Here is a 57,671-nt window from a genome sequence, read left to right as displayed (position 1 = left end):
CGCGCGTGGTCGGTGCGCGGCTCGCGCGCCAGGCCGCTGTCGACGACCGCCCGCACGCCCGGCACGGTCAGACTGGACTCCGCCACCGACGTGGCGAGCAGCACCCGGCGCCGCTCGCCCGGCGCGAGCGCGGCCTCCTGCACGGCGGCCGGCGCCCGCCCGTGCAGTTGGAGCATGTCGACCCCGAGCCCGCCGAGCATCCCGGCGACCCGGGCGATCTCCCCGGCGCCGGGGAGGAAGCACAGCACGTCGCCCCCGGTGCCGGCGAGCGCGGTACGCACGACTGCGGCGACGTGCGCGAGCAGCGCCGGGTCCACGCTCATGCCGTGCGGCGGCCGTACCGGGCGCGGCGGCGGCGCCCACCGCACGGCCACGGGATGCAGCACGCCCGCCGCCTCGACGACGGGCGCCCCGCCGAGCAGCGCGGCCCAGGCCGCCGTGTCGGTCGTCGCGGACGCGGCGACGAGCCGCAGTTCGGGGCGCAGCGCGGCGCGCACGTCGAGCAGGAAGGCCATCGCGGTGTCGGCGTCGAGGTGCCGCTCGTGGCATTCGTCGAGGACGACGGTGCCGACGCCGGGCAGCTCCGGGTCGCGCTGCAGCCGCTGGAGCAGCACACCGGTGGTGACGACCTCGATCTCGGTCGAGGCGGAGACCTTCCGCTCGCCGCGCACGGTGTAGCCGACCCGTCCGCCGACCCGCTCGCCCAGCAGCCACGCCATCCGCAGCGCCGCCGCCCGCGCGGCCATCCGCCGCGGCTCGGCGACGACCACCCGCCCGCCGCCGGCCGCGGCCAGCTCCAGCGGGACCAGCGTCGTCTTTCCCGTCCCGGGCGGCGCGGCGAGCACCGCGCACCCCTCCCGTTCCAGCGCGTCCAGCAGCTCGGGTACGACCGCCGCGACCGGCAGCCCCCGCCCCTCCGCCCGTACGGCGAAGCCCCCGCTCATCGCGCGCTTCCGCTCATCGCGCGCCTCCGCGCCCGGTCGGCGCCTGCGCGCTTCCGCGCCCGGTCGGCGCCTCCTCGCGCCGCACGCGCGGGGACGTGCCGTCCGGGCGGCGCCGGGAGGCCCCGCCCGTGCGGGTCCGTGACCCGCAGGGGCCGGCCCCGCTCCCGCGCGGGGACGCGCCCGCCGTGCGGGTGGTGCGAGTCCCGGCCCTTCCTCCGCGCCCGACCGGCGCGGAGGCGCGACGCACGCCGCCCGTACGGCCACGGAGCCCGCGCGGCGGCACGCTCATTCCGCCACGCACACGAAGACCGCCGTGCCCGGCAGCAGGCGGCCGCGCAGCGGGGACCAGCCGCCCCACTCCTGGGTGTTCCAGTCGGGCCACTCCGGTTCCACCAGGTCGGCCAGGCGCAGGCCCGAGGCGGTGATCGCGCGGACGTGGTCGCCGAGGGTGCGGTGGTGCTCGACGTAGACGGCGAGGCCGCGCTCGTCCTGCTCGACGTAGGGACGACGGTCGAAGTAGGAGCCGGACACCGTCAGGCCCTCCTCGTCCGGCTCGTCGGGGAAGGCCCAGCGCACGGGGTGGGTGACGGAGAAGACCCAGCGGCCCCCGGGGCGCAGCACCCGGCGGACCTCGCGGTGCACGCGCGCGGAGTCGGCGACGAAGGGCAGTGCCCCGTAGGCCGAGCACGCGAGGTCGAAGGAGGCGTCGGCGAAGGGCAGGACGCCCGCGTCGGCCTCGACGAGGGGGACGGAGGCGGCGGCGCCGGATGCCGGGGCCTCCTCCGCGAGGCGCCGGGCGTGCTGGAGCTGGCGGTGGGAGAGGTCCAGCGCGACCGGCCGCGCGCCCTGCGCGGCCAGCCAGCGCGAGCACTGCGCGGCCCCGGCGCCGATCTCCAGCACCGTCTTGCCGCGCAGCTCCGCCGCCGGGCCGAGCAGGGCGGCGTCCGCCTCGTCGAGTCCCTCGGGGCCCCAGACGAAGCGGGCGTCGCCGAGGAAGTCGCCGTGCTCGCGCTGGTAGTCGTCGGCGTTGCGGTCCCACCAGCCCCGGCTGGCCCGGCTGCTCTCCGTGGTCCCCGCGTTGCGCCGGGTCGCTTCGGGTTCGGGTCCTTGGATCATGGCAGCAGTCGTCGTACTCTCTGGAAAGACCTGCGGACGGGGGGGTTACGCCGGTTTGGTTCGTTACGCGCCCGGTGGGCTCTTCGTGCATTGACCCTGCCCGGCTGCCCCCGTATGCTACAAGTTGCGCTGCTAGCCTGCGCGCCTCAGACGGAGCAGGCCACGCTCGACACTGCCGCAGTCTCCCGGCCCCCTTGGGCGGGCCGGAGCCACGGTGGGACCGAAAAAGGCTTCGGCGTAGCAGTACCTACGACTTACTGTCCGTACCGGAGTCCTTTCCCTAATGACGAGCAGCACCGAGGCCCCTCGTACCACCCCGCAGGTGGCGGTCAACGACATCGGCAACGAGGAAGCCTTCCTCGCGGCGATCGACGAGACGATCAAGTACTTCAATGACGGCGACATCGTCGACGGCGTCATCGTGAAGGTCGACCGGGACGAGGTCCTGCTCGACATCGGTTACAAGACCGAAGGTGTCATCCCCTCCCGCGAGCTGTCCATCAAGCACGACGTCGACCCCAACGAGGTCGTCGCCGTGGGCGATGAGATCGAGGCCCTGGTCCTCCAGAAGGAGGACAAGGAAGGCCGCCTGATCCTCTCGAAGAAGCGCGCCCAGTACGAGCGCGCCTGGGGCACCATCGAGAAGATCAAGGAAGAGGACGGCATCGTCACCGGTACCGTCATCGAGGTCGTCAAGGGCGGCCTCATCCTCGACATCGGCCTGCGCGGCTTCCTCCCCGCGTCCCTGGTCGAGATGCGCCGCGTGCGCGACCTCCAGCCCTACGTGGGCAAGGAGCTCGAAGCCAAGATCATCGAGCTGGACAAGAACCGCAACAACGTGGTCCTGTCCCGCCGTGCCTGGCTGGAGCAGACCCAGAGCGAGGTCCGCCAGACCTTCCTCACCACCCTGCAGAAGGGCCAGGTGCGCTCCGGCGTCGTCTCCTCCATCGTCAACTTCGGTGCGTTCGTGGACCTCGGCGGTGTCGACGGTCTGGTGCACGTCTCGGAGCTGTCCTGGAAGCACATCGACCACCCCTCCGAGGTCGTCGAGGTCGGCCAGGAGGTCACGGTCGAGGTCCTGGACGTCGACATGGACCGCGAGCGCGTCTCCCTGTCGCTGAAGGCGACGCAGGAAGACCCGTGGCAGCAGTTCGCCCGTACGCACCAGATCGGGCAGGTCGTGCCCGGCAAGGTCACCAAGCTCGTCCCGTTCGGTGCGTTCGTCCGGGTGGACGAGGGCATCGAGGGCCTGGTCCACATCTCCGAGCTGGCCGAGCGCCACGTGGAGATCCCGGAGCAGGTCGTCCAGGTCAACGACGAGATCTTCGTCAAGGTCATCGACATCGACCTGGAGCGCCGCCGCATCTCGCTGTCCCTCAAGCAGGCCAACGAGTCCTTCGGCGCCGACCCGGCCTCGGTCGACTTCGACCCGACGCTGTACGGCATGGCCGCGTCGTACGACGAGCAGGGCAACTACATCTACCCCGAGGGCTTCGACCCCGAGACCAACGACTGGCTCGAGGGCTACGAGAAGCAGCGCGAGGAGTGGGAGGGCCAGTACGCCACGGCCCAGGCCCGCTTCGAGCAGCACCAGGCCCAGGTCATCAAGTCCCGCGAGGCCGACGAGCAGGCTGCTGCCGAGGCCGGCAGTGCCACTCCGGCGGCCGGTGGCGCGGGCTCCGGCGGTTCGTACTCCTCGGAGTCCGACGACACCTCCGGTGCCCTCGCTTCCGACGAGGCGCTCGCCGCGCTCCGCGAGAAGCTGGCCGGCGGCCAGAGCTGACCCTCGGCCCAGGGCCACGGCCCCAGGCCACCGCGGCCCCGCACCCCTTCCGAGGGGTGCGGGGCCGCACCGCGTCCACCGGCGGTCCGCCCCCGCGGAGGCGGGAATGGCGGGCCGGAGTTGTTCGTTGTGGTGACAGATAACGAGGAGGACGATCATCGTGCTGGATCCGCAAGGGCTGTACGAGTACGTGCCGGGCGGGGCCGAGGCCGTCGACGAGGCGGTCGGGGACACCGGACCGGTGCTGCTCTACCACTTCGAGGGGTTCATGGACGCCGGCGAGGCCGGCGAGCAGATCAGCGAGCAGCTGCTGGACCGGCTCGACAACCAGCTCGTCGCCCGCTTCGACGCCGACCGGCTGGTCGACTACCGGGCCCGCCGCCCGCTCATGACGTTCGAGCGCGACCACTGGTCGTCCTACGAGCCGCCGTCGATCGATCTCTACCTGCTGCGCGACACCACCGGCACCCCGTTCCTGCTGCTCACCGGCTCGGAGCCGGACGTGGAGTGGGAGCGCTTCGCGACCGCGGTGCTCCAGGTCATCGAGCGCCTCGGGGTCCGTATCGCCATCAACTTCCACGGCATCCCGATGGGCGTGCCGCACACCCGCCCGGTGGGGCTGACACCGCACGGCAACCGGGTCGACCTGGTGCCGGGCCACCGCGCGTGGTTCGACGAGGCGCAGGTGCCCGGCAGCGCGGCCGCGCTCGTCGAGCTGCGGCTCGCCGAGGCCGGGCGCGACGTGCTGGGCGTCGCCGCGCACGTACCGCACTACCTGGCGCGCTCCCCGTACCCGGACGCGGCTCTGGCCGTGCTGGAGGCGGTCACCGCTGCCACCGGCCTGGTGCTGCCCGAGATCGCCCACGCGCTGCGCAACGAGGCGCACACGGTACGGGTCGAGATCGACCGGCAGGTCGCGGAGGGCGACGGCGAGCTGGTGTCGGTGGTGCGCGGTCTGGAGAGCCAGTACGACGCCGTGGCCGGCATGGACAGCCGGGAGAACCTCATCGCCGAGCCCGTCGACCTGCCATCGGCCGACGATCTGGCGGCGGAGTTCGAGCGGTTCCTCGCCGACCGCGAGGACGACGGAGGGCGCTGACGGGCGTCGGGCGGCGGCGCGGGCCGATGGCCCGGGGAGCGGGCCGGATAAGCTGGCCGGCATGCTGACAGTGGGGCTGACCGGCGGGATCGGAGCCGGCAAGAGCGAGGTCGCGCGGCTGCTCGTCTCCTACGGGGCGATCCTGGTGGACGCCGACCGGATCGCCCGGGAGGCCGTCGAGCCGGGCACCGAGGGGCTGGCCGCGGTCGTCGCGGAGTTCGGGCCCGGGGTGCTGGCGCCGGACGGCTCGCTCGACCGGCCGCGGCTCGGCGCGATCGTCTTCGCCGACGAGGAGCGCCGCCAGGCACTGAACGCGATCGTGCACCCGCTGGTCGGGGCCCGCTCCGCCGAGCTCCAGCGGGCCGCCGGGCCCGGAGACATCGTGGTGCACGACGTCCCGCTGCTCACCGAGAACGGCCTGGCCCCGCGCTACGACCTGGTCGTGGTGGTCGACGCCGACCCGGACACGCAGGTGGAGCGACTGGTGCGGCTGCGCGGGATGACGCAGGACGAGGCACGGGCCCGGATGGCGGCGCAGGCCCGCCGGGCGGACCGGCTGGCCGTCGCGGACCTGGTGATCGGATCGGCCTCGTAGTGGGCCTGCTCGGTCGATGCGGCAACGCAGCGAGGTGCCGTGCCGGGCGTCGCAAGCCGGTGAACCCTCCCGGTCACAGCACCAGCGGCCGTGGCGGGAATGCGGTTGTCGGTCGGCGTGTTGGGTATGTCTGTCCCGACGATCATTCGTCCCCGTGCCCGATGTCAGGGAGGCGGACAGTGCCCGAGCGCACCCCGGAAACCCATGTGATCGACTTCCGCGCCGCCGAGCAGCTGCTCGCGGCGCGCGACCCGCGCGGCGCCGTGAAGCTCCTGGACCCGGTCGTCGCCGCCCACCCGGAGAACACCGCAGCCCGGCTGCTGCGTGCCCGCGCGTTCTTCCTCGCCGCGCAACTGCGGCCCGCGGAGCTGGAGTTCCAGGTCGTCCTGGAGCGTGAGCCGGACAACGCGTTCGCCCACTTCGCGCTGGCCCGCACCCTGGAGCGGGCCGACCGCCGCGCCGAGGCCCAGCGGCACTTCCGGCTGGCCGCGGCGCTCGACCCGCGGCCGGACTACGTGGCCGCGGCCCGCTTCGAGGAGTAGCCCGCCCACCCCGTCACGACGCGCGGCGCCCGCCGGAGAGATCCGGCGGGCGCCGCGTCGTGCTGCCCTCCCCCGGCGGGAGGCCGCTGCGTACGGCGGACGGCAAGTCGGCGCCAAGGCGCGGGCAAGCCGGCCGTACGACATTGACACGGCCAAAAACAGAGGGCAGAGGTCAGAGGGCGAAGGCCAGAGGCCAAAGGCAGGGGAATGTCTTCTATTTCTGAGAGGCAGGCGCCGGACATGCCGATCTTGTGCAAGCCCGCGGTGCGCGTACCGGAATACACCATCACCATGGAGCAGACCCTGGAATTCGCCAGGAAAGCCCATGCGGGAAAGCCGCAGCTTCCGCTTGCGCTCCGGCTGATAGAGAACACCGGGGTCCGCAAGCGGCACATCGTGCAGCCCATCGAGAAGACGCTGGAGCACCCGGGGTTCGAGGAACGCAACAGGATCTACGAGGCCGAGTCGAAGAAGCGGTGCCCGGAGGTCATCGAGGACGCGCTCGCCAACGCACGGCTGCGGGCCGACGACATCGACGCGATCATCTACGTCTCGTGCACCGGATTCATGATGCCCTCGCTCACCGCGTGGCTCATCAACACCATGGGTTTCCGATTCGACACCCGGCAGATTCCCATCGCCCAGCTCGGCTGCGCGGCGGGCGGCGCGGCGATCAACCGCGCCCATGACTTCTGCACGGCGCACCCCGACAGCAATGTGCTGATCGTCTCGTGCGAGCTGTGCTCGCTGTGCTACCAGCCCTCCGCCGACGACGTCGGCTCGCTGCTGTCCGACGGCCTGTTCGGTGACGCGGTCGCGGCCGCCGTGGTGCGGGGGCACGGTGACGCGGGCGTCAGCGGCGTGCGGCTGGAGCACAACGCGTCGTACCTCATCCCGAACACCGAGGAGTGGATCTCCTACGCGGTGCGGGACACCGGCTTCCACTTCCAGCTCGACAAGCGGGTGCCGGGCACCATGGAGCCGCTCGCCCCGGTGCTGCGCCAGCTCGCCGCGGGCCACGGCTGGAGCGCCTCCGACCTGGACTTCTACATCATCCACGCGGGCGGTCCGCGGATCCTGGACGACCTCGCCAAATTCCTGGAGGTCGACCGCACGGTCTTCCGGCACAGCTGGAGCACCCTGACCGAGTACGGCAACATCGCCAGCGCCGTCGTCTTCGACGCGCTGCGCCGCCGGTTCGAGGAGGACCGGCCGCTTCCCACCGGTGCCACCGGCGTCATCGCCGGCTTCGGCCCCGGCATCACCGCCGAGATGGCGCTCGGCACCTGGACCGACGGCACGGCCGGCGACCCGGCACACGGCACGGCACACGACGACACCGCGGAGCTGGCCGGCGTGGCCGCGTCGCTCCCGTACGCGGGGAGGATCTCATGAGCGGCGCGGCACACGGCGGGCCCGACTCGCAGCGCATCATGCGGCTGATCAACGGCTACTGGGCCACCGGGATCATGGGCACGGCGGCGCAGTACCAGGTCTTCACGCACCTGGAGGACGGCGCCGGCAATGCCGAGCAGGTCGCCGAGCGGGCCGGGGTCGCACCGCGCGGCGCTCAGGCGCTGCTGGACGGCCTGGTCGCGCTCGGCGTCGTCGTGGTGGAGCAGGGCCGCTACCGCAACACCCCGGAGGCGTCGGCGTTCCTGGTGGAGGGCCGGCCCGCCTCGCTCACCGGTTTCGCCAAGCTGAAGCTGGGCCACATCGGTTCGATGGCGACGCTGCCGGACTCCGTACGCGACGGCGGGCCGACGTCGAACGCCGTCGTCGAGGTCGCCGACAACCCGCACTGGGAGAACCTGGTGCAGGCCATCGCCGCGCAGTCCGTGCCGGTCGCGCACATCGCCGCCGCGGAACTCGGGCTCGCCGACGCCGGGAAGGTCTCGATCCTCGACATCGGCGGCGGCTCGGGCATCTGCTCGGCCATCTGGCTCGGGCTCAACCCGGACGCCCGCTCCACCCAGATCGACTGGGCGCCGATCAACGCGATCGCCCGCCGGCTGCTGGCCGAGAAGGGCGTGGGCGACCGGGTCGAGCACGTCGACGGCGACTTCCACACCGTCGACTTCGGCAACGGCGACCACGACGTGGTGGTGTACTCCAACATCGCCCACCAGGAGGGCCCCGAGGACAACCAGGCGGTCTTCACCCGCATCCGCAAGGCGCTGCGGCCCGGCGGCACGCTCGTCGTCTCCGACTACGTCGTGGACGACGACCGCAGCGGCCCGCCCTTCGCGCTGACCTTCGCCGGCGAGATGCTCATCAAGTCCCGGCACGGCAGCACCTGGCGGCGCAGCGACTACCACGCCTGGCTGACCGCCGCGGGCTTCGAGGACGTCCGCTTCGTGGAGACCTCCTCCCCGACGGTCCTGGTGCTCGCCCGCTGACCGCGCCCGTACACCGACGAGAGCCCGGCCGGAGGAATCCTCCGGCCGGGCTCTCGTCTCGCGGTGCTGCGCGGTCAGCTCGCGCGCAGGTTGTTCTTCAGCTCCGCCCGCAGCGTGTGCGCGACCTGCTCGACCTGGTCCTCGGTCAGCTCGGCGTGCATCGGGATGGCCAGATTGCGCGCGAAGAGGTCCGCCGAGACCGGGCAGCTCCGGTCCGAGCGGTACACCGGCTGCAGGTGGGTGGCCCAGGCACCCTGGCCGCAGCCGATGCCCTGGGCGCGCAGTGCGGCGGCGAGCCCGGCGCGGTCCACCCGCGGGTCGAGGGTCACCAGGTACGACTGCCACGCGTGGGTGCGGTCGGCCGGCACGTGCGGCAGCGTCAGCAGGTCGTCGTCGCCGAGCAGTTCGGCGTAGGCCGCGGCGGCCTTGTTGCGCCGCTGGAGCAGCTCGTCGACGCGGTCCAGCTGCACCTGGAGGATGGCGGCGGCGATGTCGGAGAGCTTGTAGTTGTAGCCGATGTCGGTGAAGACCGGGATCGGCAGGCCGACGACCTGCGCCTGGTCGTAGATGCTGCCGATGCCGAACGACGACCGCAGCCGGGCGTCCGCGCCGATCACCGGGTCGGCGGCGAGCAGCGCGCCGCCCTCGCCGCTGGTGGCGCCCTTGCGGCCGTGGAAGGACAGGCACGCCACGGGCGCGAGCGAGCCCGCCGGGCGGCCCTGGTAGGTCGCGCCGACCGCGCACGCCGCGTCCTCCACGACGAACAGCCCGTGGGCGCCGGCCAGCGCCATCAGCTCGGTGTAGTCGGCGGGCATCCCGAGGGTGTCCACCGCGATGATGCCGACCGTGCGCGGCCCGATGAGGGCCGCCACGGCCGCCGGGTCGACCGTGCCGGTGTCGGCGCGCACGTCCGCGAAGACCGGGGTCGCGCCGACGTAGCGCACCGCGTGCGCGGGGGCGGGGAAGGTGTAGTCGGCGACGATGACCTCGTCGCCGGGCTCCACGCCCAGTGCCAGCATGGCCAGGTGGAGGGCCGCGCCGCAGTTGCTCACCGCGACCGCGTCGCCCACGCCGTACCGCTCGGCGAGCAGGGCCTCCAGGGCCTTGCCGCGCGGGCCCTGGCCGGCCGGCCAGCCGGAGGCGAACACCTCGGCGACGGCGGCGAGTTCCCGCTCGCCCAGACTCGGGTGCACCAGCGGGATGCTGTCCTTGCTCATCAGTGCCGACCTTTCGTGTGGCGTCACGCCGTGGGCGGGGTGTAGCGGAGCGGGGTGATCTGCTGGACGTCGTAGCGCTTGCGCATGGCCTCCACCGCGCCGGAGTCGACCGTCCTGCCCGCCGCGAAGATCTCGACGATCTCCTCGAAGTACAGCTCGTGGTCGGGCGAGGGATAGTTGTGGAAGAGCATCCGGGCCGGCTTGTCCGAGGCGTTGCGGAAGGCGTGCGGGGTGTTCGGCGGCACGAACATGCAGGCGCCCTCGGCCGCGCGGACCGCGGTGTCGCCGTCCTTGGACGTCCAGCCGTGCCAGGTGTCCTCGGTCCGCTCGGTCGGCTCGAACGCGAGCAGCTGCAGCTCGCCCTCCAGGACGTAGAAGAACTCCTGCGAATTGGCGTGGACGTGCGCGCCGACGTCGAACCCCGGCGGCACGACGACCTCGAAGACGGAGACGACGGAACCGTCCGCGGCGGTGGCCTTGAAGGTGACGTCCTGCGCCTTCGTGACGAGTCTCCGGCCTTGGCCGGGCGGAAGGATGAGACCGCTCATGTGATGTCGCTTCCTCGGGTTCGATGCGGGCGGGCCCGCGCGGAGAAAGGGCGGCGGACCGCTCCGCGTGCGCGGTCCCGCTCCTGGCCGACCCTCCCCGCCGCAGCTTGTCCGCCACTGGTCCCGCGATTGGCGCCGGACCCGCCAAGCCGGGGCCAACCCGCCACGAAGACCGCTGCAAGCGGGCCTGCCGAGAATCCGGTCAGCGGTCCGTCGAGTACGTCCGGACGACTGCACCCGTACGGAATCCAGCACGTGGTGGGATGAGGGGGAGACCATGCCGTCCGCCCTGGGACGAGTTCTGACGGAAGCGGCGACCGCACAGCGGGACGTCGGCGACCAGGAGACCTGCGAGAAGCTGCTGGCCCGTGTCGACCGGCGGATCGAGGAGCTGCTGAGCGCCGAGACGGCGCGCTGGAGCGAGGTGGACGCCCGCGTCGCGGTGCCCGTGGGGGCCGTGGCCGAGCTGGTCTCGGCGGGCGGCAAGCGGCTGCGCCCGCTGTTCTGCGTCACCGGCTACCTCGCGGCCGGCGGCGGCTCCGGCGACGGCACCGAGGACACCGTCGTCGACGCGGCCGCCGCCGTGGAGCTGCTGCACGCCTTCGCGCTGATCCACGACGACATCATGGACAACTCGCCCAGCAGGCGCGGCGTCCCGACCGTCCACGCCAAGTACACCGACGTGCACGCGCTGCGCGGCTGGGCGGGCGAGTCCCGCCGGTACGGCGAGGGCGTCGCGATGCTCGCCGGGGACCTGGCGCTCGCCTACGCCAACCGGCTCGCGGGCACCCTGACCGGCGCCGCCGCGGAGGTGTGGCACGAGCTGGTCGCCGAGATGATCGTCGGCCAGCAGCTGGACATCGCGCTGGCCGCCGAGGTCAAGCCCGACCCGCGGCTGGCCCGCTGGGTCGCCGTCTGCAAGTCCGGCCGCTACACCATCCACCGCCCGCTCGCGCTCGGCGCGGCCATCGCCGGCCGCCCCGGACTCGACGCGGTCTTCGAGGCCTACGGCGTCGCGGCCGGCGAGGCCTTCCAGCTGCGCGACGACCTGCTCGACGCGTTCGGCGAGTCCGCCGCGACCGGCAAGCCGACCGGGCTCGACCTCGACGAGCACAAGATGACCCTGCTGATCGCCCTGGCCGCGGCCAAGGACCCGCAGGTCGCCCGGCTCGTCGACGACAGCCGGCACAGCGACTGGAACCCGGCCGAGCTGCGCGCCGCGCTGGTCGCCTCCGGAGTCCGCGCGGACGTCGAGGAGCAGATCGACGCGCTGGTCGCCGACGCCTACGGGGCGCTCGCCGACGCCCCGCTGCCGGCCGGCTGGCGGCTGCGGCTGGAGGAGCTGGCCGACATGGTCGCCTACCGCGACCGCTGACCGGGCGCCGTACAGCGTCGTACGCCGCCCCCGCCCGGTCCCGTACATCCGCCCGGCCGCAGCGCCGCGACGGAGCTGCACGGGCGCACATTCGGCACCAAGTCCGGTGCAGGACGCTGTGCTTCACCGGCACCCGAGCACACCGAACCGCCGTCCGCTGCCTTACCGGAACGAGGCGGGCCCGGAGGGAGATCTGATGGGAAGCACGTTGCTGGACAAGCTGGACCCCGGAACGAGGAGCGCCACGGACCAGGAGTCCCTGCACAAGACCGGCCTCTACCTCGGCGTCGTGCCGGAGCGGGCCGCACTCGTCCGCGGCGGCACGCCGGTCACGCTCGACCACGACCTCGACGCCCTGCCCGAGGCGGGCCGCCGGCTGACCGTGGCCGGGCTCGCCGGCCACGCCGCCGACTTCGCCAACCGGCTCGCCGCCGCCGGGGTGCGCCCCGGCGGCCACGTCGTGGTCTGCAAGGCCCCCAACTTCGACCTGTGGCTGCTGGCGACCGCGGTGGAGCGCGTCGGCGCCGTGCCCGTCATGCTCTCCCACCACCTGGACTCCGCGGCGCTGTCCGCCCTGATGGCCCGGCTGGACCGGCCGCACCTGATCACCGACGGGCCCAAGCTACGCGCGCTGACCGAGGACGGCGTCGACCTCGACGGGCTCACCCGGGGCGTCATCGGGATCGGCGAGACCGGCCCGGGCGCGACCCGGCTCGCCGACCTGGACGGCGGCACGCCCGTCAAGCCGGTGTTGCGCGGCCTGGACGAGCCCGCCATGATCACCCACACCTCGGGCACCACCGGGCTGCCCAAGCTCGTCGTGCACACCCCGCGGACCATGCGCACCCGGCTGCGCCCGCAGCTCTTCCTGCTCGGCATGATGCGCAAGCGCGGCACCGTCGCCGTCCACATCCCCTTCGGCCACTCCCGGACCTTCGCGGCGCTGTCGCTGTGCTTCCTCAAGGGGATGCCGGTGCTCGCGGTGAACGACGGAAGGCCGGACGCCGTCGCCGAGTTCTTCGTCCGGCACCGCCCCTGGCTCGTCGAGGCGCTGCCCAACTCCTTCCTGGCCTGGGAGGGCCTGACCGACGACAGCCGCAAGCCCTTCGCCTCGGTCAAGTACTTCAGCAGCACCTTCGACGCGATCCACCCGCGCACCGTGCGGCGGCTGCTGCACTCCTCCGCGCAGCGGGCGCAGTTCTTCCAGATCTACGGCCAGAGCGAGGTCGGCCCGGCCGCCGGGCGCCCCTACTTCCGGAAGTTCGCGCACCGGATGGACGGCCGCTGCATGGGCTTCGCGCTGCCGGGCAGCGCGAAGGTCCGGGTGGTGAGCCGGGACGGCAAGCGGCCCTCGCAGGCGCACCCCGGCTACATCGACGTCCGCTGGGACGGCATCGCCAAGACCTACCACGGCGAGCAGGACCGCTACGACGAGAACGTGCACGACGGCTGGTGGCGCACCGGGGACGTCGGCTACCGCACCCGCTTCGGCTGCCTGCACATGCTGGACCGGGAGTTCGACACGATCGAGGGCGTCGGCAGCAACCTGGAGGTCGAGGACGACATCCTCGACAAGCTGGAGGAGCTGGCCGAGCTCGTCGTGGTGCCCGGCCCGCACGCCCAGGCCGTCCCGGTGGTGTGCACCCACCGCGACGAGCCGCTGGACATGGACCGCTGGCGCGCCGCCACCACGGCCTACCCGCAGCTCGCCGAGCCGGTCCAGATCCCGCTGGCCGAACTGCCGCGCACCGCGACGCTCAAGACCCGCAGGGTCGAGCTGTCCCGCCGGCTGGAGGACGAGCTGTCCGAGCGGCCCTGACCGCCCGCGCCGGGCGCCCTTCCCCGCGGCCGGACCGGGTCGGCTCCCGGTCCGGCCGCCTCCGTGCGCCCCGGCCCGCCCCCTGGCCCAGCCCATGGCCCACCCCCTGGGTGGCGTCCCCGGATCCGACAGGAGTGACCTTGTCAGAACAGCAGACCGCCGACCCCGCGGACCGGCGCGTCGTGCTCAACGGCGAGGGGCAGCACTCGATCTGGTGGATCGACCGTGAACTGCCCGCCGGCTGGCACGCCGAGGGGACCACCGGGCCGCGGGAGCGGTGCCTCGCGCACATCCAGGAGGTGTGGACGGACCTGCGGCCGCGGAGCCCGCACGCGGGGGCGGAACGCCCGCGGCCCGCGGCGGCCGGTGAGCCCTGGGCCTCCGGTGGTCCCGCGGTGGCCGGTGGGCCTTCGGCCTTTGGTGGTCCCGGGGCGGCCGGTGGGCCTTCGGCCTTTGGTGGTCCCGGGGCGGCCGCCGCCCCCGATGCCGAGCCGCTTCCCGTGCGGCTCGCGCGGTGGGCGCGGCGGGAGCCCGGGGCGGTCGCGGTGGAGGGGGACGGCTTCGCCCTCACCTTCGGGGAGCTGGACGCCGCCTCCGACCGGTGGGCCCGCTTACTGCGTTCGCGCGGGGTGGGGCGCGGCGCCCTGGTCGGGGTACTCCTCGGCCGGGGCGCCGATCTGCACGCCGTGACGCTGGGCGCGTGGAAGGCCCGCGCCGGCTGCGTACCGCTGGACCCGGACTTCCCGGCGGCCCGGCTGCGGCTGCTGCTCGCCGACGCCGGGGCCCGTGTGCTGGTCACCGAACTCGCCCACGCGGCGGACGGCCTCTGCGGCTTCGACGGCACCGTGCTGTACGTCGACGACCCCGAGGTCACCGGCGCGTTCGCCGCGCCCCCGGCGGACGCCGCCGCGGAGCCGCCGGAGCCGCCGGAGCCGCAGGGGCCCCCGGACCCGGACGACGTCGCGCTGGTGGCCCACGCCCCCACCGTGGCCGGGCGCCCCTACCCCGTCGCCGTCACGCACCGCGGGCTCGCGGACCACGTGGCCTGGGCCGGACGGGAGCTGACCGGCGCGCGGGGCGGCGGCACCGCGGTCTTCTGCTCGGTCGCCTCCGAGATGACGGCCACCGGGCTGTGGGCCCCGCTCGCGGCCGGGCAGCGGGTGGTGCTCGCCCCGCGGGCGCTGGACCTCGCCCAGTTGGGGGAATGGCTCGCGGCGGCCGGCCCCTTCGCCTTCCTGCACCTGACGCCGAGCCATCTCGACCTGCTCGTCCGGCAGTCCGGCCCGGCGGTGGTCGCGGCGCTGGCCGGCACGTTCGTCGTCGCGAGCGGCGGCAGCACGCCGGGGCCTGCCGCGGCGCGGCTCGCCGAATTCCTCGGCCGCGGGCGGCTGCTCCCCGCGTACGGCTCGGTCGAGACGTCGTACGGCAGCTGTCCCGACCCCGTACGCCCCGCCGCGGACAGCCGGATCCGGGTGCTCGACGGCGACGGGCGGCAGGTCCCGCCGGGCGAGGTCGGCGAGCTGTACGTGGCCGGTCCCGGCGTGGCCCTCGGCTACGTCGGGCGGGCCGCGCTGACCGCCGAGCGCTTCCTGCCCGACCCGTACGGCCCGCCCGGCACCCGGATGTTCCGCACCGGGCAGCTGGTGCGGCGCACCGCGGCGGGGGAGGCCGAGCCGCTCGGCCGCACCGACCGGCAGGTGTGGATCGGCGGGCACCGCGCCGACCCGGCGGAGGCCGAGGAGGCCCTGTACGACCACCCGTGCGTCGACGAGGCCGTCGTCGTGGGGGTGCGGGCGGCTTCCGGCGACGTCCGGCTCGCCGCCTACGTGGTGCCGCGCCCCGGCGCGCAGGGCCTGGACGCGGCGGAGCTGGCCGCGCACTGCCGGCGGCTGCTGCCGGACCACCTGGTGCCCGCGAGCCTCGCGCTGCTCGCCGAGCTGCCACGGGCCGCCGACGGGCGGGTGGACCTCGCGGCGCTGCCGCGGCCCGGCGGCCCGCTGCTGGACGCCCCACGCAGGGCCGCGCGCAGCGGGCGGCACGTCGCGTTCGGCGGGCGCCCGCTGGCGGAGCTGCTCGCGGACTGCCGGGTGCCCGGCGCCTCCGTGGCGGTGCTCGACGCGGGCGGCCTGGTCGCGGTCGAGGCCGCGGGCCACGACGGGGAGGGCCGGCCGGTCACCCCGCGCACCGCCTTCCCGGCGGGAGGCCTGAGCCGGCACGTCACGGCGCTGGGCGTGCTGCGGCTGGCGGACGAGGGGCTGCTCGACCTGGACGCGGCCCTGAACGCCCCGCCGGACGCCGCCGCCGGGCGCGGCGCCGCCCGCCGCCCGACCCTCGCGGACCTGCTGGGCAACCGCTTCGGCCAGGCCGGCGCGGACCTGCTGCTGGCGCTGCTGGAGGAGGTGACGGGCGAACCGTTCGGGCTGCTGATGCGGCGCCTGGTGCTGGGGCCGCTGGGCCTGGACGACAGCTGCTTCGGCGGCCCGCCGCCCCGCAGCGGCGGCCGTACCGGCGCCCCGGCGGCGCGGATCGGCCACGACGAGGCGGGCCGCCCACTGCCGCCCGCGTCGGCAGCGGCGGCGGGCACGCAAGCGGAACCGGACACCGGGGCGGGCACCGCACCTGGCACGGAACCGGCCACGGAACCGGCCACGGACCCGGGCGCGTCCGAACTGTGGACGACCGCCTCCGACCTGGCCAAGGTGGCGCTGGAGGTGCGCCGCTCCGCCCACGGTGTCCCGCTCGCCCTGCTCACCCCGGACACCGCGGCCCGCATGCTCACCCCGAGCCCCGACGACCTCTACGGGCTCGGCACCATGGTCGACGTCCTCGGCTCCGACACCGAGTTCGGGCACGAGGGGGCGCCGGCCGGCCACTACGCCGTCTCGACGCTGCGGCTGCGCACCGGCAACGGCCTGGTGGTCCTGGCCAACGGCCGGGCGGGCGGGCTGCTGCGCAGGGAGATCGCCCTCCGGCTGCGGGCCGGGGGCCGATTGACCGAAAGGTCCCGGCCATCGGGTGACGGAAAGTTATGGTTCCTGGAAGAGGCGCAGGGAACGGGTTGGCTGACCGGCACGTAGCGTGAAGTGGCTCAACTGTGTTGTCGAGACGAAAACTTGTACGCAGAATGGCTCTGCAATGTCTCCCGTGGGGGACGGGGCGCGGGTGCGCCTCGGGAAGGGGACGGTGTGTCGACCCGGCTATCGTTTCAGGTGCTGGGCCCGCTCAAAGTGAGCGCGGACGGCAGGTCGCTGCAACTGCGCAGCGCGCGGCAGCGAACGATTCTGGCCGTGCTGCTGCTCACCCCCGGGCGCGTGGTATCGGTCGACTCCCTGGCCGAGGCCGTCTGGCACAGCGACCCCCCGGCCACCGCGCGCAACCAGATCGCCATCTGCGTCTCCGCCCTGCGCAAGACCTTCCGCGACGAGGCCCGCGTCGACGGCCTCATCGAGACCGTGGCGCCCGGCTACGTGCTGCACACCGCGGGCCACTACGTCGATGTCGTCGACCTGTACGCCTCGGCTGCCGCCGCGGGGGCGGCAGCCGAGGCGGGCGACCCCGACGCGGCCGCGGCCCGCTTCGAGAACGCCCTCGCGCTGTGGGACGGCCCGGTGCTCGACGGCATGGACGGCGGCTCCCTGACCGGGGTGGTGCGCCGGCTCACCGAGCTGAAGGTCGACCTGGCCGAGGAGTACGCCGCCGTCCAGCTCCAGCAGGGCCGCTACCGCTCCGTCGTGGAGAGCCTGGGCCCGCTGGTCGCCGAACACCCCCTGCGCGAGCACGCCCGGGCCGTCCTCATGCAGGCCTACCACCTGTCGGGCCGCCGCTCCGAGGCGCTCGGCTGCTATCGCGAGGGGCGCCGCGTCCTCATCGCCGAGCTGGGCGTCGAGCCGGGCGCCGAACTCCAGGAGCTGCACCGCACCGTGCTGGAGGGCGACGGCCCCGCGCCGGTACGGCCCCCGGCCCCCGCCCCCGCCCCCGCCGCCGTGGCCGAGCCCCTCGTGGTGGCCGCGGCCCCGGAGACCGCGCCCGCGCCCGCGGCCGCCGCGACGCCCGCCGTACCGCACCAACTGCCGCTGCCGCCCGAGCCGTTCGTCGGCCGGGAGGCCGAGCTCGAACTGCTCGGCCGGCTCGTGCAGCCCGCGCTCGGGCCCGGCGGCGGCCTGCCGGTGCGCATCGCGGCGATCTGCGGCGCCGCCGGCGTCGGCAAGAGCGCGCTCGCCCAGCACTGGGCCGACCGTGTCGCCCAGCGCTTCCCCGACGGGCAGATCTACCTGGATCTCCAGGGCCTGCGCACGCACGGCGGGGTCACCCCCGAGGCCGCCCTCGACCGGGCGCTGCGCGCGCTCGGCGTGCCCGGCGCGTCGATCCCCGAGGGCATCCAGGACCGGGCCGCGCTCTACCGCAGCACCCTGGACGGCAAGCGGCTGCTGATCGTCCTGGACAACGCCGGCTCGCTGGAGCAGATCCGCCCGCTGCTGCCCGGCCGCGGACCCGCCCGCGCGCTCTTCACCAGCCGCGACCCCTTCAACGGGCTGGCCGGCGCGGTCGCCGCGGTCCGTATCGAGCTGCACGGGATGAGCACGACCGAGTCCCTCAACCTGCTCGCCGCCACCATCGGCGACCAGCGGGTGGCGGCCGAACCCGCGGCCGCGCGGCGCCTGGTGGACCTGTGCGACCGGTTACCGCTCGCCCTGCGCATCGTCGCGACCCGGCTGCTGTCCGACCACCAGTGGTCGCTGCGCCGGATGGTCGCGCGCATGGAGGACCGCCGGGAGCGGCTGGACGTCGTCAGCCCCGGCGAGAGCGGTGTGCGCTCCAGCCTGTGGCTCAGCTACCGCGCCCTGTCGGTGCAGGCCGCCCGCCTCTACCGGCAGCTGAGCGTGCTCGACGTGCCGGACTTCCCGCCGTGGATCGGCGCGCCCGTCCTCGGCGTCACCCCTGGGGTGTCCGAGGAACTGCTGCACCAGCTCGCCGGTGCGCAGCTGCTGGAGCGCTGCCCGGTGCGCGGCGGCGGCACGCGCTTCCGCATCCCGGACCTGATGCGGCTGTTCGCCCAGGAGCGGTGCCTGGCCGAGGACGGCGTGCAGGAGCGCGAGCAGACGCTGGACCGCGTGCTGTCCGCCATGCTCACGCTCGTCTACGCCGCCCAGGAGCAGCTGTACGGCAAGGGCGAGGTCGCCCCGCACGTCCCGGCGCACATCCAGGAGCTGCCCGGCGGCGCGGTGAGCGAGCTGGTGTCCGACCCCATCGAGTGGTTCGAGGGCGAGCGGGAGGCGCTCGGTGCGCTCGTGGCGCAGGCCGCACGCGACGGCCAGGAGGGCCGCGCGTGGGTCCTGGCGATCGGGTCGGTGCCCTTCTTCGAGACCCGCAACTACCTGGAGGACTGGCGCCGGGCCGCCGACAGCGCCCTGGAGGGCGCGCAGCGCGCCGGCGACACCCACGGCGCCGGCACCATGCTGCGCTCGCTGGGCACCCTGGCCATCTACCAGCGCCGCTACGACGAGGCGTGCGAGCGGCTGCTGACCGCCCTGGACCTGCTGGAGCAGACCGACGACACCCAGGGCCGCGCCATCGTGCGGCGCAACCTCGCCGTCTGCGCCCGCTTCCGCGGCGAGCTGGACCAGGCCGCGCGCTACTGCGAGGCGTCCCTCGTCCTCTTCCGGCAGACCGGCGACTCCTCCGGCCTCTCGCACGCGCTGGGCCTGCTCGCGCAGATCGAGATCGAGCAGGGCAACCCCGAGCGCGGGGTGGAGCTGAGCAACCAGGCGATCGAGGTCAGCTACGAGGCCGGGTCGCTGCGCAGCCGCACCCAGAACCTCTACCGGCTCGCCGAGGCGCTGCTCAGCGCCGGGCAGGCGGAGCAGGCGGAGCGGGTGTGCCACGACGTCGTGGGCCTCACCCGCGGCCAGCGTGACCGGCTGGGCGAGGCCCACGCGCTGTGCGTGCTCGGCGAGGCGCAGTGGCGGCAGAACGAGCCGCACAAGGCGCGCGCGAGCCTGCTGCGCGCCCTGCGGGCCGCCGAAGAGGTCAACGACCGCTTCCTCCAGGCCCGGATCACCACCAACCTCGCCTGCGCCGAAGCCCTCTGCGGCGGAACGGGCGCGGACGCGCCCCTGGCTTGGGCCCAGCAGGAATTCCGCTCGCTCAACGCCCCGGTGTGGGTGCGGCGCGCGGGCCGGCTGCGCGAGGTCCTGGAGTCCCGCGGCGCCGACAGCCCCATCGAGGGGCTGGAGCTGGCCCGGCTGCTCAGCGGCTGCTGATTCCCCCGGGCCGGTCTTTTCGGTCCTGCCGCCGGATCACGTCCAGGGCAGATCGTTGGTGCCCGTGCCGGAACCCAGGGCGTTCAGGGCGACGAGCAGCGGCACAAACAGCAGTGCGGAGCTGGCGAACGCGGCTGCGACGGTGCGGAACTTGCGCATGACTGACTCCCCGTGTTGTTCGAGCAATTCCCCTGTGCAGCATTTCTGAGATCACCTTAGGTGGGCTCGCTTTTGGTGCGATTTCCCGGTGATTTCGGCCACTCGAAATCGACTCGATAATGCGGTAATAGGACGGCCGGATAGGTTGCGAAGGCAATTTCGTACGGGGACATCCATGGGATGGGGAATGCACTGTGCCGAACATCGCAGGCGTGGCCGCAGCGCCCGCCGAGGGGATCGCGGAGGCAGACCGGGGCGGCGGAACGAACGGATCGCTCGAATTCCGCTTGCTGGGCCCGGTATCCGTGAGCAGGGCGGGCGAGGCGGTCCCGCTGCCCGGAACGAAAATCCACACCGTACTCGCGGTCCTGCTGCTGGCCCGCGGCACGCTGGTCGCCGACGGCCGGCTGAGCGCCGCATTGTGGGGGGACACGCCGCCGCCCACCTCGAACTCCCAGATCTACACCTACGTGTCACGGCTGCGGAAAGTCCTCGGGCAGCCGGTGCAGATCTCCCGTAAAGGCCCGGGATACGTCCTCGACGTCCACGACGCCGAAGTCGACCTCTTCTCCTTCGAACGGCTCGACCGCATGGGCCGCCGGGCACTGAAGGAGAACCGCTACGAGGAGGCGGGCCGGCTGCTCGGCAGCGCACTCGGCTGCTGGAGCGGGCACGCCCTGGACAACGTCACCGAGCACCTGCTCCAGTCCGAGCGGCCGCGGCTGGAATTCCTCCGCGCCGAGGCGCTGGAACGCCGTATCCAGGCCGACCTGGCACTCGGCCGGCACCGCTCGCTGGTGCCCGAACTGCTGTCCCTGGTGGCCCGCTTCCCCATGGAGGAGAACCTCCGCGCCCACCTCATCACCGCGCTGCACCGCTCCGACCGGCAGGCCGAGGCCGTCCAGGTCTACGGCGAGGGCCGCCGCATCCTCGACGAGCAGCTCGGCGTGGTGCCCGGCCAGCAGCTCAGCCGCGCCTACCTGCGCATCCTGCGCGGCGAGGGCGGCAGCAGCACCGCGCAGCGCCGGCCGCTGGTGGTGCTGCCCGTCCGGGACGGTGCCGTGACCGGCCGCACCACCGAGGCCGCCCGCCTCAGGTCGCTGCTGCTGCGCCGCCCCGCCGGGCCCGCCGCGCGGCTGCGGGCCGCCCTCGTCACCGGCATGCCCGGCAGCGGCAAGACCGCGCTGGCCGCCGAGGTCGCGTACTCCTGCGCCCGGGCCTTCCCGGACGGCGTGGTGCACGCCGACCTCCAGGACGCCGAGGGGGCCGCCCGGCCGCCCGCCGACGTCGTCGCCGAACTGCTGTCCGCACTGGGCGAGACGGGGCAGGGCCCCGGGCGCGACCTCAACGACCTGGTGCGCCGCTACCGCTCCCGTACCGCGTCCTCCCGGCTGCTCGTGGTGCTGGACGACGCCTCCAGCGACGCCCAGCTCACCCCGCTGCTGCCGGCCGGCACGGACACCGCGCTGCTCGTCACCAGCCGCCGCCGGCTGGTGACCGTGCCGGCCACGTCCACCGTCTCGCTGGAACCGCTCGCCGACGAGGACGCGGTCGCGCTGCTCGCCGAGACCGTCGGCGCCGAGCGCATCCGCGCCGAACTGCCCGCCGCCCGCGACCTGGTGCGCTACTGCGCAGGGCTGCCGCTCGCGGTGCGCATCGCCGGCACCCGGCTCGCCGCCCGCCCGCACTGGCCCGTCGCCCGGCTCGCCGCGCAGCTCGCCGACCCGCGCACCCGGCTCGCCGCGCTCTCCTACGGCGACCTCGAACTCGCCCGCTCCCTCAACCGGGCGCTGTCCCGGCTGAGCCCCGCCACCGCGGCCGTCCTGCCGTGGCTCGCGGCGGTCGGCGGCGGCCCGTTCACCGCCCGGCTGGCCGGCGAGGTGATCGGCCTCGCCGAACCCGAGGACGCGCTGGAGGAGCTCGTCGACGCCTGCCTGCTGACGTCGGAGCCCGGCGGGCCCGCCCTCGGCGAGGACCGCTACCGCTTCCACCCGCTGGTCCTGCTGCACGCCGCCGCACTGCCCCGGAAGGAGCTCCCCCGATGACCCCGCGCCGCAGCCCGGTGCCGAACCTGCTGCCGAACCCGCGCCAAGCCGATGGCAAGTCCCGCAAGAGGCCTGATCAAGAAGCGTGGCAGAGGCTGACCGCCATGGAGCCCATGGATGGTGACCGCCATGAGTGAGGCGGCTGTGAAGAGTCAGGAGAGCGCCGCGAAGGCGCTGCACTCGGCCATCGAGGAAGCGGCCGGGATCCTGGAAGTGGACTACCCGCGCGACAGGGTGCAGCGCATCCTGGACCTGTACGGCGGGGACCTCGCCCAGGCCGTCGTCGCGTTCCGGGTGTCGACCGGAGCGGGCCGGGCCGGCGAGCTGGACTGCCGGTTCACCGTGCCCAAGGACACCGACCCGTACGACCTCGCCGTGGGCAGCGGGCTGCTGGAGAGGACGGACCACCCCGTCTCCCGGCTGCTCGCCGACATCCACGGCACCTGCCCGGTCGAGGGCTACGGCATCGACTTCGGCGTCGTCGGCGGTTTCAAGAAGATCTGGATCGTGCTGCCGCGCGCCGAGCTCCAGGAGGTCGCGAAGCTCGCCGGCATCCCCTCGATGCCGCCGAGCCTGGGCGCGAGCCTGGACTTCATCAAGCGGCACGGCCTGGGCGACACCGTCGGCCTGCTCGGCATCGACTACCGCCACCGGACCGTCAACATCTACTTCGGCGAGCCCCCCGAGGGCGGCATCGCCCCCGAGGCCCTGCAGGCGATGCTGGGCGAGATCGGCCAGGCGGAGCCCAGCGAGCAGATGCTCCGGCTCGGCCGCGAGATCTTCGGCGTCTACGTCACGCTCAGCTGGGACAACCCGCAGATCGAGCGGATCAGCTTCGCCGTGGCGACCACCGACCCGGCCTCGCTGCCCGTCGAACTCGACGAGCGGATCGATCTGTTCGTCCGGCACGTGCGGGCCGCCGACCCGACGACCAAGTTCGTCTACGCGGTCGCCTCGCAGCCCGACGGCGAGTACTACAAGCTCCAGTCCTACTACCGCTGGGGCTCCGGCGTGCCGGAGATCATGCAGCTGTCGGAGGGGGCCCTCCAGGACCCGGTGTGATCCCCGGTCACGCCCCCTCCCACCCCTCCGGGTGTCCCCACCGCTCCCCGGCAATTCCCGTTTTCCCGCACCTCCCACGGCCCCCGGCGGCAGCCGCGCGCTTCCGCCCGCCCAGGGCCGTACTTCCGGAAGGACGAACTCTTGGCCACCGTAGAAGTTCCGGTACTGATCGTGGGTGGCGGCGGCTCCGGCCTGTCCGCCTCCGTCTTCCTGTCCGACCACGGCGTGGGCCATCTGCTGGTGGAGCGCCGCGCGGACACCTCGCGCCTGCCGAAGGCGCATTACATCAACCAGCGCACCATGGAGATCTTCCGGCAGCACGGCCTGGCGGACGACGTCCTGGAGATCGGCGCCTCGCCGGAGCAGTTCGGCAAGGTCCGCTGGCAGACCACCCTGACCGGCCAGGGCCCGCTGGACGGCAAGGTGATCCACGAGATGGACGCCTTCGGCGGCGGCGCGCTGCGCGAGTCGTACGAGGCCGCAGGCCCCGTCCTGCCCGTCAAGCTGCCCCAGCTGCGGCTGGAGCCGATCCTGCGCAGGCACGCCGAGGCGCGCAACCCCGACCGGATCCTGTTCGGGCACGAGCTGGTGTCGCTGGTCCAGGACGAGGACGGCGCCGGGAGCGGCGTCACCGCCGAGATCCGTTCCGTCGAGAGCGGCGAGACCACGACCGTCAAGGCGGGCTACGTCATCGCCGCCGACGCCGGCCGCACGGTGGGTCCCGCGCTCGGCGTGAAGATGGAGGGCCTGCCCGCGCTCTTCGACGCGACCACGGCGTACTTCTCCGCGGACCTGTCGCAGCACTGGAACGAGGGGACCGTCATCACCTGGTTCCTCAACCCCTACCGCGCCGACCTGTCCAGCGCGCTCATCGAGATGGGCCCGACCTGGGGCAAGAACTGTGAGGAGTGGGGCCTGCACCTGCCCCTCATGGGGCTGGACCGCAACGACGAGCAGGCGGTCACCGCCCGCATCCGGGAGATCCTCGGGCTGCCCGAGCTGGAGCTGACGCTGCACGAGGTCACCAGCTGGACGGTCGAGGCCGTCATCGCCGAGAGTTACCGCAAGGGCCGGGTCTTCCTGGTCGGCGACGCCGCCCACCGCCAGCCGCCGGCCGTGGGTCTGGGCCTGAACACCGGCATCCAGGACGTGCACAACCTCGCCTGGAAGCTCGCCGCGGTCGTGTCCGGCAACGCCCCGGACGCGCTGCTCGACACCTACGAGGCCGAGCGCCGCCCCGTCGGCCAGTTCAACCTGGGCTGGGCGATGTCCGCCGCCGCGCACCACCAGGTCGTCATCGACGCCGCCGTGGGCATCGGCCCGCACGTGCCGCCGGAGCGCCGCACGCCGGTCTTCTTCGGCTACTTCGCGCCCAGCCCGATGGGTGCCGCCCAGCGCGCCCGGGCCGCGGAGATCTTCGCGACGCACCGCGGCGAGTGCCAGGCCATCGGCGTCGAGAACGGCTTCGCCTACATGCAGGGCGCCGTCGTCCCGGACGGCACCCGGCCGCCGATGCCGGCGCCGCTCGGCGACACGTACACGCCCACCACCCGCCCCGGGCACCTGCTGCCGCACGCCTGGGTCGAGCAGGACGGCGCGCGCGTGTCCACGCAGGACCTGGTCGGCGCCGGCGGCGGCTTCCTGCTGCTCACCGGCCCGGACGGGGCTGCCTGGGCGGACGCCGCAGCGCTCGCCTCGGAGAAGCTCGCGGTGCCGGTGACGGTGGTCCGGATCGGCGCGGGCGCCGACGCGACCGACGCCGACGGCGCCTGGCAGCAGCTGCGCGGGACGGACGGCGCGGGCGCCGTCCTCGTCCGCCCCGACCAGCACGTCGCCTGGCGCGCCGGCGGCGCGGCGGAGGACCCCGCGAGCGCCCTCACCGAGGCGCTGGCCACCGTCCTGGGCCAGCCTGCCTAGGGCTTCCGCGCGGCGCCCGGACCCCGCGCCGCACGGCCCGGCAGGACGCCCCCGCGGGCGTCCTGCCGGGCCCGCAGCCCGCCGTGTCCCGGGCCGCTCGCCCAGCCGTACGCCCCGGCGGCGCCTCATGACCACGCTTCACGACCACGGAAGAAGCACCATGATCAACAGACGATCGTTCCTCGCCGGCACCGGCGGAGTCGCGGTGGCCGCCACCGCCGTCGCCGGCGCCACCCAGGCCCAGGCCAAGCCCCGCGCCCGGAACGCCGGCACCCAGTGGAGCCGGCTCTCCGACCGGCTGCGCGGGCACCTCGTGCTCCCCACCGACGCCGACTACCAGCGCGCCAAGCAGCTCTACCAGGTCCAGTTCGACGCCACCAGCCCGCAGGCCGTCGCGTACTGCGTCTCGGCCGCCGACGTCGCCGCGTGCCTGTCCTTCGCCGAGGCCAACGGCATCCCCGTCGCCGCCCGCAGCGGCGGCCACAGTGCGGGCGGCTACTCGACCACGCCCGGCCTGGTCATCGACGTCGCCGGCCTCAACACCGTCGCGCTCGGCAAGGACTCGGTGCACATCGGCCCCGGCGCACAGCTCGTCGACATCATGGACACCCTCGCCCCGCAGGGCCTCGGCATCTCCGGCGGCTACTGCCCCACCGTCGCCGCGGGCGGGTTCTTCCAGGGCGGCGGCATGGGCCTGTTCACCCGCAGCATCGGCATCGCCGCCGACAAGGTGAACTCCGCGCAGGTCGTGCTCGCCGACGGCCGCACCGTCACCGCCTCCCCGCAGTGCAACTCCGACCTCTTCTGGGCGCTGCGCGGCGGTGGCGGCGGCAACTTCGGCATCGTCACCGGCTACGACGTCACGCCCTCGCCGCTCACCGACGTGGCCGCGATCAACCTGGTGTGGACCTTCGACCAGGCGCTGGACATGCTCGACGGCTGGGCCAAGTGGCTGCCGGACGCGCCCTGGACGATCGGCAGCGGCGTCAACGTCACCCTCACCGACGCCGGCCCCGGCACCGTCCCGACCGCCTCGGTCTTCCTCGCCTCGGTCGACACCGGCGCCGCCTTCGACGCCGAGATCGCCCGGCTCGTCTCGCTCGTCGGCACCCCCACCGTCTTCCGGCAGCAGTTCACCGCCCCCTACCGGTCGGTGCTCATGCAGCTCTACTCCTGCACCGAGCTGACCGTGCAGCAGTGCCACCGCGCCGACACCGGCGGCGGGCAGATCCAGCGCCCGGCCTTCGGCGCCTGGCGCAGCCGGCTGTTCGAGAAGGGCGACATGCCGCGCGACGGCTGGGCCAAGGCCCTCGCCGCCTTCGTCGACCACCGCTACGCCGGCCAGATGCGCCAGCTGCAGATCTCCGCGCTGGGCGGCAAGGCCAACACCGTGGCCCGCGACGCCACCGCGTACGTCCACCGCGACGCCCTCTTCTCGGTCAGCTACCTCACCTCCGACGCCGTCGCGCCGGTCTCCGCGGAGGCCGCGGCCGCCGCGTACACCTTCGTCGACGACGGCTTCGCGACGATCGACCCGTACTCGACCGGCGAGACGTACCAGAACTTCATCGACCCGCGGCTGCCCGACTGGCAGAGCTCCTACTACGCCGAGAACTACTCCCGGCTGGCGAAGGTCAAGCGGAAGTACGACCCCTACCAGGTCTTCCGCTTCGCGCAGAGCGTGCGCTGACCCGGTTCCCGGCTCCGCCGCGGAGGACCCCTCCGGCGGGGCCGGGCCCTTCCCCCGTCCTCCGCCCACCCACCGGCTCGGTCCGGCCCACACAGGAGCACTCCATGAAGATTGCCGACCTCGCGCGCCCGGCCCCGCTGCAACTGCCGGACGGGATCGACGCGGACGAGGTGCGCCGGGCCGCCGCCCGGCTCATCGCGCACATCAGCAGCAGAACCGACGCCGACGGCGCGATACGCGAGCACTGCGAGAGCAGAGTGCTCGAATCGGCCCTCGCGCTCTCCCTCATGACCCGCACCGGCCACACCTCGCCCGCCCGCGACCGCCTGCTGGGCTACCTGCGCGGGCACCAGGACTCGCCGGACCGGCTGGAGAAGGTGCTCGCCTCGCTCGCCGTCGCCCGCGCCGCCGGCCGGGAGGCGGACGGCGACAGCACCCTCGTCGACACGCTCGCGGCCGGCGTCCTGGCCGCGGCGCCCGGCTTCATCTCCGTCCGCCGCCGGCTGATGGTCTACGCCGTGCTCTCCGTGCTCGGCTGCCCGCTGCCGGCCGACGCCGAACTCCCCGGCGGCGGCGCGGTCCCCACCGACCCGCTGCACTCCTGGGCCGCCGTGCAGCAGGCCTCCATCACGCTGATCATCGCCGGCGCCATGGGAGTGCACGACTCCTCCACCGAGGCCGCCCTGCAGACCCTGCTGGCCACCGACCCCGGTGCCGCGGTGTGGGAGGGCTACGCCCTCATGCACCTGCTGGTGCTCAACGCCCTCGCCGGGGTGGCCGGCCACGAGGAGACCGTGCGGCGCGGCCTGGACACCCTGCTGCGCCACCAGCGCCCCGACGGCGGCTTCCCGTTCGTGCTGGAGATGCACAACTGGTGCACCTCCACCGGCGGCCTGGCCCTGCACGCGGCCGGCGCCGACCCCGTGCTGCTGCGCCGGATGGCCGGCATGCTCGCCTCCCACCAGGGCGGCGCCGCGCACGCCGCGCTCGCCCGCGGCAACACCCTCACCGACGGCTGGTCGATGTCCCCGATCGTCGCGCAGAACGACGTCGACGACACCTCCTGCGCACTGGAGTTCCTCCAGGCCGTCGACCCCGTCACGCACGCCGGCTCGGTCCGCCGCGGCGTGGACGCGCTGCTCGCCGTCCAGAACGCGGACGGCGGCTTCCCGACGTACGTCGGCGGCGCCTCCTCCGAGCCGTGCATGACCGCCGCCGCGGTCTGCGCGCTCTCCCCGCACCCCGCGACCGAGGCGGCCCGCACCAGGGCGCTGGCCTTCCTCGCCGGCGTCCAGGACGCCGACGGCGGCTTCGAGCCCGGCTGGAGCCGCAGCCGCCTGCACAGCCTCTTCCGGGTCCGCCTCGCCGCCTGCACCGCCGGGCCCGACGACATCCGCGCCGCCGCGATGGCCGCCCGCATCGAGCAGACCGTCCGCGCCACGCAGAACGCCGACGGCGGCTGGGGCATGCAGCCCGGCGACCCCAGCGACGACATCAGCACCGCCTACGGCCTCATCGCCCTGTGCTACGCCGACGACCCGCGTCCGGTCGGCCGCGGCATGCGCTGGCTGCTGGAACGGCAGAAGGCCGACGGCGGCTACGACGGCCCGCCCGACATGGTCGGCCCCCGCCCCTTCGCCTACCACTTCCCCCTGCTCACCGACATTCCCGTGCTGCTCGCCTATGGGCACTTCCGCGCGCGGGTACTGGACCCCCTGAGCGAGCTTCAGGGAGTGCGGTGACGGGCCGAGCCCCGTCCGGGATCCTGACATGTGATCAGGGAAGCCCGGCGCCCTGAGAAACACGACGCCCCCACAGAACACGGAGGAACCGGCATGATGCGAAAACTGGCCGCCTTGCCCAGCGGAAGGGTGGGCAAGTGGGTGGTCATCGCCATCTGGGTCGTCCTGCTGGTTCCCGCGATGATGCTGGCAGGCAAGCTCTCCGACGCCGAGCAGAACGACAACTCGGCCTGGCTGCCCGGCAACGCGGAGTCCACCGCGGTCGTCGACCGGGTGGAGAAGCTGATGCCCGCCGACGCCGTCCCCGCGATCGTCATCTACGACCGCGCGGGCGGCGTCACCGACGCCGACATGGCCAAGGCGAAGGCCGACGCCCAGGCGTTCCAGCACATCCACAACGTGGAGGGCCCGGTCCAGGAGCCGGTGAAGTCCGACGACGGCAAGGCCATCCAGACCGTCGTCCAGGTGCACAAGGACAAGTCCGGCTGGGACGGCCTCGGCAAGGTCGTCGACTCGATGAGCGCCATCGGCGACAAGAACCCCGACGGCCTCGGCTTCCACGTCGCAGGACCCGTCGGCTACGGCGCCGACTCGATCAAGGCCTTCGGCGGCAGCGGCGTACTCACCACCATCACCGCGCTCGTCGTCGTCGCGATCCTGCTGCTCACCTACCGCAGCCCATGGCTGCCCCTGCTGCCGCTGATCACCGTCGGCGTGGCGCTGGTCGCGGCCGAGGGCCTCATCTACCTGCTCGCCCAGCACGCCGGACTGGTCATCAACAAACAGACCAGCTTCATCCTCGTCGTGCTCATCTTCGGCGCCGGCACCGACTACGCGCTGCTGCTCATCTCCCGCTACCGGGAGGAGCTGACCCGCGAGGAGGACCGGCACAAGGCCATGGCCGAGGCGCTCTACCGCTCGGGACCGGCGATCGTCGCGAGCGCCGCGACCGTCTCCATCAGCCTGCTGCTGCTGATGCTCGCCCGGCTGAACTCCACGGCGGGCATGGGCCCGGCCTGCGCCATCAGCGTCGCGGTGGGGCTGCTCGCCATGATCACCCTCATGCCCGCGCTGCTGGTCGCGTGCGGGCGCTGGGTCTTCTGGCCGAAGAAGCCCGCCTTCGGCGCCGAGGCCGTGCACAAGGACGGCGTCTGGACCCGGGTCGGCGCGAGCATCTCCGTCCGCCCGCGGCTGGTGTGGACGGGCACGGTCGTGGTGCTCCTCGCGCTGTCCGCCGGCATCTTCGGGCTCAAGGCCTCGGGCCTGGCCAACAAGGACCAGTTCACGAACAAGCCGCAGATGGCCGTAGGCGAGCAGCTGCGCGCCGAGCACTTCCCGGCGGGCAACGGCGACCCCGTCTACATCGCCGCCGACTCCGCCGCGGCCGGCCGGGTCAAGGAAGCGGTCGGCGCGGTGCCCGGGGTCGCCCAGGTCGCCGACCCGATCGCCAAGGGCGACCAGGCGGTCGTGCTCGCCCAGCTGAAGGACGAGGCGAGCAGCGACGCGGCGCTGGCCACCCTGGACCGGATCCGTACCGCGGTGCACCACCTCGACGGAGCGGACGCGCAGGTCGGCGGCAGCACCGCGATCATGGCGGACACCGAGGACGCCGCGACCCGCGACGACAAGGTCGTCATCCCCCTCGTGCTGGCCGTGGTGCTGCTCATCCTGTGCGCCCTGCTGCGCTCGGTCGTCGCCCCGCTGCTGCTGATGGCCACCGTGCTGCTGTCGTTCGGCGCGACCCTCGGCGTGAGCAGCCTGGTGTTCAACCACCTCTTCCACTTCGCCGGGGCGGACGCGTCCTTCCCCCTGCTGGCGTTCGTGTTCCTGGTGGCGCTCGGCATCGACTACAACATCTTCCTCGTCACCCGCATCCGCGAGGACGCCGGGAGACTGGGCACCCGCAAGGCCGCGCTGAGCGCCCTGTCCACCACCGGCGGGGTCATCACCTCGGCCGGCGTGGTGCTGGCCGGCACCTTCGGGGCGATGGGCTCGCTGCCCATGGTCTTCGCCGCCGAGCTGGGCTTCACGGTGGCCTTCGGGGTGCTGCTGGACACCATCGTGGTCCGCTCGGTGCTGGTCACCGCGCTCACCCTGGACACCGGCCGGTGGATGTGGTGGCCCAGCGCGCTCTTCCACCGCCGCGACGACACCCAGCCCGCCGAGGGCGACGTCGGCCCGGTTCCCTCGCTCAGCGGCCGGTGAGCGACACCCCCCGCCGCGGGTCCCGGCGCGCGCCCACCGGCGCCGCCCGGGCCCCGTGGCGGGGGCATCCGCATGCGCAGTCCGGGGCATGCCCGGACACGGACTTACGGGGGCTGACTCCATGCGTGCAGAGACGATGGACGGAGAGATCCGCAGCGGCACCGCGGTCGCCGACGCGACCACCGGCAGCGCGCAGCGCATCGCGGAACTCGAACGCGAGGTCCGAGAGCTCCGCCGCGCCAACGAGACGCTCAAGAGCTACGTCAGCAAGGCGCTGGAGCTGGACATCCTGCCGCGGCAGCGGGACGGGCGCGCAGACGCCGCGGGCGTCGGCGGTACGGCCACGGGTCCGGCGGGGGGTGCGGCGGCGGCCCCCGGCGGCGGGGGAGCCGGCCCAGCCGAAACGTTTCCCGGCGAGCCCGGCGAGCCCGGTGGGCCCGGCGAGCCCGGTGGGCCCGGGGGGCCTGGTGGGCCCGCCTTCCCCGACGGCCCCGGATCTTCCGCGGCCCCCGGGCCCGCCGGGTTCTCCGGCATGTCCGACCTTGCGGCGCTGACCGGCGCGGCCGGCCCGCGCGGTGGGCCGGGGCTGCCCGGCGTGTCAGTCGGGTCCGGGCTGTCCGGCCCGTGCGGCACGGCCACGGCAGCCGGGGACGGCGGCGCCGGGCGCGCGGCCGGAGCCACCGGCAAGGTCGAGTTCCTGGTGCTCGGCCCCATCGAGGCGGCCGTCGGCGGCCGCTGGGCGGACCTGGGCGCGCCCAAGCAGCGCGCCGCCCTCGCCCTGCTGGTGAGCCAGGTGGGCCAGCCGGTATCGGTCGACGTCATGGTGGAGTCGCTGTGGTCGGGCCGCCCGCCGCAGTCGGCCATCACCTCGCTGCACGCCTACATCGCCAACCTGCGCCGCGCCCTGGAACCGCACCGGGCCCCGCGCACCCCCGCCACCGTGCTGTGCACCCGCGGGCGCAGCTACCTGCTCGACAGCCGGGCCGTCGAGGTCGACGCCCACCGCTTCGGGGAGTGCGCCACAGCCGGCTGGCAGGCCCTGGACCGCGGCGACCCGCAGCGGGCGCTGCGCGAGTTCGAGGCGGGGCTCGCACTGTGGCGGGGCGACGCCTACGCGGAGGTCGCCACGGCCGCGCCCGTCACGCCCGAGGCCGTACGCCTGGAGGAGCTGCGGCTGTCGATGGTCGAGGGTCGCTGCGCGACCCTGATCGCGGTCGGCAACCACGAACTGGCGGTGCCCGAGCTGGTGGCCTTCACGCAGGGCCACCCGCTGCGCGAGTACGGCTGCGAGCTGCTGAGCCTCGCCCTCTACCGCGCCGGGCGGCAGGCCGACGCGCTGTCGGTGCTGCGGGCCCACCAGCAGCGCATGGTGGAGGACCTGGGCATCTCGCCGAGCCCTGCGCTCCAGCACCTGGAGCTGGAGATCCTCCGCCAGGCCCCGGAGCTGCGGGCCCCCGGACGCGTCCAGTAGCCCCCGCTGCCGCGGGCCGGCGGCGGCACACGGAGCAGCGGCACGCTCGGACGGCGGCACGCTCGGACGGCGGCGTCAGAAGAGCGGCGCGGGCAGGACGCCTTCGAGGGCCAGCAGTGAGCGCTTGATCTCCAGGCCGCCGCCGAAGCCGCCTATGCCGCCGCCGCTCTCCACCACCCGGTGGCAGGGCACGACGACGGGCAGCGGGTTGGCCCCCATGGCGGTGCCCACCGCGCGGGCGGCGTCCGGCTCGCCCACCCGGTCGGCCAGCTCCCCGTAGCCGACCACCGCCCCGTACGGCACCCCGGCGGCCAGCTCGCGCAGCACCCGCCGCTGGAAGCCGGTGACCAGCGACCAGTCCAGCGGCAGGTCGAAGCCGGTGCGCCGCCCGGCGAAGTAGTCGTCGAGCTGCGCGGCCACGGGCGCGAGCCGCTCCGCGTCCTCGACGGGCTCGCAGCCGAGCCGCCGCCCGGCCGTCTCGACGGCGCGCGCGGCCGTCCGCTCGTCGGCCCGGAAGACCACCAGGACCAGGCCCTCCCCGGTGGCCATGAGCAGCAGCGGCCCGATGGGAGCGTCGTACACCGTCCACGCAGCGCTTGTCATACCCGAAAGCCTAGGCGCGGGGTATGACAGTCCGGGCCCGCGCGGGAGGGGGCCGGTCCGCGCACGCGGCCGATTGTCGGTGGGGGGTCGTACCGTGGACCCATGCGGCCCGTTTCAGACATCGAACGCAGTGTGGCGCCCTTCGAGGTCGTCAGCCCCTACCAGCCCAGCGGCGACCAGCCGACGGCCATCGACGACCTGGAACGCCGGATCCGGGCCGGCGAGCAGGACGTGGTGCTCCTCGGCGCGACGGGCACGGGCAAGTCCGCCACGACTGCCTGGATGATCGAGCGGCTCCAGCGCCCCACCCTGGTGATGGCGCCGAACAAGACCCTCGCGGCCCAGCTCGCGAACGAGTTCCGCGAGCTGCTGCCGAACAACGCGGTCGAGTATTTCGTCTCGTACTACGACTACTACCAGCCCGAGGCCTACGTCCCGCAGACGGACACCTACATCGAGAAGGACTCCTCGATCAACGAGGAGGTCGAAAGGCTCCGCCACTCCGCGACCAGCTCCCTGCTGACGCGGCGGGACGTCGTCGTGGTCGCCTCGGTGTCCTGCATCTACGGCCTCGGCACCCCGCAGGAGTACGTCGACCGCATGGTGCGGCTGCGCGTCGGGGACGTGGTGGACCGCGACCAGTTGCTGCGCCGCTTCGTCGACGTGCAGTACACGCGTAACGACCTGGCGTTCACCCGCGGCACCTTCCGGGTGCGCGGCGACACCGTCGAGATCTTCCCGGTCTACGAGCAGCTCGCGGTGCGGATCGAGATGTTCGGCGACGAGATCGAGGCGCTCTACACCCTGCACCCGCTCACCGGCGAGGTGATCACCGAGGACCAGGAGATCTACGTCTTCCCCGCCACCCACTACGTGGCCGGTCCCGAGCGCATGGAGCGCGCCATCGCCGGCATCGAGAAGGAGCTGGAGGGGCAGCTCGCGCAGATGGAGAAGCAGGGCAAGCTGCTGGAGGCGCAGCGGCTGCGGATGCGCACCACGTACGACATCGAGATGATGCGGCAGATCGGCACCTGCTCCGGCATCGAGAACTACTCGCGGCACATCGACGGCCGCGAGCAGGGCAGCGCCCCCGACACCCTCATCGACTACTTCCCGGAGGACTTCCTCCTGGTCATCGACGAGTCGCACGTCACCGTGCCGCAGATCGGCGCGATGTACGAGGGCGACGCGTCGCGCAAGCGCACCCTGGTCGACCACGGCTTCCGGCTGCCGTCCGCGCTGGACAACCGCCCGCTGAAGTGGGAGGAGTTCCTGGACCGGGTCGGCCAGACCGTCTACCTGTCGGCGACCCCGGGCACGTACGAGATGTCCCGCGCCAAGGAGGGTGTGGTCGAGCAGATCATCCGTCCGACCGGCCTGGTCGACCCCGAGGTCATCGTCAAGCCCACCGAGGGCCAGATCGACGACCTGGTCCACGAGATCCGGCTGCGCACCGAGCGGGACGAACGCGTGCTCGTCACCACGCTGACCAAGAAGATGTCCGAGGACCTCACGGACTACCTGCTGGAGCTGGGCATCCAGGTGCGCTACCTGCACAGCGACATCGACACGCTGCGCCGCGTCGAGCTGCTCCAGGAGCTGCGGGCCGGCGAGTACGACGTGCTGGTCGGCATCAACCTGCTGCGCGAGGGCCTGGACCTGCCCGAGGTGTCCCTGGTGGCGATCCTGGACGCCGACAAGGAGGGCTTCCTGCGCTCCGGCACCTCCCTGATCCAGACCATCGGCCGCGCGGCCCGCAACGTGTCCGGCCAGGTGCACATGTACGCCGACCGCATCACGCCGGGCATGGAGCGGGCGATCGACGAGACCAACCGCCGCCGCGCCAAGCAGATCGCGTACAACACCGAGCGCGGAGTGGACCCGCAGCCGCTGCGCAAGAAGATCGCCGGCATCCTCGACTCCTTCGCGCGGGAGGACGCCGACACCGAGGAGCTGCTGGGCTCCGGGAGGCAGCGCTCGCGCGGCAAGGCGCCGGTGCCGGGCCTGTCCGGCGGCAAGGGCGGCGAGAAGCACACCAAGGGCGCGCTGCCCGCCGAGGAGCTCGCGGACCTCATCTCCCAGCTGACCGACCAGATGCACACCGCCGCTGCCGAGCTGCAGTTCGAGGTCGCCGCCCGGATCCGGGACGAACTGGGCGATTTGAAAAAGGAGTTGCGGCAGATGCGGGATGCCGGAATGGCCTGAGTGGGGCGGGAATCGCCGCGCTGGGAGGGCTCGGACGAACCGGGATACGGTCGGGCGGCGTCTTGTTAGGGTGCGGGGCAACAACCGCACAGTCAGGTGACGGGTGAGAGGGGCAAGACCGTGACGGTCAACATGACCAAGGGCCAGAAGATCAGCCTGAGCAAGTCCGACGGGGGCTCGTTGACGGCGGTCAGGATGGGGCTGGGCTGGCAGGCGGCGCCGCGTCGCGGACTGTTCGGGAGCCGCACCCGGGAGATCGACCTCGATGCCTCCGCGGTGCTCTTCGCCGACAAGCAGCCGGTCGACGTGGTGTTCTTCCAGCACCTGATCAGTGACGACGGCTCGGTCCGGCACACCGGTGACAACCTGGTCGGCGGCGCGGGGCAGGGCGGCGACGACGAGTCGATCATCGTCGACCTCGCGCGTGTGCCGGTGCACGTCGACCAGATCGTCTTCACCGTCAACTCCTTCACCGGCCAGACCTTCGCCGAGGTGCAGAACGCGTTCTGCCGGCTGGTGGACGAGACCAACGGGCAGGAGCTGGCCCGCTACACGCTGACCGGCGGCGGCCCGTACACCGCGCAGATCATGGCGAAGGTGCAGCGCGGGCAGGGCGGCTGGACGATGACCGCGATCGGCACCCCGGCCAACGGGCGTACGTTCCAGGACCTCATCCCGGCCATCCTTCCCTCGCTCTGACGGCACGTCCGGGTCCCGCACGAGGCGGCCCGGGCCACCGCACCGGCCGGGGGCCGGTGGCGACGGAAGAGGTCCAGCGGCCTGCGGGCTGCGGGCCGGGCAGTTCACTACACAGGAAGACGGGGGCGGCGGTCATGACGGCCGAACTGGTCCGGGGGCAGAACCATCCGCTGCCCGACAACCGGCTGGAGATCCGGGTCACGGCAGGCACACCGGTGGTGGCCGCTGTCACGCTCGCGGACGAGGCCGGGCGTGTCATCGCCGACCGGCCCTGGCTCGCCCACCCCGGCGAGCCGCACCTGGAGGGCGTCGAGGTGCCGCGGCAGGCCGCCGCGGACCACCGCCTCGCGGTCGACCTCGGCGCAATGCCGCCGTCCGTGCAGGTGGTGCACGTCCTCATCGCACTGCCCGGCGCCGCCGCCCGCCCGGGCGCTCCCGCCGACTTCGGCGCCGCCCCCGCCCCGCGGCTCGCGGTCACCCGGCCGGACGGCACCGCCATCGCCGGCTTCAGCATCACCGGCCTCGGCCCGGAGACCGCGCTGCTGGCCGTCGAGCTGTACCGGCGGCAGGCGGCGTGGAAGGTCCGGGCCGTCGGCCAGGGCTACCAGGGCGGCCTGCCCGCGCTCTTCCTGGACCAGGGGGTGCCGGACGCGGCGGGTGTCGCGAACGTCATCCACAGCGCGGTGGACCGCGAGCAGGCCCGCTCCGTCACCCCGCCCCCCGCCGCCGGGCCGCGCGGCGGGGCGGGCCCGCGCGGCGGTACCTCCGGGGCGTCCGGCGCGCCAGGTTCCTCCGGGCCTTCCGGCTCCGCCGGCGGCAAGGTCGACTACAGCCACCCGCGGCGGCGCGCGCAGCAGCAACCGCCTGCCGCGCCGCCCCGGCCGGCCGCGGCCCCCGCCGCGGGGCCGGTGCCGCAGCCGCGGGCCGGCGGACAGGCGCCGCCGCCCCCGCCCGCCGGTGCGCCGCACGTGCCGGTGGCCGGGGACGCACCGGGGCGCTCGCTGGAGGAGCGGCTCTACAACCAGGTCTGGGGCATGTTCGAGGACCTGGCGCGGACGGTCGCCGCCTACCGCAGCGCCGCCGACTTCGCGCAGTCCCGACTGGAGCAGGAGCTGGACCGGCTGCTGGCCGACCCGCGCACCCGCGGCGGCCCGGCGGCCGAGGCGGCCCGCGAGGAGGCGCAGGCCCGGCAGGCCGCGCTGATCGACCAGGCCAGGGAGGTGCTGGACCGGGACCTGGCGCAGCTCGCGGCGGAGGTCGAGGTCGTCGATCCGGCGCTGCCGCCGGAGTTCGCCGGCTGGGAGAATCCGGCCTGGCACGCCTACCGGGTGCCGGAGCAGCTGCCGCTCGCGGTGCGGCTGGGCAGCCTGAGCCTGCCCGAGGTACCGGATCTGCGTATCCCGCTGCTGTCCCGGCTGCCGCTGGAGCGGGGGCTGTGGATCGACAGCGCGGAGAACCGCAGGGCGGCGATGGACACCGCGGTGTCGATCGCGGCCCGGCTCCTCGCGTCGCACCCGGTCGGCAGCTTCGCCGTGCACGCCCTGGACCCGGCCGGTTCCGGCGCCGCCGCCTTCGCCCCGCTGTACGCGGGCGGGGCGCTGGTGCTGCCGCCGCCCGCCGCGGGCATGGCGGGGGTGAGCGGGCTGCTGACCCGGCTGACCGAGCGGGTCGACCTGATCCAGATGGCCCGCAGGGGCGGGGTGGCCGACGAGTTGCCGCCCGGCTTCGACACCGCCGAGCAACTGCTGATCGTCAACGAGTTCCCGTACGGCTTCGACGACCGGTCGGTCAACCAGTTGCGCTACCTCGCCGACGAGGGCCCGTCGGCCGGGGTGCACCTGCTGGTGGTGGCCGACCGGGAGGACGCGGCCGCGTACGGTCCGGTGCTCGACCCGATGTGGCGGGCGCTGCTGCGGCTGACCCCGCTGCCCAGCGACCACCTGTGCGACCCGTGGGTGGGGCACGCCTGGACGTACGAGCCGGCGATGGTCCCGCCGGGCAGCCGGGTGCTCACGGACGTACTCGGAAGGGTTGCTGCCGCCCGCCCGGCATATGGCCCCTGACCTGGGCATTTGGCAATCTATTTACCATTCCTTGGGTAATCCTGTACGGTTCTTTGACGTGCCGTTCTTCGCGGTGGCCAGGGCGTCCCCGGACGCTGCGGATGCCGCGAAGCCCGGCAATCCATCCCGTCGGAGGACCTGTGGACGTCTCCCTCGCCCTCTGGGTGCTGACCATCGCCGGCCTGTGCGCGCTCATCGGCGCGGACTTCCTGATCGGCCGCAAACCCCATGACGTGAGCATCCGCGAGGCGGGCCTGTGGACCGCCGTGTGGGTGGTCCTCGCCGGACTCTTCGGCCTCGGCCTGCTGCTCCTCGGCGGTGGGCAGCCCGCCGGGGAGTTCTTCGCCGGATACGTCACCGAGAAGTCGCTCAGCGTCGACAACCTCTTCGTCTTCGTCCTGATCATGGGCAAGTTCGCTGTGCCCTCGCGCTACCAGCAGCGGGTGCTGCTGATCGGCGTGCTCATCGCGCTGGTGCTGCGCGCGGGCTTCATCGCCGCCGGCGCCACGCTCGTGGCGAGCTTCTCGTGGATCTTCTTCCTCTTCGGCGCCTTCCTGATCTGGACGGCGTGGAAGCTGATCGCCGAGGCCCGGGCCGGTGCCGGTGCCGGTGCCGGATCGGACGCGGGGGAGGAGGAGTACGAGGAGAACCGGCTGCTGAAGGCGGTCGAGAAGCGCGTTCCCGCAACCGACCGCTACCACGGCACCCGGCTCGTGGTCACCGAGGGCGGCAAGCGGCTGATCACCCCGATGCTCGTGGTGATGCTCGCGATCGGCACCACCGATGTGCTCTTCGCCCTGGACTCGATCCCGGCGATCTTCGGCCTCACCCAGGACGCCTACATCGTCTTCACCGCCAACGCCTTCGCGCTGATGGGCCTGCGGCAGCTGTACTTCCTGATCGGCGGGCTGCTCAAGAAGCTGGTGCACCTGTCCTACGGGCTGTCGGTGATCCTCGGCTTCATCGGCGTCAAGCTGCTGCTGCACGCACTGCACGAGCAGGGCGCGCACGTCCCGGAGATCTCGGTGCCGGTCTCGCTGGGCGTCATCGTCGGCGTCCTGGCCGTGACCACCGCCACCAGCCTGCTCGCCTCACGGCGCACCGCCCGCGAAGCCGCCGCAGCGCCGCAGGCCGGGCGGCAGGGGGAGGCCGGCGACACGCCCGCCGCCGCGTCCGACCGGCGGATAGACGCCTGAGGCCGCCCTGCGCACCGCCCACCGCCCGCCGGGGTCTACCGTGACCCCGTAGCGGACGGTGGAAAGGTGCGGATGTGGCGAATTCCCAGGCGCTCCCGGAGCTGACCGGCGCGCGGTATCTGGACGCCTGGCAGCTCGACGGCATCGCGCTGGCCGCCGTTCTGCTGCTCGGCGCCGGTTACGCCTACGGGGTGCGCCGCCGGCTGCGCGCGGGGGAGCGGTGGCCGCTGTGGCGGACCGCGGCCTTCTACGTCCTGGGGCTGGGCACCCTCGTCGTCGCGACGATGTCCTCGCTGGCCGTCTACGACCGGGTGCTCTTCTGGCCCGCGGCCGTGCAGAACATCCTGCTGGACCTCTTCGCCCCGCTGGGCCTCGCGCTCGGCGACCCGCTCGGCCTCGCCGACCCCCGCGGGCGGCTGCACCGCGCCTTCTCCTCCCGGCCGGTGCGCGTGCTCACCTACCCGCTGGTCAGCTCGCTGATGGTGCTCGCCTCCGAGCTGACGATCTACTTCACCCCCTACTTCGCCACCGCGCTGGGCAACCCGGCGGTCCGGCAGCTCATGCACCTGCAGCTGCTGCTCACCGGCTGCCTCTTCGTGCTGCCCATGCTGAGCCGCCAGGAACTGCTGCCCCGCTGGTGCTCGCACCCGGTACGGGCCGCGCTCGTCTTCCTCGACGGGCTCTTCGACTCGGTGCCCGGCATCGTCGTGATGACCAGCGGCAGCCTGATCGCCGGCCACTGGTACACCGCCCACCCGCGCACCTGGGGACCCAGCCTGCAGCACGACCAGATGCTCGGCGGCGGGCTGATGCTGACGCTGGCCGAACTCGTCGGGCTTCCCTTCATCCTGCTGGTCTTCCTGGAGTGGTGGCGCGCCGAACGCCTCAAGACCGCCGAGCTGGACGCCCGCCTCGACCGCGAAGCCCTCGCCGCGGCGCCCCCCGCCCCCGCCCCCGCCGCCACCGCAGCGCCGTCCGCCCCCGCGCACGCTGCTGAGGCACCCGCCGCGCCCCCGGCCGTACCCGAGATGACCAGGCCCTGGTGGGAGACCGACCAGGGCGAGGTCGGCGAGCGGATGCGCCGCCGCCGCTGACCGGCCCGTAACGGCCGGGCCGCCGTACGGTCCCCGGTCGCGCCGTCGTTCGACCAGTCACCCGGGCGGCCCGTCCACCTCACCCGGTCGGGTGGACGACTCCCAGCGGCGGTTCACCAGCCGCGCTCGCGCCACTCCGCCAGGTGCGGGCGCTCGGCGCCCAGCGTCGTGTCGTTGCCGTGGCCCGGGTAGACCCAGGCCTCGTCCGGCAGCGCGCCGAAGACCTTCTCCGTCACGTCGTCGAGCAGCGAGGTGAAGGCCACCGCGTCGCCGAAGGTGTTGCCCACGCCGCCGGGGAAGAGGCAGTCGCCGGTGAAGACGTGCGGGTGGCCGTGCGGGTCGTCGTAGATCAGCGCGATGCTGCCCGGGGTGTGGCCCACGATGTGGCGGGCGGTCAGCGTGATCCGGCCGACCGTCACCGTGTCGCCGTCGTCCACGAGCACATCGGTCGGGACCGGGATGCCGGCCGCGTCCTCGCGGCCCGCGTACGTACGCGCGCCCGTCGCGGCCACGACCTCGCGCAGCGCCTGCCAGTGGTCCTGGTGCCGGTGGGTGGTCACCACCGAGGCGAGCCCGTCGTCGCCGACCAGGTTCAGCAGCGTCGCGGGCTCCGCGGCCGCGTCGACCAGCAGCTGCTCGCCGGTCGCCCGGCAGCGCAGCAGATATGCGTTGTTCTCCATCGGACCGACCGCGACCTTGCTGATGATGAGGTCGGTCAGTTCGTGTGCGTCGGCGGGCCCGCCCACCGTCACCTGTCCGCTGTAGGCCATGGCGTCAGACTAGCGGTGGCAGCACCGGCAGGGCGTGTCCTGCGGGGCTCACGTCGAGCCCGTCGCCCGAGCCGCGCCCGCTGACCCACGCCAGCAGCCCCCGGGCCGGGCCCGCCACCGTCAGCTCGGGCTCCTCTGCCGCGCCCAGGTCCCACACGGTGCCGGAGTCCGTGTCGCGCAGCCGCACCGCCGCCACGCCCTCGTGCGCCGCGAGCCCGTCGACGGCCCAGGCCAGCGCGCGGTCGGCGAAGTCGGCGGGCAGGTCCTGCGTGCCGTGGCCGGCGTCCAGGTCGACGTGGTGCAGCCGCACCTCGATCAGCCGCCGCCAGGGGACCTCGGCTGCCGCGACGACCCGGCCCGAGCGCATCGCGACCTGCGCCGCCCACCCGGCCGGGGGCAGCCCGGCGGCCGCCGCGGTGAAGCGGTCCGCCGATTCGCGCAGGTCGGCGAGCTGCTCCTGGGGGCTCCTGGCGGCGCCCGCCTCGATGTCGCGGTCACGGGTGGCTGCGTCGGCGTACATCGGGGTCTCATCGCCCGTCCGGGCCCACGTCAGCAGGTTCGTCAGCGCGTCGGCGTTGCGGGCGACGTGGGAGAGGACGTGGCCGCGGGTCCAGCCGGGCAGCAGCGAGGGCTCCGCGAGGTCCGCCGCGGACAGCTCGGCGGCGGTGCCGAGCAGCTCGGCGGTGGCCTCGGACACCTCGGCCGCATCGCGCTCGGGGTCGGGTCGTTGGACGGTCACGGGCACTCCCGGGGACTCGGCGTTGTCAGTGGCGTCGGGCAGGCTTGAGGTCGTGGGGGATACGGCAACAGGGTTCCGTATGCCCCGGGGCGCGGGGTGCGACGCCCGCCACACGATCGGGTGAACCTGGCGGCACGATCCCGTAAATCGAATACGCGTGCTATATGGTCGGTGTGTCGCAACCTCCGCGACAGGAAGAAATGCCGTGGGCTCCCCGTTTAGGCTGACTGGGGGGTGACGACTCTCCCCCCGTTTCTAGGAAAGGTGCGCACAGGCGTGGCCGATCGACTCATCGTCCGTGGCGCTCGCGAGCACAACCTGAAGAACGTCTCGCTGGAGCTGCCCCGGGACTCGCTCATCGTGTTCACCGGGCTGTCCGGCTCCGGCAAGTCCTCGCTCGCCTTCGACACGATCTTCGCCGAGGGCCAGCGCCGCTACGTGGAGTCACTGTCCTCCTACGCCCGGCAGTTCCTCGGCCAGATGGACAAGCCGGACGTCGACTTCATCGAGGGCCTGTCGCCGGCCGTCTCGATCGACCAGAAGTCGACGTCCCGCAACCCGCGGTCCACCGTGGGCACCATCACCGAGGTCTACGACTACCTCCGGCTGCTCTTCGCCCGGATCGGCAAGCCGCACTGCCCCGAGTGCGGGCGCCCGATCTCCCGGCAGTCGCCGCAGGCGATCGTCGACAAGGTGCTGGAGCTGGAGGAGGGCAGCCGCTTCCAGGTGCTCTCCCCGTTGGCGCGCGAGCGCAAGGGCGAGTTCGTCGACCTCTTCGGCGATCTGCAGACCAAGGGCTACAGCCGGGCCCGGGTGGACGGCACGACGGTCCAGCTGACCGACCCGCCGAAGCTGAAGAAGCAGGAGAAGCACACCATCGAGGTGGTCGTCGACCGCCTCACGGTGAAGGACTCCGCCAAGCGCCGGCTCACCGACTCCGTCGAGACCGCCCTCGGCCTGTCCGGCGGCATGGTCATCCTGGACTTCGTCGACCTGCCGGAGGACGACCCGCAGCGCGAGCGGATGTTCTCCGAGCACCTGTACTGCCCGTACGACGACCTGTCCTTCGAGGAGCTGGAGCCGCGGTCCTTCTCCTTCAACTCGCCCTTCGGCGCCTGCCCCGACTGCACCGGCATCGGCTCCCGCATGGAGGTCGACCCCGAGCTCGTCGTCCCCGACGACCAGAAGTCGCTCCAGGAAGGCGCCATCGCCCCCTGGACCGGCGGCATGTCCAAGGGCTATTTCGAGCGCCTGGTCGACGGCCTGGCGTCCGAGCTGGGCTTCCGCACCGACATCCCGTTCGCCGGGCTGCCCGCGCGCGCCAAGAAGGCCCTGCTCCACGGCCACAAGTCCGAGATCCGCGTCGCGTACAAGAACCGGTACGGCCGCGAGCGCGCCTACAACGCGCACTTCGAGGGCGCCATCCCGTTCGTCAAGCGCCGCCACCAGGACTCCGAGAGCGACTCCAGCCGCGAGCGCTTCGAGGGCTACATGCGCGAGGTGCCCTGCCCGACCTGTGAGGGCAGCCGGCTCAAGCCGATCGTGCTGGCCGTCACCGTGCAGGACAAGTCCATCGCCGACGTCTCGTCCATGTCGATCAGCGACTGCGCGGATTTCCTCGGCGCGATGAAGCTCGACGCGCGCGACCGCAAGATCGCCGAGCGGGTGCTCAAGGAGGTCAACGAGCGGCTGCGCTTCCTGGTCGACGTCGGCCTGGACTACCTCTCGCTCAACCGCGCGGCCGGCACCCTGTCCGGCGGCGAGGCGCAGCGCATCCGGCTCGCCACCCAGATCGGCTCCGGCCTGGTCGGCGTGCTCTACGTGCTGGACGAGCCGTCCATCGGCCTGCACCAGCGCGACAACCACCGGCTGATCGAGACCCTGGTCCGGCTGCGGGACCTGGGCAACACGCTGATCGTCGTGGAGCACGACGAGGACACCATCAAGACCGCCGACTGGGTCGTCGACATCGGCCCCGGCGCCGGCGAGCACGGTGGCAAGGTCGTCCACTCCGGCTCCCTCAAGGAGCTGCTGGGCAACGACGAGTCGCTGACCGGGCAGTACCTGGCGGGCAAGCGGGTCATCCCCACGCCCGACGTGCGCCGCCCGATCGACCGCAAGCGGCAGCTGACGGTGCACGGTGCGCGCGAGCACAACCTCCAGGACATCGACGTGTCCTTCCCGCTCGGCGTCCTCACCGCCGTCACGGGCGTGTCGGGGTCCGGCAAGTCCACGCTGGTCAACGACATCCTCTACACCCACCTGGCGCGCGAGCTGAACGGCGCGCGCAGCGTCCCCGGCCGGCACACCCGGGTCGACGGCGACGACCAGGTGGACAAGGTCGTGCACGTCGACCAGTCGCCCATCGGCCGCACCCCGCGGTCCAACCCGGCGACGTACACCGGGGTGTTCGACCACGTCAGGCGGCTGTTCGCCGAGACGATGGAGGCGAAGGTGCGCGGCTATCTGCCGGGCCGCTTCTCCTTCAACGTCAAGGGCGGCCGCTGCGAGAACTGCGCGGGCGACGGCACCATCAAGATCGAGATGAACTTCCTGCCGGACGTGTACGTCCCCTGCGAGGTCTGCCACGGCGCGCGCTACAACCGGGAGACCCTGGAGGTGCACTACAAGGGCAAGTCCATCGCCGAGGTGCTGGACATGCCCATCGAGGAGGCGCTGGAGTTCTTCGAGGCGGTGCCCGCCATCGCCCGCCACCTGCGCACCCTCAACGACGTCGGCCTCGGCTACGTCCGGCTCGGCCAGTCCGCGCCCACGCTGTCCGGCGGCGAGGCGCAGCGCGTCAAGCTCGCGTCCGAGCTGCAGAAGCGCTCCACCGGCCGTACGGTCTACGTCCTGGACGAGCCGACCACCGGCCTGCACTTCGAGGACATCAGCAAGCTCATCAAGGTGCTCTCCGGCCTCGTCGACAAGGGCAACTCGGTGATCGTCATCGAGCACAACCTGGACGTCATCAAGACGGCCGACTGGGTCATCGACATGGGCCCCGAGGGCGGCAGCGGCGGCGGTCTGGTCATCGCCGAGGGCACCCCCGAGCAGGTCGCCGGCGTCCCGGCCAGCCACACCGGCAAGTTCCTGCGCGACGTGCTCGGTGCCGACCGGGTCAGTGACGCGGCGGTGCCCCAGCCCAGGAAGCGCGCCGCGGCCAAGACGGCGGCCAGGAAGACCACCGCGACGCGCAAGAAGGCGGCCAAGGCCTGATGAGCACCGAGCAACTGCCGCCCCGCCGCCGTACGGTCCTGCGCGGGGCGGCCCTCGCCGGGGCCGCCGGCGCGGCCGGTGCCGGGCTGGCCGCGTGCGGCGGCAGGACCGGCTCGGCGTCCGGGCCCACCGAGCCGGTGGCGCTCGGCCCGTCCGGCGACGTGCCGGTCGGCGGCGCCAAGCTCTACCGCGAGGACAAGGTGGTGGTCTCGCAGCCGCAGCAGGGCACCTTCAAGGCGTTCAGCGCGGTGTGCACCCACCAGGGCTGCGTGGTCGACCGGGTGGAGGGCACGACGGTGTCCTGCCCCTGCCACGGCAGCCAGTTCGACGCCGAGACCGGGGCCGTGGTCCAGGGACCGGCGACCAGGGCGCTGCCCGCCGTCCACCTGACGGTGGCGGGCGGCACGATCACCGCGGGACCCGCGAGCTGACCGGCGGTCCGGCGCGCTCCCGGAATCCGGATCGCACGGTTCCGGGAGCCCGAGCCTGACCCCGGTGGGCAGCATCCCGCCAGTAGGGTGGGAGTCATGGCAGACCCCAGCAGCTACCGACCGAAGCCGGGCCAGATCCCCGACTCTCCCGGGGTCTACAAATTCCGGGACGAGCACGGCCGGGTGATCTACGTCGGCAAGGCGAAGAGCCTGCGCCAGCGGCTGTCCTCGTACTTCCAGGACATCACCAACCTCCACCAGCGCACCGCCACCATGGTCACCACGGCGGCCTCGGTGGAGTGGACGGTCGTCGCCACCGAGGTGGAGGCGCTGCAGCTCGAATACTCCTGGATCAAGGAGTTCGACCCGCGCTTCAACGTCAAATACCGTGACGACAAGAGCTACCCGTCGCTCGCCGTCACGATGAACGAGGAATTCCCGCGCGTCCAGGTCATGCGCGGCCCCAAGCGCAAGGGCGTGCGCTACTTCGGCCCGTACGCCCACGCGTGGGCCATCCGCGAGACCGTCGACCTGCTGCTGCGGGTCTTCCCGGTCCGCACCTGCTCCGCCGGGGTGTTCAAGCGCTCCGCGCAGATCGGCCGGCCCTGCCTGCTCGGCTACATCGGCAAGTGCTCCGCGCCCTGCGTCGGCCGGATCAGCCCCGCCGACCACCGCGAACTGGCCGAGGAGTTCTGCGACTTCATGGCCGGCCACACCGGCACGTACACCCGTCGGCTGGAGCAGCGGATGAAGGACGCCGCCGCGGCCATGGAGTACGAGCAGGCGGCCCGGCTGCGGGACGACCTGGAGGCGCTGCGGCGCGCCATGGAGAAGAACGCGGTGGTGCTCGCCGACGCCACCGACGCCGACCTGATCGCCGTCGCCGAGGACGACCTCGAAGCCGCCGTGCAGATCTTCCACGTCCGCGGCGGCCGGGTGCGCGGCCAGCGCGGCTGGGTCACCGACAAGGTCGAGGCGGTCGACACCGCGGGCCTGGTCGAGCACGCCGTCCAGCAGCTCTACGGCGAGGAGAGCGGCGACGCCGGGCAGTCCGGCGGCAGCGGCGGCGTGCCCAAGGAGGTGCTGGTCCCGGCCCTGCCGAGCCCCGTGGAGCCGCTGGCCCAGTGGCTCGCGGACCGGCGGGGCTCGCACGTGAGCCTGCGGGTGCCGCAGCGCGGCGACAAGAAGGACCTGATGGCCACCGTGCAGCGCAACGCGCAGCAGGCGCTCGCGCTGCACAAGACCCGGCGCGCCTCGGACCTGACCACCCGCTCGCGCGCGCTGGAGGAGATCGCCGCCGCCCTGGACCTGGACACCGCGCCGCTGCGCATCGAGTGCTACGACATCAGCCACCTCCAGGGCGACGACGTGGTGGCCTCGATGGTGGTCTTCGAGGACGGGCTGGCCCGCAAGAGCGAGTACCGCCGCTTCCAGATCAAGTCCTTCGCCGGACAGGACGACGTCCGTTCCATGCACGAGGTGATCTCCCGCCGCTTCCGCCGCTACCTCCAGGAGCGGCAGAAGACCGGCGAGTGGGAGCCCGACCAGCCGCAGGACACGGACGGGGCGGCGGACGGCGAGCACGCGGGCACGGACGGCGAGCGCGCGGCCGCGGAGGGCCGCGCCGAGCAGGCCGCCGGGCCCATCGACCCGGACACCGGCCGACCGCGCAAGTTCGCGTACCCGCCGCAGCTCGTCGTCGTCGACGGCGGCAGGCCGCAGGTCGCCGCCGCCCGCCGGGCGCTGGACGAGCTGGGCATAGCCGACGTCTTCGTGTGCGGTCTGGCCAAGCGCCTGGAGGAGGTCTGGGTCCCGGACGACGAGGACCCGGTCATCCTGCCGCGCAGCAGCGAGGGCCTCTACCTGCTCCAGCGGGTCCGCGACGAAGCCCACCGCTTCGCCATCACCTACCAGCGCAGCAAGCGCACCAAGACGCTCAAGGCCGGCGCCCTCGACCAGGTGCCGGGCCTCGGCGAGACCCGCAAGCAGGCGCTGCTGAAGCACTTCGGTTCGCTCAAGCGGCTGCGCGCGGCGACGGTGGAGGAGATCTGCCAGGTCCCGGGGATCGGCCGCCGTACGGCGGAGACGGTCGCCGCGGCCCTGGCGTCCGCGGCCCCGGCCGCACCGGCGGTGAACACCGCGACCGGAGAGATCATCGAAGACGACGGCCGCCCGGCCGACGGCACCGAGCCGGTGCCGTCCGGGCGCGACCCACGGGGGAAGAGCACATGAGCGAGCAGGACGCAGAGCAGGACGCAGAGCAGGACGCAGAGCAGGAAACCCGACAAGAGACCCAGCAGGACACCGAGAAGGAAACCGAGCGTATGACCAGCGCCGCACCGGGCGAGGCCGGCCAGCCGGCCCAGGCGATCCCGGAACTGGTGATCATCTCCGGGATGTCCGGAGCCGGCCGCAGCACCGCGGCCAAGTGCCTGGAGGACCTCGGCTGGTTCGTGGTGGACAACCTGCCGCCCGCCCTCATCCCGACGATGGTCGACCTCGGCGCCCGCTCGCAGGGCAACGTGGCGCGGATCGCCGTGGTCGTGGACGTCCGCGGCCGGCAGTTCTTCGACAACCTCCGGGAGTCGCTGGCCGACCTGGAGACCAAGCACGTCAAGCGCCGGGTGATCTTCCTGGAGGCGTCCGACGAGGCCCTCGTCCGGCGCTTCGAGTCGGTGCGCCGCCCGCACCCGCTGCAGGGCCAGGGCCGCATCGTGGACGGCATCAACGCCGAGCGCGACCTGCTGCGCGAGCTGCGCGGCGACGCCGACCTGGTGGTCGACACCTCCAGCCTCAACGTGCACGAACTGCGCGCGAAGCTCGACGCGCAGTTCGCCGGTGAGGAGGAGCAGGAACTCCGGGCCACCGTGATGTCGTTCGGATTCAAGTACGGCCTGCCCGTCGACGCCGACCTGGTGGTGGACTGCCGCTTCCTGCCCAACCCGCACTGGGTGCCGGAGCTGCGGCCCTTCACGGGGCTCAACGACGAGGTGGCGACGTATGTGTTCAACCAGCCGGGCGCCAAGGAGTTCCTCGACCGCTACGCCGAGCTGCTGCACATCATCGCCGCCGGCTACCGGCGTGAGGGCAAGCGGTACGTGACGATCGCGGTGGGCTGCACGGGCGGCAAGCACCGCAGTGTGGCGATGTCGGAACGGCTGGCCCAGCGGCTGGCGGCGGACGGAGTGGAGACGGTGACGGTGCATCGGGACATGGGGCGCGAGTGATCATGGCGGGGCGGCGGTACGGCCGCCGCACCGGTCGGAACGCAGCCGGCCGCGGGCGCGGCGTGCCGCCCAAGGTCGTCGCCCTCGGCGGCGGCCACGGGCTGGCCGCCTCGCTCGCCGCGCTGCGCCGGATCACCGGCGATCTGACGGCCGTCGTCACGGTCGCCGACGACGGCGGGTCCAGCGGGCGGCTGCGCAGCGAGATGGGCGTCCTGCCGCCCGGCGACCTGCGCAAGGCGCTGGCCGCGCTGTGCGGCGACGACGAGTGGGGGAGGACCTGGTCGCAGGTCGTCCAGCACCGCTTCGTCAGCGGCGGCGACCTGCACGGCCACGCGGTGGGCAACCTGCTCATCGTCGCCCTGTGGGAGCAGCTCGACGACGAGGTCGCCGCGCTGGAGTGGGTGGGCCGGCTGCTCGGCGCGCACGGCCGGGTGCTGCCGATGTCCGCCGTCCCGCTCGACCTGCACGCGACCGTACGCGGCCACGACCCGGCCGCGCCCGACGCGATCAGCACCGTCCGCGGGCAGGCCACGGTGGCCCTCACGCCCGGCGAGGTGCAGGAGGTCATGGTGGTGCCGCCCGACCCGCCGGCCGTACCGGAGGCCGTGCAGGCGGTACTCGACGCCGACTGGGTGGTGCTCGGCCCCGGCTCCTGGTTCTCCTCGGTCATCCCGCACCTGCTCGTGCCGGAACTGGCCGACGCGCTGATGACGACCAGGGCGCGCCGGGTGCTCACGCTCAACCTCGCGCCGCAACCCGGCGAGACCGACGGATTTTCTCCGCAGCGTCACTTGGAGGTTTTGGGGCGACACGCCCCTAAACTCACCATCGACGTGGTTCTCGCCGACGAGGCCGCCGTGCCCGACCGTGACAGCCTCGACGAGGCCGCGCTGCGGTTGGGCGGCACGGTCGAGCTGGCCCCGGTCGCCGCCCCCGACGGGCCGCGGCACGACCCGGAGTTGTTGGCCGCCGCGTATGACCGGATTTTTCGTATGCGTGGAAGGATCGGCCCATGGCGATGACGGCAGCGGTGAAGGACGAGATCTCCCGGCTTCCCGTCACCCGGACCTGCTGCCGCAAGGCGGAGGTGTCGTCGATCCTGCGCTTCGCCGGGGGGCTCCACCTGGTGAGCGGCCGGATCGTGATCGAGGCCGAACTGGACACCGGGATCGCGGCGCGGCGGCTGCGCAAGGACATCCTGGAGATCTTCGGCCACTCCTCCGACCTGGTCGTGATGGCCCCCGGAGGGCTGCGCCGCGGCAGCCGGTACGTGGTCCGGGTGGTCGCCGGCGGTGACCAGCTCGCCCGGCAGACGGGCCTGGTCGACGGCCGCGGGCGGCCCATCCGCGGCCTGCCCCCGCAGGTCGTCTCCGGTGCCACCTGCGACGCGGAGGCCGCGTGGCGCGGGGCCTTCCTGGCGCACGGCTCGCTCACCGAGCCGGGCCGCTCGTCCTCGCTGGAGGTCACCTGCCCCGGCCCCGAGGCCGCGCTCGCCCTGGTCGGCGCCGCCCGCCGGCTGCAGATCCCGGCGAAGGCCCGCGAGGTGCGCAACGTCGACCGCGTCGTCGTACGCGACGGGGACGCGATCGGCGCGCTGCTGACCCGGCTCGGCGCGCACGACTCCGTCCTCGCCTGGGAGGAGCGCCGGATGCGGCGCGAAGTGCGGGCCACCGCGAACCGGCTGGCCAACTTCGACGACGCGAATCTGCGGCGGTCCGCCCGCGCGGCGGTCGCCGCGGGGGCGCGGGTCGCGCGGGCCCTGGAGATCCTCGGCGAGGAGGTGCCCGAGCACCTCGCGGCCGCCGGCCGGCTCCGGATGGACCACAAGCAGGCCTCCCTGGAGGAGCTGGGCTCCCTCGCGGAGCCGCCCCTGACCAAGGACGCGGTGGCCGGCCGCATCCGCCGCCTCCTCGCCATGGCGGACAAGCGGGCGTCCGACCTCGGCCTCCCCGGCACCGAGGCGAGCCTCACCGACGAGATGGTCGTCTGAGGCGCTGTCTCGCGGAGGGCGGTGAGCGTACGAAAGCCGCGGGCCCACCCGGGGTGTACCCCCGCGGCAGCGGAAAACGCTCGGCCCGGGATGGGCAATGTCACTCGGGCGACACGGGCGAGGTAGGGTCGGACGTGGTCGGGGACATCCCATATTTCGCAGCCGGAACGGATTCCGGCGACTGAGCGAGGAGATCGGTTCGTGACGATCCGGGTAGGCATCAACGGCTTTGGCCGCATCGGTCGTAACTTCTTCCGCGCCGCCCTGGAGCAGGGCGCGGACATCGAGATCGTGGCTGTCAACGACCTGGGTGACACCGCGACCACGGCACACCTGCTGAAGTACGACACCATCCTGGGCCGCCTCAAGGCCGAGGTGACCCACACCGCCGACACCATCACGGTGGACGGCAAGACCATCAAGGTGCTCGCCGAGCGCGACCCCGCCGCCCTGAACTGGGGCGAGCTGGGCGTCGACGTCGTCGTCGAGTCGACCGGCATCTTCACCAAGGCCGCCGACGCCGGCAAGCACCTGGCCGGCGGCGCCAAGAAGGTCATCATCTCGGCGCCCGCCTCCGACGAGGACATCACCATCGTGATGGGCGTCAACCAGGACCAGTACGACCCCGCCAACCACAACATCATCTCCAACGCGTCCTGCACGACGAACTGTGTGGCGCCGATGGCGAAGGTGCTGCTGGAGAACTTCGGCATCGTCAAGGGCCTGATGACGACGGTCCACGCGTACACCAACGACCAGCGGATCCTGGACTTCCCGCACAAGGACCTGCGGCGCGCCCGTGCGGCGGCGGAGAACATCATCCCGACCACCACGGGCGCCGCGAAGGCCACCGCGCTGGTCATCCCGCAGCTCAAGGGCAAGCTGGACGGCATCGCCATGCGCGTGCCCGTCCCGACCGGCTCGGTCACCGACCTGGTCGTCGACCTGGAGCGCGAGGTCACCAAGGACGAGGTCAACGCCGCCTTCCAGAAGGCCGCCGAGGGCCAGCTCAAGGGCATCCTGGAGTACACCGAGGACGCGATCGTGTCCTCGGACATCGTCAACTGGCCGGCCTCCTGCACCTTCGACTCCTCGCTGACCATGGCGCAGGGCAAGACGGTCAAGGTCATCGGCTGGTACGACAACGAGTGGGGCTACTCCAACCGCCTGGTGGACCTGACGGTCTTCGTCGGCGGCCAGCTCTGACCTGCCCGACGGCAGCAGCAGACGGCACAGCCGACACGGCACCGCGGATGTGAGGGACAGGGTCCGGCCGGGCGCGACGGAGCGCCCGCGCCGGGCCCTGTCGCCGTGCCGGTGCCCCCCGCAAGCAGACAGGGCAGACCCAGGCAGACCCGGCCGAGCGGCCGGGCCGGCAGACCGGAGTGACCGCAGAAGATGAAGACGATCGACGACCTCATCGGCGAGGGGCAGGTGGCGGGCAAGCGGGTCTTCGTCCGCGCCGACCTGAACGTGCCGCTCGCGGGCGAGACCATCACCGACGACGGCCGGATCCGCGCCGCCGTACCGACCATCACCAAGCTCGCCGCGGCCGGCGCACGGGTGATCGTCGCCTCCCACCTGGGCCGTCCCAAGGGCGCGCCCGACCCGCAGTTCTCGCTCGCGCCGGTGGCGAAGCGGCTCGGCGAGCTGCTGGGCAAGGACGGCATCAGCACCGCGTTCGCGGCCGACACCGTCGGCGACAGCGCGACCGCCACCGTGGCGGACCTGGCCGACGGGCAGGTCGCGCTGCTGGAGAACCTGCGCTTCAACGCCGGCGAGACCAGCAAGGACGACGCCGAGCGCGGCGCCTTCGCCGACCGGCTCGCGGCGCTCGCCGACATCTACGTCGGCGACGGCTTCGGTGCCGTGCACCGCAAGCACGCCTCGGTCTACGACCTGCCGGCCCGGCTGCCGCACGCCGCCGGCGGGCTGATCGCCACCGAGGTAGGCGTGCTCAAGAAGCTCACCGAGGACGTCGCGCGGCCGTACGCGGTCGTGCTGGGCGGCTCGAAGGTCTCCGACAAGCTCGGGGTCATCGACCACCTGCTGGAGAAGGCCGACCGCATCCTGGTCGGCGGCGGCATGGTCTTCACCTTCCTCAAGGCCCAGGGCCACGAGGTCGGCAGCAGCCTGCTGCAGGAGGACCAGATCCCCGCGGTGCAGGACTACCTGGAGCGCGCCAAGGCCAAGGGCGTGGAGTTCGTGCTGCCCGTCGACGTCGTCGGCAGCCCCGAATTCCCCGACCTCAAGGCCAAGACGCCGACCTCGCCGGTCACCGTGCCGGTCGACGGCATCCCGGCCGACCTGATCGGCCTGGACATCGGCCCGGAGTCGCGCAAGCTCTTCGCGGCCAAGCTCGCGGACACCGCCACCGTCTTCTGGAACGGCCCGATGGGCGTCTTCGAGCACCCGGACTACGCCGACGGCACCCGCGCGGTGGCCCAGGCCCTCATCGACTCCCCGGCCTTCACGGTCGTCGGCGGCGGCGACTCCGCCGCGGCCGTCCGCATCCTGGGCTTCGACGAGACGGCTTTCGGCCACATTTCCACCGGCGGCGGCGCGAGCCTGGAATACCTGGAAGGCAAGACCCTGCCCGGCCTTGCCGCGCTTGAGGACTGAGGGACAGAGGAACACCCATGACCGAGCAGAGCCGCACCCCGCTCATGGCGGGCAACTGGAAGATGAACCTCAACCACCTCGAGGCCATCGCGCACCTCCAGAAACTCGCCTTCGGGCTCACCGACAAGGACCTCGACGCCGTCGAGGTCGCCGTACTGGTCCCCTTCACCGACCTGCGCTCCGTGCAGACGCTGGCCGAGGGCGACAAGCTGCGTATCAAGTACGGCGCGCAGGACCTGTCGGCGCACGACTCCGGCGCCTACACCGGCGAGGTCTCCGGGCCGATGCTGTCCAAGCTCAAGTGCACGTACGTGGTCATCGGCCACTCCGAGCGGCGGCAGTACCACGGCGAGGCCGAGGAGATCGTCAACGCCAAGGTCAAGGCCGCCTACCGCAACGGCCTCACGCCGATCCTGTGCGTCGGCGAGGGCCTGGACGTCCGCAAGGCCGGGCAGCAGGTGCCGCACACCCTGGCGCAGCTGGACGGCGCGCTCAAGGACATCACCGCCGAGCAGGCCGCGTCGATCGTGGTCGCCTACGAGCCGGTCTGGGCGATCGGCACGGGCGAGGTCGCGACCCCCGAGGACGCCCAGGAGGTCTGCGGCGCGATCCGGGCGCGGCTGGCCGAGCTGTACGACCAGCCGACCGCAGACGCGATCCGTATCCAGTACGGCGGCTCGGTCAAGTCCGGCAACGTCGCCGCGATCATGGCGCAGCCGGACGTCGACGGGGCGCTCGTCGGCGGTGCCGCGCTGGACTCGGACGAGTTCGTGAAGATCGTCCGCTTCCGCGACCAGTGAGGTCCGCGGCACTGTGAAGTACCCTGGCGGGGCCGAACCGGGAATCCACACGGGTCGGCCCCGTGTCGTTGTCCTGTAGTCGAGAGAGTTGGTCCAGCCGTGGAAATCGGGTTCTCCATCGCCCTCATCATCCTCAGCCTGCTGCTTCTGCTGCTGGTGCTGATGCACAAGGGGAAGGGCGGCGGCCTGTCGGACATGTTCGGCGGCGGCATGCAGTCCTCCGTCGGTGGTTCGTCCGTGGCCGAGCGCAACCTCGACCGGATCACCGTCGTCATCGGCCTGCTGTGGTTCGCGTGCATCGTCGTCCTCGGCCTGGTCATGAAGTACAAGTAGGACCGGCCCGCTTTCGACGGCACCGCGCCCCCCGCGGCGACTCCCGCCCGTCCACAGGGAACTGACGCCTCGTCGCCCCTGCGGCTTACTATGAGGGAACGCCTTCGGGGGGCGGTCGTGTGCCTGCCACTGGACGGCACGTAAGGTCCCCGTAAACTGGCGAACCTCGCAGCACCATCACGCAGGGAGTTACGACCGTGGCAAGTGGCAACGCGATCCGTGGCAGTCGGGTCGGAGCGGGGCCGATGGGAGAGGCCGAGCGCGGCGAGTCCGCGCCGCGTCTCCGCATCTCCTTCTGGTGCTCCAACGGGCACGAGACCCAGCCGAGCTTCGCCAGCGACGCGCAGATCCCCGACACCTGGGACTGCCCCCGGTGCGGCTTCCCCGCCGGGCAGGACGAGGAGAATCCCCCGGCCCCGCCGCGTACGGAGCCGTACAAGACACATCTCGCCTACGTGCGCGAGCGCCGCTCCGCCGCGGACGGCGAGGCGATCCTCGCCGAGGCGCTGGCCAAGCTGCGCGGCGAGATCTGACACCGCCGCCGGGACCGGCCTCACGGCCGGTGCCGAGCGCCGTCAGCGGCGGCGCGGGCGGCCGGCGGCGTGCGCGTCGGCGATGTGGGCGGTCAGCGCGATGGACGCCGTCGCGCGCTCGTAGGTGAGCTGCGCGACGCGCGCGTACAGGCAGTCCACGATGAGCAGCACCGAGTGCCGGGTGCCGAAGTTGCCGCGCCGGAAGCTGGTTTCGCCGGAGAAGGACGTCAGCGCGACGTCCGCCGCCTGCGCCAGCGGCGAGCGCGGGTCGCCCGTCACCGCGACGGTGAAGGCGCCGCGGTCCGCGGCCAGCCGCAGCGGCTCCAGCACCTCGCGGGTGGTCCCCGAGTGCGACACGGCGAGCGCGGTGTCGGCGGGCGTCAGCAGCGCCGCGGAGGTCTCCGCGGAGTGCACCTCCGTCCAGGCGTGCGCCGGGCAGCCGATACCGAAGAGCCGGGCCTGTGCCTCGCGCGCGACGATCCCGGAGCCCCCCACGCCGTAGACGTCGATCCTGCGGGCCCTGGAGAGGGCCTGGGCGGCCTTTTCGACCCCCTCCCGGTCCAGGTGGTCGGCGGTGTGCCGCATGGCCCGCAGATCCGCCTGTGCGACCACGGCTATCACATGCTCCAGGTCGTCCTCCGGGCCGATCCGCGGGCCCAGCGCGGCCTGCCGGGCGTTCTCCCGTGCCTCCGGCGCCGCCTGACTGCGGCCCTGCTCCTGCGCCAGCTCGATCAGCAGCTGCTGGTACGACTCCAGGCCCAAAGCCCGGCAGAAGCGGGTCACGGTGGCCTGCGAGGTCCCGGTACGGCGCCCCAGCTCGGCCGCCGACCCCCGGCCGGCCGCGGCGGGGTCGGCCAGCACCGCCTCGCCGACCTTGCGCAGCGAGTCGGACATCCGGGGGAGCTCGGAGCGGATCAGTGCGGTGATCATGGCTGCGCCTTTCTCGGTCCTCTCGGCCGCCCCGGTCGCGGTGCGGTACGCCTGCGGCGGGCTTCCGGACCGCCGCGGGCGCGCGCCGCGCCCCGTGCCCCGCGGCCCCGGCGCGTCCGCGGCGCGGGGCTTGTGCGCGGTGAATCCGTCAACCACCATGCGTGGCGATGAACGAAATCTACAACCGGCGGCTCGTCGTCGGGATCGACGCGGGCGGTACCCGCATCCGGGCCGCGCTCGCGGCGGCCGAGCCGGGCGGCGCGCTCCTCGGCACCGGCTCGGGCGGACCCGGCAACGCGCTCAGCGTCGGCCGGGCCCAGCTCACCGCACACCTGGCCGCGGCCCTGGCGCAGGCCGTGCCGCCCGCGGCGCGCGCCCGCGTCGGCGCGGTCCACGGCGGTTTCGCGGGCGCCGCCCCCGGGCTCGGCCCCGAACGCGGCCACGGCCTGGTGCTCGCGTGCCTCGGCGACGCCTTCGCGGCGCTCGGCATGGCACCGGACGCGGTGGAGGTCGGCGGCGACACCGAGGTCGCGCTCGCGGCCGCGCCGGGTGCCCCGCGCGACGGCCTGGTGCTCATCGCGGGCACGGGCGCGGTCGCCGCCCGCGTCACCGCCGGGCAGCGCGCGCTGGTCGCCGACGGCCACGGCTGGCTGCTCGGCGACGAGGGCAGCGGCTTCTGGCTCGGCGCCCAGGCCGTCCGCGCCACGCTGGCCGCCCTGGACGGCCGCGGCCCGGCCACCTCGCTGGTCCCGGCGGTACTGGCGCACTACGGGGTACCCGCGGCCTCCGGCCCGGGAGTACGGCCGGAGGCCGCGGCCGGGTCGCCGCCCGCCGCGGCCTCCGGGGAAAGCGCACTGGGTGCGGGGATCGCGTACGGCGGTCCGGGCCGCCCGGCAGCCGGGGCGCGGGACCTCACCGGGCCCGTGGGGGGAGCCCCCGGCGGGCCGTTCGCGCAGGCGGTCGCGGAGGGTGTCGTCGTGCGGGCCTACGAGGCGGCGCCGGTCGAGCTGGCGCTGCTCAGCCCGCTGGTGGTGGCCGCGGCGGGGGAGGGGGACGCGGTCGCCGCGGGGCTGCTGGCGCGGGCGGCGGAGCTGCTGGCCGCGGGCGTACGGGCGCTGGGGCCGCGGGCGGGTGAGCCGCTGGTGCTCAGCGGCGGGCTGCTCGGGCCCGGTGGACCGCTGGTGGGGCGGGTGAGCGAGCTGCTGGCCGGCACCGGGGTGCGGGTCTTCCCGGTGTCCGACGGGGTGGGCGGCGCGGTCGCGCTGGCCCGCCTGCTGCGGTCTTGACGGCCGTGGCTGGTTGGCTGTTCCATCATGGAGGTGCACCTTCGGTTCGCTGAGCCGAAGATCGCGCGGTCGAGGGCAGCGCAGCCGCACACGGCGCGGCCCTGGCCGCGCGAACCGCGAACAACGCGCCGCCGTACGCCGTACGGAGAACCGCCGCACGTACCCGCAGTTCATCGCACGTACCGCACGCAAAGGGGTCCGGCCATGGCCGAAGCACAGATCAGCGCCGCCACGTTCGCCGACGCCGGCCGGGACGCGGTCGAGCGCGCCATCGAGGCCAACAAGGACTCGGTCGCCGCCGCCGGGCGGCTGTTCGCCGACTGCGTCGCCGCCGACGGAGTGATCCACGGCTTCGGCACCGGCCACTCGCAGGCCACCGTGCTGGAGATCGTCGGCCGAGCGGGCGGCCTCATCCCCACCAACCGCATCGGCCTGTCCGACCTCGTGCTGCGCGGCGGCGACGACCGCTCGGTGCTCGCCGACCCGCTGCTGGAGCGCTCCCCGGGCCTGGCCAAGCGGCTGTACGAGCTGGCGACCCCGCGCCCGCAGGACCTGTTCGTGATCGTCTCCAACTCGGGCGTCAACAACTCCGTCGTCGACATGGCCCTGCACGTCAAGGAGGCCGGCCACCGGCTGGTCGCGCTCACCTCGCTCACCCACACCCGGGCCGTGCCCGCCCTGCACCCCTCGGGCCGCCGGCTCGCGGACGTCGCCGACGCCGTCCTGGACAACTGCGCCCCGGCCGGTGACGCGCTGCTGCCGCTGCCCGACGGCGGCGCACTGTGCGGGGTGTCCACCATCACCTCGGCGCTGCTGGTCCAGATGGTCGTCGCGGAGGCGGTGGGCCTGCTCACGGCGGAGGGGGCGACCGCGCCGGTCTACATCTCGGCGAACCTGCCCGGCGGCTTCGAGCGCAACGCGGTCCTGGAGGAGCACTACGCCG

Annotated in this window: 44 protein-coding genes (2 of these 44 only partly in view); 35 read left to right on the top strand and 9 right to left on the bottom strand. The window is 73.4% G+C overall.

What is annotated here, in order from left to right:
• Together IH54_RS0125790 and IH54_RS0125785 are read right to left on the bottom strand one after the other, a co-directional pair.
• Window positions 1-944, bottom strand: partial view of an ATP-dependent RNA helicase gene (locus tag IH54_RS0125790; protein ID WP_031521093.1) — the start only. 1,861 nt of this gene lie to the left of the window's left edge; only the first 944 of its 2,805 coding nucleotides appear in the window; its start codon is at window positions 942-944; the stop codon falls past the left edge of the window.
• A 285-nt stretch (window positions 945-1,229) separates the two neighbouring features.
• Entirely contained in the window at window positions 1,230-2,060 is an 831-nt protein-coding gene (locus tag IH54_RS0125785) for a class I SAM-dependent methyltransferase (protein ID WP_031521091.1), read from the bottom strand.
• 283 nt (window positions 2,061-2,343) lie between these two features.
• Here IH54_RS0125785 and rpsA point away from each other — a divergent pair, with 283 nt between their 5' ends.
• The 6 genes from rpsA (at window position 2,344) to IH54_RS0125755 (ending at window position 8,478) form a co-directional block, all read left to right on the top strand.
• Entirely contained in the window at window positions 2,344-3,843 is a 1,500-nt protein-coding gene (rpsA, locus tag IH54_RS0125780; protein WP_031521090.1) for a 30S ribosomal protein S1, read from the top strand.
• Window positions 3,844-4,003: 160 nt separating this feature from the next.
• A complete protein-coding gene (locus IH54_RS0125775) occupies window positions 4,004-4,942 on the top strand; it encodes a PAC2 family protein (protein WP_031521088.1) in 939 nt (312 codons plus the stop codon).
• A gap of 61 nt (window positions 4,943-5,003) precedes the next feature.
• Window positions 5,004-5,537, top strand: a complete 534-nt coding sequence (gene coaE / locus IH54_RS0125770) for a dephospho-CoA kinase (RefSeq protein WP_052397866.1) — start codon at window positions 5,004-5,006, stop codon at window positions 5,535-5,537.
• A 179-nt stretch (window positions 5,538-5,716) separates the two neighbouring features.
• Window positions 5,717-6,079 carry a tetratricopeptide repeat protein gene (locus tag IH54_RS0125765; RefSeq protein WP_031521084.1) on the top strand — a complete coding sequence of 121 codons (363 nt, stop codon included), beginning with the start codon at window positions 5,717-5,719 and terminating at the stop codon, window positions 6,077-6,079.
• 240 nt (window positions 6,080-6,319) lie between these two features.
• A complete protein-coding gene (locus tag IH54_RS0125760) occupies window positions 6,320-7,474 on the top strand; it encodes a type III polyketide synthase (protein WP_199923461.1) in 1,155 nt (384 codons plus the stop codon).
• Entirely contained in the window at window positions 7,471-8,478 is a 1,008-nt protein-coding gene (locus IH54_RS0125755) for a class I SAM-dependent methyltransferase (protein WP_052397865.1), read from the top strand. The genes IH54_RS0125760 and IH54_RS0125755 overlap by 4 nt, the downstream gene beginning before the upstream one ends.
• Window positions 8,479-8,552: 74 nt before the next feature.
• On the opposite strand, the gene IH54_RS0125750 is transcribed toward IH54_RS0125755, so the two are convergent.
• The gene (locus tag IH54_RS0125750; protein ID WP_031521078.1) at window positions 8,553-9,695 is read right to left on the bottom strand and encodes a DegT/DnrJ/EryC1/StrS family aminotransferase; all 1,143 of its coding nucleotides are present in this window, start codon (window positions 9,693-9,695) and stop codon (window positions 8,553-8,555) included.
• Between the two features lie 23 nt (window positions 9,696-9,718).
• Window positions 9,719-10,243 carry a cupin domain-containing protein gene (locus IH54_RS0125745; RefSeq protein ID WP_031521076.1) on the bottom strand — a complete coding sequence of 175 codons (525 nt, stop codon included), beginning with the start codon at window positions 10,241-10,243 and terminating at the stop codon, window positions 9,719-9,721.
• 277 nt (window positions 10,244-10,520) lie between these two features.
• Between IH54_RS0125745 and IH54_RS0125740 the strand changes: the two genes are divergently transcribed.
• The 4 genes from IH54_RS0125740 to IH54_RS0125725 all read left to right on the top strand — a co-directional run bounded on the left by IH54_RS0125740 (window position 10,521) and on the right by IH54_RS0125725 (window position 19,697).
• Window positions 10,521-11,618 (top strand): polyprenyl synthetase family protein, encoded by a 1,098-nt coding sequence (locus IH54_RS0125740; RefSeq protein ID WP_078862518.1) that lies wholly within the window; start codon window positions 10,521-10,523, stop codon window positions 11,616-11,618.
• A 196-nt stretch (window positions 11,619-11,814) separates the two neighbouring features.
• Window positions 11,815-13,437, top strand: coding sequence for an AMP-binding protein (locus IH54_RS0125735; protein WP_052397864.1), 1,623 nt, complete (start codon window positions 11,815-11,817; stop codon window positions 13,435-13,437).
• 140 nt (window positions 13,438-13,577) lie between these two features.
• A complete protein-coding gene (locus tag IH54_RS41905) occupies window positions 13,578-16,514 on the top strand; it encodes an AMP-binding protein (RefSeq protein ID WP_031521070.1) in 2,937 nt (978 codons plus the stop codon).
• 108 nt (window positions 16,515-16,622) lie between these two features.
• Complete coding sequence (locus IH54_RS0125725; protein ID WP_052397863.1) at window positions 16,623-19,697, top strand: AfsR/SARP family transcriptional regulator; 3,075 nt, start codon at window positions 16,623-16,625, stop codon at window positions 19,695-19,697.
• 36 nt (window positions 19,698-19,733) lie between these two features.
• Here IH54_RS0125725 and IH54_RS47775 read toward each other — a convergent pair whose 3' ends face one another.
• Window positions 19,734-19,856, bottom strand: coding sequence for a hypothetical protein (locus tag IH54_RS47775; protein WP_267965229.1), 123 nt, complete (start codon window positions 19,854-19,856; stop codon window positions 19,734-19,736).
• A 212-nt stretch (window positions 19,857-20,068) separates the two neighbouring features.
• On the opposite strand from IH54_RS47775, the gene IH54_RS0125715 reads away from it, so the two are divergent.
• The 7 genes from IH54_RS0125715 to IH54_RS47100 all read left to right on the top strand — a co-directional run bounded on the left by IH54_RS0125715 (window position 20,069) and on the right by IH54_RS47100 (window position 31,988).
• Entirely contained in the window at window positions 20,069-21,901 is a 1,833-nt protein-coding gene (locus IH54_RS0125715; protein WP_234343835.1) for an AfsR/SARP family transcriptional regulator, read from the top strand.
• 129 nt (window positions 21,902-22,030) lie between these two features.
• Window positions 22,031-22,963 (top strand): aromatic prenyltransferase, encoded by a 933-nt coding sequence (locus IH54_RS0125710; protein WP_031521063.1) that lies wholly within the window; start codon window positions 22,031-22,033, stop codon window positions 22,961-22,963.
• A gap of 141 nt (window positions 22,964-23,104) precedes the next feature.
• Window positions 23,105-24,880: an FAD-dependent monooxygenase gene (locus tag IH54_RS0125705; RefSeq protein ID WP_031521061.1), complete on the top strand. Its 1,776-nt coding sequence runs from the start codon at window positions 23,105-23,107 to the stop codon at window positions 24,878-24,880.
• A 160-nt stretch (window positions 24,881-25,040) separates the two neighbouring features.
• A complete protein-coding gene (locus IH54_RS0125700; RefSeq protein WP_031521058.1) occupies window positions 25,041-26,570 on the top strand; it encodes an FAD-binding oxidoreductase in 1,530 nt (509 codons plus the stop codon).
• A 104-nt stretch (window positions 26,571-26,674) separates the two neighbouring features.
• A complete protein-coding gene (locus IH54_RS47770) occupies window positions 26,675-28,312 on the top strand; it encodes a prenyltransferase/squalene oxidase repeat-containing protein (protein WP_031521056.1) in 1,638 nt (545 codons plus the stop codon).
• A gap of 93 nt (window positions 28,313-28,405) precedes the next feature.
• On the top strand, window positions 28,406-30,517 hold the full coding sequence (locus tag IH54_RS0125690) for an MMPL family transporter (protein ID WP_031521054.1): 2,112 nt from the start codon (window positions 28,406-28,408) through the stop codon (window positions 30,515-30,517).
• A 121-nt stretch (window positions 30,518-30,638) separates the two neighbouring features.
• Entirely contained in the window at window positions 30,639-31,988 is a 1,350-nt protein-coding gene (locus IH54_RS47100; RefSeq protein ID WP_234343833.1) for an AfsR/SARP family transcriptional regulator, read from the top strand.
• Window positions 31,989-32,063: 75 nt separating this feature from the next.
• Here IH54_RS47100 and IH54_RS0125680 read toward each other — a convergent pair whose 3' ends face one another.
• Entirely contained in the window at window positions 32,064-32,591 is a 528-nt protein-coding gene (locus IH54_RS0125680; protein ID WP_031521049.1) for a methylated-DNA--[protein]-cysteine S-methyltransferase, read from the bottom strand.
• A 102-nt stretch (window positions 32,592-32,693) separates the two neighbouring features.
• Here IH54_RS0125680 and uvrB point away from each other — a divergent pair, with 102 nt between their 5' ends.
• The 5 genes from uvrB (at window position 32,694) to IH54_RS0125655 (ending at window position 39,848) form a co-directional block, all read left to right on the top strand.
• Window positions 32,694-34,796, top strand: coding sequence for an excinuclease ABC subunit UvrB (gene uvrB, locus IH54_RS0125675; RefSeq protein WP_031521047.1), 2,103 nt, complete (start codon window positions 32,694-32,696; stop codon window positions 34,794-34,796).
• A 120-nt stretch (window positions 34,797-34,916) separates the two neighbouring features.
• Window positions 34,917-35,495, top strand: a complete 579-nt coding sequence (locus IH54_RS0125670; protein WP_031521044.1) for a TerD family protein — start codon at window positions 34,917-34,919, stop codon at window positions 35,493-35,495.
• A gap of 134 nt (window positions 35,496-35,629) precedes the next feature.
• Entirely contained in the window at window positions 35,630-37,558 is a 1,929-nt protein-coding gene (locus IH54_RS0125665) for a TerD family protein (protein WP_031521042.1), read from the top strand.
• A gap of 140 nt (window positions 37,559-37,698) precedes the next feature.
• Window positions 37,699-38,754, top strand: coding sequence for a TerC family protein (locus IH54_RS0125660; RefSeq protein ID WP_052397861.1), 1,056 nt, complete (start codon window positions 37,699-37,701; stop codon window positions 38,752-38,754).
• A 74-nt stretch (window positions 38,755-38,828) separates the two neighbouring features.
• Complete coding sequence (locus IH54_RS0125655) at window positions 38,829-39,848, top strand: cytochrome c oxidase assembly protein (protein ID WP_031521037.1); 1,020 nt, start codon at window positions 38,829-38,831, stop codon at window positions 39,846-39,848.
• Between the two features lie 113 nt (window positions 39,849-39,961).
• Here the strand turns inward: IH54_RS0125655 and IH54_RS0125650 are convergent, their stop codons facing one another.
• Both IH54_RS0125650 and IH54_RS0125645 read right to left on the bottom strand, forming a co-directional pair.
• The gene (locus IH54_RS0125650; protein WP_031521034.1) at window positions 39,962-40,618 is read right to left on the bottom strand and encodes an MBL fold metallo-hydrolase; all 657 of its coding nucleotides are present in this window, start codon (window positions 40,616-40,618) and stop codon (window positions 39,962-39,964) included.
• 4 nt (window positions 40,619-40,622) lie between these two features.
• On the bottom strand, window positions 40,623-41,357 hold the full coding sequence (locus IH54_RS0125645; RefSeq protein ID WP_031521031.1) for a maleylpyruvate isomerase family mycothiol-dependent enzyme: 735 nt from the start codon (window positions 41,355-41,357) through the stop codon (window positions 40,623-40,625).
• Between the two features lie 276 nt (window positions 41,358-41,633).
• Here IH54_RS0125645 and uvrA point away from each other — a divergent pair, with 276 nt between their 5' ends.
• The 11 genes from uvrA (at window position 41,634) to IH54_RS0125590 (ending at window position 54,512) form a co-directional block, all read left to right on the top strand.
• The gene (gene uvrA / locus IH54_RS0125640; protein WP_052397860.1) at window positions 41,634-44,576 is read left to right on the top strand and encodes an excinuclease ABC subunit UvrA; all 2,943 of its coding nucleotides are present in this window, start codon (window positions 41,634-41,636) and stop codon (window positions 44,574-44,576) included.
• Entirely contained in the window at window positions 44,576-45,007 is a 432-nt protein-coding gene (locus IH54_RS0125635) for a Rieske (2Fe-2S) protein (protein ID WP_031521026.1), read from the top strand. The genes uvrA and IH54_RS0125635 overlap by 1 nt, the downstream gene beginning before the upstream one ends.
• 96 nt (window positions 45,008-45,103) lie before the next feature.
• Entirely contained in the window at window positions 45,104-47,239 is a 2,136-nt protein-coding gene (gene uvrC / locus IH54_RS0125630) for an excinuclease ABC subunit UvrC (RefSeq protein WP_031521024.1), read from the top strand.
• A 92-nt stretch (window positions 47,240-47,331) separates the two neighbouring features.
• Window positions 47,332-48,234 carry an RNase adapter RapZ gene (gene rapZ, locus IH54_RS0125625; protein ID WP_031521021.1) on the top strand — a complete coding sequence of 301 codons (903 nt, stop codon included), beginning with the start codon at window positions 47,332-47,334 and terminating at the stop codon, window positions 48,232-48,234.
• Between the two features lie 2 nt (window positions 48,235-48,236).
• Window positions 48,237-49,256 carry a gluconeogenesis factor YvcK family protein gene (locus tag IH54_RS0125620; protein ID WP_031521019.1) on the top strand — a complete coding sequence of 340 codons (1,020 nt, stop codon included), beginning with the start codon at window positions 48,237-48,239 and terminating at the stop codon, window positions 49,254-49,256.
• The gene (gene whiA, locus IH54_RS0125615; protein ID WP_031521017.1) at window positions 49,247-50,224 is read left to right on the top strand and encodes a DNA-binding protein WhiA; all 978 of its coding nucleotides are present in this window, start codon (window positions 49,247-49,249) and stop codon (window positions 50,222-50,224) included. The genes IH54_RS0125620 and whiA overlap by 10 nt, the downstream gene beginning before the upstream one ends.
• A gap of 201 nt (window positions 50,225-50,425) precedes the next feature.
• On the top strand, window positions 50,426-51,430 hold the full coding sequence (gap, locus tag IH54_RS0125610) for a type I glyceraldehyde-3-phosphate dehydrogenase (RefSeq protein WP_031521014.1): 1,005 nt from the start codon (window positions 50,426-50,428) through the stop codon (window positions 51,428-51,430).
• A gap of 192 nt (window positions 51,431-51,622) precedes the next feature.
• Window positions 51,623-52,846, top strand: a complete 1,224-nt coding sequence (locus IH54_RS0125605) for a phosphoglycerate kinase (RefSeq protein WP_031521012.1) — start codon at window positions 51,623-51,625, stop codon at window positions 52,844-52,846.
• Between the two features lie 17 nt (window positions 52,847-52,863).
• On the top strand, window positions 52,864-53,646 hold the full coding sequence (gene tpiA, locus IH54_RS0125600) for a triose-phosphate isomerase (RefSeq protein ID WP_031521009.1): 783 nt from the start codon (window positions 52,864-52,866) through the stop codon (window positions 53,644-53,646).
• A 99-nt stretch (window positions 53,647-53,745) separates the two neighbouring features.
• Entirely contained in the window at window positions 53,746-53,979 is a 234-nt protein-coding gene (gene secG, locus IH54_RS0125595; protein WP_031521006.1) for a preprotein translocase subunit SecG, read from the top strand.
• Between the two features lie 197 nt (window positions 53,980-54,176).
• Window positions 54,177-54,512 carry an RNA polymerase-binding protein RbpA gene (locus IH54_RS0125590; RefSeq protein ID WP_078862516.1) on the top strand — a complete coding sequence of 112 codons (336 nt, stop codon included), beginning with the start codon at window positions 54,177-54,179 and terminating at the stop codon, window positions 54,510-54,512.
• Window positions 54,513-54,554: 42 nt separating this feature from the next.
• Here IH54_RS0125590 and IH54_RS0125585 read toward each other — a convergent pair whose 3' ends face one another.
• Entirely contained in the window at window positions 54,555-55,442 is an 888-nt protein-coding gene (locus IH54_RS0125585) for a MurR/RpiR family transcriptional regulator (RefSeq protein ID WP_031521001.1), read from the bottom strand.
• Between the two features lie 167 nt (window positions 55,443-55,609).
• Between IH54_RS0125585 and IH54_RS0125580 the strand changes: the two genes are divergently transcribed.
• Complete coding sequence (locus IH54_RS0125580) at window positions 55,610-56,728, top strand: BadF/BadG/BcrA/BcrD ATPase family protein (RefSeq protein ID WP_031520998.1); 1,119 nt, start codon at window positions 55,610-55,612, stop codon at window positions 56,726-56,728.
• 204 nt (window positions 56,729-56,932) lie between these two features.
• A protein-coding gene (locus IH54_RS0125575) for a sugar isomerase domain-containing protein (protein ID WP_031520996.1) crosses the window boundary here: on the top strand, window positions 56,933-57,671 show its 5' portion. The gene runs 26 nt beyond the window's last position; the window shows 739 of its 765 coding nt (coding positions 1-739); its start codon is at window positions 56,933-56,935; its stop codon lies off the right edge, out of view.

Origin of the sequence: Streptomyces sp. NRRL F-5123 (assembly GCF_000721495.1) — a bacterium.
Taxonomy (GTDB): Bacteria; Actinomycetota; Actinomycetes; order Streptomycetales; family Streptomycetaceae; genus Actinacidiphila.
The sequence above is the reverse complement of the archived record's forward strand: the minus strand, read 5'-3'. Positions and strand labels throughout refer to the sequence as shown.

Bases quoted from the DNA above. Each gene is read 5' to 3' on its own strand.
- IH54_RS0125785 (WP_031521091.1), bottom strand. From the start codon at position 2,060: ATGATCCAAGGACCCGAACCCGAAGCGACCCGGCGCAACGCGGGGACC.
- rpsA (WP_031521090.1), top strand. From the start codon at position 2,344: ATGACGAGCAGCACCGAGGCCCCTCGTACCACCCCGCAGGTGGCGGTC.
- coaE (WP_052397866.1), top strand. From the start codon at position 5,004: ATGCTGACAGTGGGGCTGACCGGCGGGATCGGAGCCGGCAAGAGCGAG.
- IH54_RS0125760 (WP_199923461.1), top strand. From the start codon at position 6,320: ATGCCGATCTTGTGCAAGCCCGCGGTGCGCGTACCGGAATACACCATC.
- IH54_RS0125755 (WP_052397865.1), top strand. From the start codon at position 7,471: ATGAGCGGCGCGGCACACGGCGGGCCCGACTCGCAGCGCATCATGCGG.
- IH54_RS0125750 (WP_031521078.1), bottom strand. From the start codon at position 9,695: ATGAGCAAGGACAGCATCCCGCTGGTGCACCCGAGTCTGGGCGAGCGG.
- IH54_RS0125745 (WP_031521076.1), bottom strand. From the start codon at position 10,243: ATGAGCGGTCTCATCCTTCCGCCCGGCCAAGGCCGGAGACTCGTCACG.
- IH54_RS0125740 (WP_078862518.1), top strand. From the start codon at position 10,521: ATGCCGTCCGCCCTGGGACGAGTTCTGACGGAAGCGGCGACCGCACAG.
- IH54_RS0125735 (WP_052397864.1), top strand. From the start codon at position 11,815: ATGGGAAGCACGTTGCTGGACAAGCTGGACCCCGGAACGAGGAGCGCC.
- IH54_RS47775 (WP_267965229.1), bottom strand. From the start codon at position 19,856: ATGCGCAAGTTCCGCACCGTCGCAGCCGCGTTCGCCAGCTCCGCACTG.
- IH54_RS0125710 (WP_031521063.1), top strand. From the start codon at position 22,031: ATGAGTGAGGCGGCTGTGAAGAGTCAGGAGAGCGCCGCGAAGGCGCTG.
- IH54_RS0125700 (WP_031521058.1), top strand. From the start codon at position 25,041: ATGATCAACAGACGATCGTTCCTCGCCGGCACCGGCGGAGTCGCGGTG.
- IH54_RS47770 (WP_031521056.1), top strand. From the start codon at position 26,675: ATGAAGATTGCCGACCTCGCGCGCCCGGCCCCGCTGCAACTGCCGGAC.
- IH54_RS0125690 (WP_031521054.1), top strand. From the start codon at position 28,406: ATGATGCGAAAACTGGCCGCCTTGCCCAGCGGAAGGGTGGGCAAGTGG.
- IH54_RS47100 (WP_234343833.1), top strand. From the start codon at position 30,639: ATGCGTGCAGAGACGATGGACGGAGAGATCCGCAGCGGCACCGCGGTC.
- IH54_RS0125680 (WP_031521049.1), bottom strand. From the start codon at position 32,591: ATGACAAGCGCTGCGTGGACGGTGTACGACGCTCCCATCGGGCCGCTG.
- uvrB (WP_031521047.1), top strand. From the start codon at position 32,694: ATGCGGCCCGTTTCAGACATCGAACGCAGTGTGGCGCCCTTCGAGGTC.
- IH54_RS0125665 (WP_031521042.1), top strand. From the start codon at position 35,630: ATGACGGCCGAACTGGTCCGGGGGCAGAACCATCCGCTGCCCGACAAC.
- IH54_RS0125650 (WP_031521034.1), bottom strand. From the start codon at position 40,618: ATGGCCTACAGCGGACAGGTGACGGTGGGCGGGCCCGCCGACGCACAC.
- IH54_RS0125635 (WP_031521026.1), top strand. From the start codon at position 44,576: ATGAGCACCGAGCAACTGCCGCCCCGCCGCCGTACGGTCCTGCGCGGG.
- uvrC (WP_031521024.1), top strand. From the start codon at position 45,104: ATGGCAGACCCCAGCAGCTACCGACCGAAGCCGGGCCAGATCCCCGAC.
- rapZ (WP_031521021.1), top strand. From the start codon at position 47,332: ATGACCAGCGCCGCACCGGGCGAGGCCGGCCAGCCGGCCCAGGCGATC.
- IH54_RS0125620 (WP_031521019.1), top strand. From the start codon at position 48,237: ATGGCGGGGCGGCGGTACGGCCGCCGCACCGGTCGGAACGCAGCCGGC.
- whiA (WP_031521017.1), top strand. From the start codon at position 49,247: ATGGCGATGACGGCAGCGGTGAAGGACGAGATCTCCCGGCTTCCCGTC.
- IH54_RS0125605 (WP_031521012.1), top strand. From the start codon at position 51,623: ATGAAGACGATCGACGACCTCATCGGCGAGGGGCAGGTGGCGGGCAAG.
- tpiA (WP_031521009.1), top strand. From the start codon at position 52,864: ATGACCGAGCAGAGCCGCACCCCGCTCATGGCGGGCAACTGGAAGATG.
- IH54_RS0125585 (WP_031521001.1), bottom strand. From the start codon at position 55,442: ATGATCACCGCACTGATCCGCTCCGAGCTCCCCCGGATGTCCGACTCG.
- IH54_RS0125580 (WP_031520998.1), top strand. From the start codon at position 55,610: ATGAACGAAATCTACAACCGGCGGCTCGTCGTCGGGATCGACGCGGGC.